Annotated in this window: 48 protein-coding genes, 4 tRNA genes and 1 CRISPR repeat array (1 of these 53 running past the window's edge); of the genes, 29 read left to right on the top strand and 23 right to left on the bottom strand. The window is 66.6% G+C overall.

Features of this window, described 5'->3' with window-relative positions; genetic code table 11:
* Positions 1–1,223, bottom strand: partial view of an ATP-binding protein gene (locus NRB56_RS22510; RefSeq protein WP_319943362.1) — the start only. It extends 1,312 nt beyond the left edge of the window; 1,223 of the gene's 2,535 nt are visible here — the first part of the coding sequence; the start codon lies at positions 1,221–1,223; the stop codon falls past the left edge of the window.
* A gap of 333 nt (positions 1,224–1,556) precedes the next feature.
* On the opposite strand from NRB56_RS22510, the gene NRB56_RS22505 reads away from it, so the two are divergent.
* The 3 genes from NRB56_RS22505 to NRB56_RS22495 are packed head-to-tail and all read left to right on the top strand — an operon-like array spanning position 1,557 to position 3,999.
* A complete protein-coding gene (locus NRB56_RS22505) occupies positions 1,557–2,372 on the top strand; it encodes an alpha/beta fold hydrolase (protein WP_227838213.1) in 816 nt (271 codons plus the stop codon).
* Positions 2,373–2,413: 41 nt separating this feature from the next.
* Positions 2,414–3,214 carry an alpha/beta hydrolase gene (locus NRB56_RS22500; RefSeq protein WP_153345391.1) on the top strand — a complete coding sequence of 267 codons (801 nt, stop codon included), beginning with the start codon at positions 2,414–2,416 and terminating at the stop codon, positions 3,212–3,214.
* A gap of 5 nt (positions 3,215–3,219) precedes the next feature.
* Entirely contained in the window at positions 3,220–3,999 is a 780-nt protein-coding gene (locus NRB56_RS22495; protein WP_153345389.1) for an SDR family NAD(P)-dependent oxidoreductase, read from the top strand.
* A gap of 63 nt (positions 4,000–4,062) precedes the next feature.
* Here the strand turns inward: NRB56_RS22495 and NRB56_RS22490 are convergent, their stop codons facing one another.
* Positions 4,063–5,550: a bifunctional phosphatase PAP2/diacylglycerol kinase family protein gene (locus NRB56_RS22490; RefSeq protein ID WP_319943361.1), complete on the bottom strand. Its 1,488-nt coding sequence runs from the start codon at positions 5,548–5,550 to the stop codon at positions 4,063–4,065.
* A 557-nt stretch (positions 5,551–6,107) separates the two neighbouring features.
* Here NRB56_RS22490 and NRB56_RS22485 point away from each other — a divergent pair.
* From NRB56_RS22485 to NRB56_RS22450, 8 genes are all read left to right on the top strand, one after another.
* Entirely contained in the window at positions 6,108–6,785 is a 678-nt protein-coding gene (locus NRB56_RS22485; RefSeq protein WP_153345387.1) for an LppP/LprE family lipoprotein, read from the top strand.
* 835 nt (positions 6,786–7,620) lie between these two features.
* Positions 7,621–8,445 (top strand): carotenoid biosynthesis protein, encoded by an 825-nt coding sequence (locus NRB56_RS22480; protein ID WP_153345385.1) that lies wholly within the window; start codon positions 7,621–7,623, stop codon positions 8,443–8,445.
* Between the two features lie 69 nt (positions 8,446–8,514).
* On the top strand, positions 8,515–9,168 hold the full coding sequence (locus NRB56_RS22475; RefSeq protein WP_153345383.1) for a hypothetical protein: 654 nt from the start codon (positions 8,515–8,517) through the stop codon (positions 9,166–9,168).
* A 3-nt stretch (positions 9,169–9,171) separates the two neighbouring features.
* A complete protein-coding gene (locus NRB56_RS22470; protein WP_153345381.1) occupies positions 9,172–9,558 on the top strand; it encodes a hypothetical protein in 387 nt (128 codons plus the stop codon).
* A gap of 184 nt (positions 9,559–9,742) precedes the next feature.
* A complete protein-coding gene (locus tag NRB56_RS22465; RefSeq protein ID WP_153345379.1) occupies positions 9,743–11,281 on the top strand; it encodes an arylsulfatase in 1,539 nt (512 codons plus the stop codon).
* 8 nt (positions 11,282–11,289) lie between these two features.
* The gene (locus tag NRB56_RS22460; protein WP_153345377.1) at positions 11,290–12,225 is read left to right on the top strand and encodes an HAD family hydrolase; all 936 of its coding nucleotides are present in this window, start codon (positions 11,290–11,292) and stop codon (positions 12,223–12,225) included.
* Between the two features lie 21 nt (positions 12,226–12,246).
* Entirely contained in the window at positions 12,247–13,179 is a 933-nt protein-coding gene (locus NRB56_RS22455) for a formylglycine-generating enzyme family protein (protein WP_319943360.1), read from the top strand.
* A gap of 78 nt (positions 13,180–13,257) precedes the next feature.
* Positions 13,258–14,046 (top strand): trimeric intracellular cation channel family protein, encoded by a 789-nt coding sequence (locus NRB56_RS22450; protein ID WP_227838211.1) that lies wholly within the window; start codon positions 13,258–13,260, stop codon positions 14,044–14,046.
* A 149-nt stretch (positions 14,047–14,195) separates the two neighbouring features.
* Here NRB56_RS22450 and NRB56_RS22445 read toward each other — a convergent pair.
* From NRB56_RS22445 to NRB56_RS22435, 3 genes are all read right to left on the bottom strand, one after another.
* A tRNA-Val gene (locus tag NRB56_RS22445) sits at positions 14,196–14,267 on the bottom strand.
* Positions 14,268–14,285: 18 nt separating this feature from the next.
* Positions 14,286–14,356 (bottom strand) — tRNA-Cys (locus tag NRB56_RS22440).
* Between the two features lie 23 nt (positions 14,357–14,379).
* Positions 14,380–14,452: transfer RNA gene (locus NRB56_RS22435), tRNA-Gly, on the bottom strand.
* A 300-nt stretch (positions 14,453–14,752) separates the two neighbouring features.
* Here NRB56_RS22435 and NRB56_RS22430 point away from each other — a divergent pair.
* Positions 14,753–14,824 (top strand) — tRNA-Val (locus tag NRB56_RS22430).
* Here NRB56_RS22430 and NRB56_RS40540 read toward each other — a convergent pair.
* The 3 genes from NRB56_RS40540 to NRB56_RS22415 all read right to left on the bottom strand — a co-directional run bounded on the left by NRB56_RS40540 (position 14,784) and on the right by NRB56_RS22415 (position 19,175).
* Positions 14,784–16,478 (bottom strand): recombinase family protein, encoded by a 1,695-nt coding sequence (locus NRB56_RS40540; RefSeq protein ID WP_406603522.1) that lies wholly within the window; start codon positions 16,476–16,478, stop codon positions 14,784–14,786. The genes NRB56_RS22430 and NRB56_RS40540 overlap by 41 nt on opposite strands.
* A gap of 301 nt (positions 16,479–16,779) precedes the next feature.
* Positions 16,780–17,982, bottom strand: a complete 1,203-nt coding sequence (locus NRB56_RS22420) for a GAF domain-containing protein (protein WP_153345375.1) — start codon at positions 17,980–17,982, stop codon at positions 16,780–16,782.
* Between the two features lie 167 nt (positions 17,983–18,149).
* Complete coding sequence (locus tag NRB56_RS22415) at positions 18,150–19,175, bottom strand: GAF domain-containing protein (RefSeq protein WP_153345373.1); 1,026 nt, start codon at positions 19,173–19,175, stop codon at positions 18,150–18,152.
* A 51-nt stretch (positions 19,176–19,226) separates the two neighbouring features.
* Between NRB56_RS22415 and NRB56_RS22410 the strand changes: the two genes are divergently transcribed.
* From NRB56_RS22410 to NRB56_RS22345, 15 genes are all read left to right on the top strand, one after another.
* Positions 19,227–20,441, top strand: coding sequence for a cytochrome P450 (locus NRB56_RS22410; RefSeq protein WP_153345371.1), 1,215 nt, complete (start codon positions 19,227–19,229; stop codon positions 20,439–20,441).
* 1,022 nt (positions 20,442–21,463) lie between these two features.
* A complete protein-coding gene (locus NRB56_RS22405) occupies positions 21,464–23,479 on the top strand; it encodes a cutinase family protein (RefSeq protein WP_153345369.1) in 2,016 nt (671 codons plus the stop codon).
* On the top strand, positions 23,476–24,774 hold the full coding sequence (locus NRB56_RS39185; protein ID WP_319943359.1) for a peptidoglycan DD-metalloendopeptidase family protein: 1,299 nt from the start codon (positions 23,476–23,478) through the stop codon (positions 24,772–24,774). The genes NRB56_RS22405 and NRB56_RS39185 overlap by 4 nt, the downstream gene beginning before the upstream one ends.
* A gap of 81 nt (positions 24,775–24,855) precedes the next feature.
* Positions 24,856–26,208 carry a MinD/ParA family ATP-binding protein gene (locus NRB56_RS22395; RefSeq protein ID WP_153345367.1) on the top strand — a complete coding sequence of 451 codons (1,353 nt, stop codon included), beginning with the start codon at positions 24,856–24,858 and terminating at the stop codon, positions 26,206–26,208.
* A complete protein-coding gene (locus NRB56_RS22390; RefSeq protein WP_153345366.1) occupies positions 26,202–26,684 on the top strand; it encodes a hypothetical protein in 483 nt (160 codons plus the stop codon). The genes NRB56_RS22395 and NRB56_RS22390 overlap by 7 nt, the downstream gene beginning before the upstream one ends.
* Before the next feature lie 68 nt (positions 26,685–26,752).
* Complete coding sequence (locus tag NRB56_RS22385; RefSeq protein ID WP_153345364.1) at positions 26,753–27,475, top strand: hypothetical protein; 723 nt, start codon at positions 26,753–26,755, stop codon at positions 27,473–27,475.
* 252 nt (positions 27,476–27,727) lie between these two features.
* Positions 27,728–29,599: a hypothetical protein gene (locus tag NRB56_RS22380; RefSeq protein ID WP_153345362.1), complete on the top strand. Its 1,872-nt coding sequence runs from the start codon at positions 27,728–27,730 to the stop codon at positions 29,597–29,599.
* Positions 29,596–31,167 carry an SCO6880 family protein gene (locus tag NRB56_RS22375; protein ID WP_153345360.1) on the top strand — a complete coding sequence of 524 codons (1,572 nt, stop codon included), beginning with the start codon at positions 29,596–29,598 and terminating at the stop codon, positions 31,165–31,167. The genes NRB56_RS22380 and NRB56_RS22375 overlap by 4 nt, the downstream gene beginning before the upstream one ends.
* A 111-nt stretch (positions 31,168–31,278) precedes the next feature.
* The gene (locus tag NRB56_RS22370) at positions 31,279–32,643 is read left to right on the top strand and encodes an ATP/GTP-binding protein (RefSeq protein WP_153345358.1); all 1,365 of its coding nucleotides are present in this window, start codon (positions 31,279–31,281) and stop codon (positions 32,641–32,643) included.
* Positions 32,640–33,143, top strand: a complete 504-nt coding sequence (locus tag NRB56_RS38420) for a hypothetical protein (protein WP_194290945.1) — start codon at positions 32,640–32,642, stop codon at positions 33,141–33,143. Before NRB56_RS22370 ends, NRB56_RS38420 begins: the two co-directional genes overlap by 4 nt.
* Positions 33,140–34,612 (top strand): type IV secretory system conjugative DNA transfer family protein, encoded by a 1,473-nt coding sequence (locus NRB56_RS22365; RefSeq protein ID WP_194290944.1) that lies wholly within the window; start codon positions 33,140–33,142, stop codon positions 34,610–34,612. Before NRB56_RS38420 ends, NRB56_RS22365 begins: the two co-directional genes overlap by 4 nt.
* The gene (locus tag NRB56_RS22360) at positions 34,609–35,106 is read left to right on the top strand and encodes a hypothetical protein (RefSeq protein WP_153345354.1); all 498 of its coding nucleotides are present in this window, start codon (positions 34,609–34,611) and stop codon (positions 35,104–35,106) included. Before NRB56_RS22365 ends, NRB56_RS22360 begins: the two co-directional genes overlap by 4 nt.
* Before the next feature lie 85 nt (positions 35,107–35,191).
* Entirely contained in the window at positions 35,192–36,643 is a 1,452-nt protein-coding gene (locus NRB56_RS22355) for a hypothetical protein (protein ID WP_153345352.1), read from the top strand.
* A gap of 78 nt (positions 36,644–36,721) precedes the next feature.
* The gene (locus NRB56_RS22350) at positions 36,722–37,933 is read left to right on the top strand and encodes a hypothetical protein (protein WP_153345349.1); all 1,212 of its coding nucleotides are present in this window, start codon (positions 36,722–36,724) and stop codon (positions 37,931–37,933) included.
* A gap of 24 nt (positions 37,934–37,957) precedes the next feature.
* Positions 37,958–39,241, top strand: coding sequence for a hypothetical protein (locus NRB56_RS22345; protein WP_153345347.1), 1,284 nt, complete (start codon positions 37,958–37,960; stop codon positions 39,239–39,241).
* Between the two features lie 455 nt (positions 39,242–39,696).
* Positions 39,697–40,822: a CRISPR direct-repeat array (repeat unit 28 nt; unit sequence GGACCATCCCCGCGGGCGCGGGGCCGAC).
* Positions 40,823–40,967: 145 nt separating this feature from the next.
* Here NRB56_RS22345 and NRB56_RS22340 read toward each other — a convergent pair.
* The 3 genes from NRB56_RS22340 to NRB56_RS22330 form a co-directional block, all read right to left on the bottom strand.
* Positions 40,968–41,396 (bottom strand): hypothetical protein, encoded by a 429-nt coding sequence (locus NRB56_RS22340; RefSeq protein WP_153345345.1) that lies wholly within the window; start codon positions 41,394–41,396, stop codon positions 40,968–40,970.
* Positions 41,397–41,667: 271 nt separating this feature from the next.
* Entirely contained in the window at positions 41,668–42,147 is a 480-nt protein-coding gene (locus NRB56_RS22335) for a hypothetical protein (protein ID WP_153345343.1), read from the bottom strand.
* A 180-nt stretch (positions 42,148–42,327) separates the two neighbouring features.
* Entirely contained in the window at positions 42,328–42,816 is a 489-nt protein-coding gene (locus tag NRB56_RS22330) for a hypothetical protein (RefSeq protein WP_153345341.1), read from the bottom strand.
* A gap of 383 nt (positions 42,817–43,199) precedes the next feature.
* Here NRB56_RS22330 and NRB56_RS22325 point away from each other — a divergent pair, with 383 nt between their 5' ends.
* A complete protein-coding gene (locus NRB56_RS22325; protein WP_153345339.1) occupies positions 43,200–44,063 on the top strand; it encodes a helix-turn-helix domain-containing protein in 864 nt (287 codons plus the stop codon).
* Positions 44,064–44,089: 26 nt separating this feature from the next.
* Entirely contained in the window at positions 44,090–44,455 is a 366-nt protein-coding gene (locus NRB56_RS22320) for a DUF397 domain-containing protein (RefSeq protein WP_153345337.1), read from the top strand.
* A 1,178-nt stretch (positions 44,456–45,633) separates the two neighbouring features.
* Here the strand turns inward: NRB56_RS22320 and cas2e are convergent.
* From cas2e to NRB56_RS22260, 12 genes are all read right to left on the bottom strand, one after another.
* Positions 45,634–45,915, bottom strand: a complete 282-nt coding sequence (cas2e, locus tag NRB56_RS22315; RefSeq protein WP_153345335.1) for a type I-E CRISPR-associated endoribonuclease Cas2e — start codon at positions 45,913–45,915, stop codon at positions 45,634–45,636.
* A 4-nt stretch (positions 45,916–45,919) separates the two neighbouring features.
* A complete protein-coding gene (cas1e, locus tag NRB56_RS22310; RefSeq protein WP_153345333.1) occupies positions 45,920–46,924 on the bottom strand; it encodes a type I-E CRISPR-associated endonuclease Cas1e in 1,005 nt (334 codons plus the stop codon).
* Position 46,925: 1 nt separating this feature from the next.
* Positions 46,926–47,702 (bottom strand): type I-E CRISPR-associated protein Cas6/Cse3/CasE, encoded by a 777-nt coding sequence (gene cas6e / locus NRB56_RS22305; protein ID WP_153345331.1) that lies wholly within the window; start codon positions 47,700–47,702, stop codon positions 46,926–46,928.
* A gap of 8 nt (positions 47,703–47,710) precedes the next feature.
* Entirely contained in the window at positions 47,711–48,511 is an 801-nt protein-coding gene (gene cas5e / locus NRB56_RS22300; RefSeq protein WP_153345329.1) for a type I-E CRISPR-associated protein Cas5/CasD, read from the bottom strand.
* Positions 48,508–49,641: a type I-E CRISPR-associated protein Cas7/Cse4/CasC gene (gene cas7e / locus NRB56_RS22295; protein WP_153345327.1), complete on the bottom strand. Its 1,134-nt coding sequence runs from the start codon at positions 49,639–49,641 to the stop codon at positions 48,508–48,510. Before cas7e ends, cas5e begins: the two co-directional genes overlap by 4 nt.
* Positions 49,642–49,686: 45 nt before the next feature.
* Positions 49,687–50,259 carry a type I-E CRISPR-associated protein Cse2/CasB gene (gene casB / locus NRB56_RS22290; protein WP_153345325.1) on the bottom strand — a complete coding sequence of 191 codons (573 nt, stop codon included), beginning with the start codon at positions 50,257–50,259 and terminating at the stop codon, positions 49,687–49,689.
* A gap of 3 nt (positions 50,260–50,262) precedes the next feature.
* Positions 50,263–51,900 carry a type I-E CRISPR-associated protein Cse1/CasA gene (gene casA / locus NRB56_RS22285; protein ID WP_153345323.1) on the bottom strand — a complete coding sequence of 546 codons (1,638 nt, stop codon included), beginning with the start codon at positions 51,898–51,900 and terminating at the stop codon, positions 50,263–50,265.
* A 202-nt stretch (positions 51,901–52,102) separates the two neighbouring features.
* A complete protein-coding gene (gene cas3 / locus NRB56_RS22280; RefSeq protein ID WP_153345321.1) occupies positions 52,103–54,931 on the bottom strand; it encodes a CRISPR-associated helicase Cas3' in 2,829 nt (942 codons plus the stop codon).
* Positions 54,932–55,572: 641 nt separating this feature from the next.
* Positions 55,573–55,812, bottom strand: a complete 240-nt coding sequence (locus tag NRB56_RS22275; protein WP_153345897.1) for a hypothetical protein — start codon at positions 55,810–55,812, stop codon at positions 55,573–55,575.
* Positions 55,748–56,572, bottom strand: coding sequence for a phosphotransferase (locus NRB56_RS22270; RefSeq protein WP_153345319.1), 825 nt, complete (start codon positions 56,570–56,572; stop codon positions 55,748–55,750). The genes NRB56_RS22275 and NRB56_RS22270 overlap by 65 nt, the downstream gene beginning before the upstream one ends.
* Positions 56,569–57,219 carry a histidine phosphatase family protein gene (locus tag NRB56_RS22265; RefSeq protein ID WP_153345317.1) on the bottom strand — a complete coding sequence of 217 codons (651 nt, stop codon included), beginning with the start codon at positions 57,217–57,219 and terminating at the stop codon, positions 56,569–56,571. The genes NRB56_RS22270 and NRB56_RS22265 overlap by 4 nt, the downstream gene beginning before the upstream one ends.
* A 58-nt stretch (positions 57,220–57,277) precedes the next feature.
* Positions 57,278–57,580, bottom strand: a complete 303-nt coding sequence (locus NRB56_RS22260) for a hypothetical protein (RefSeq protein WP_153345315.1) — start codon at positions 57,578–57,580, stop codon at positions 57,278–57,280.
* Between the last annotated feature and the right edge of the window lie 91 nt (positions 57,581–57,671).

The raw sequence follows: 57,671 nt of genomic DNA, 5'->3' as shown, positions 1-57,671 counted from the left end.
CGGTGCCCCCGGTGCGCCGAATCGCCGGTGAGCTGGGCGGACCGCTGGAGCAGACCGACCGCGGACAGCGCCGCGCCCCGCCCGACGGCCAGCGCCGCACCCGCCTCCAGCTCGTCGGCGATCTCGTCGTCCGGTCCGACGAGCGACTGTCCCCGGTGCCAGGCCCGCCGGTACGGGTCGGCGTCCAGGACCGCCGCGACGGCGGCGTTGGCGGCGTGCCTGCGCTCGATCGTCTCGGCCTGGAGTACCCCCGAGCGGACCAGCGGATGACGCAGCAGCAGCCGGCCCTGCTCGACCCGCACCAGCCCGACCGCCACGGCGGGCGCCAGCACCTCGGCCGAGACCGGGCTCCCCCGCAGCACCGCCAGAGCGGCCAGGATCTCGGTCAGATCGTCGACCGGATCGACGGCCGCGATCAGCAGCGCGTCCCGGGCCGCCGGGTCCAGTTCGGCCACCCGGCTCCCGAATGCCCGCTCCAGCCGGGCGGTGAGCGGCTGCCATTCCGGTGCCTCCGGATACGCGGCCCCCGCGAGCGTCTGCGGCAGTTCGAGCAGTGCCAGCGGATTCCCCTGCGCCTGCTCCCGGATGCGCCGCCGGTCCGACACCCCCGGCACGTCGGCCACGCTGCGCAGGATCTCCTCGGCGGCATCCCCGTCCAGGCTGGAAACCTGCAATTCGGGCAGCCCGGCGACGACGAACGGCCCCGGATATCCGGTCCGCACGGCACCGACGACGGCGATCCGCAACGGCGCACGCCGGTGTGCGATGAACGTGAGCACCTGCTGACTCTGCGCATCCAGCCACTGCACGTCGTCGACGAGGATGGCCACCGGCCGCTCGGTCGCCGCCGCGCCGAGCAGGTCCACCGCCGCCAAGGCGACGCCGTAGATATCCGGCCGCTCCCCCTCGGCCAGTCCGAACGCGGTGAGCAGCGCCTGCCGGCGCTGGTCCGGCACACCGGCCGCCGCCCGCAGCAGCGGCCGCAGGATCTGATGCAGCCCCGCGTACGGAAGTTGCGCCTCGGACTGCACCCCGCCGGCCGCCAGCACCCGGACCCCCAGGCCACGCGCGATCTCCCGAGTGGCCTGCAACAGGGCCGTCTTGCCGATCCCGGGATCCCCGAGCAGCACCAGGCACCGACCCGCACCCCGGTCGGCGACCCCGCGGATCGCCTCGGTCAAGGCCCGGATTTCACTCTCCCGGCCGAACAATTGGCTGGTCACCGGAACAAGGTAGCGTCCGGTGCCCGCCGGGCCAATGCGTCGAACGACTGCGATCGGACAGCGGCGTGCCGAGCGCAGAAATACGTCATTCCGGTGTCACCTGACCGATTCGCCTTGTGCTGCTGTGCGCGGCGACCGCGGCCGGCCTCTACCTCGGCCCCCTGCCCCAACTGATCGGCCGGCGTCCCGCCGGCTCGCGAGACGGATCGGGCACCAGTGCAGTAGAGGTCGGTATCGACTTGGGTCAAACGACCGAAGCGGGGACGTCGCACCGGCCCGTAGCGTCGAAACAGGCGCCGGGACAGCGGCGCCGACAACAGAAGAGAGACCCTCATGAGAGTCCGGTCCGATTGGCGCACAGCGCTCTTGGCGGCAATGCTCGCGCTGACCCCGGTGGCGGCGACGGTGTCGACGGCGACACCGGCCGCCGCTGCGACGGACACACCCACGATCGTGTTCGTGCACGGCGCGTTCGCCGATTCCAGCGGCTGGGACGCCACCATCGCCGATCTCCGCGATCGCGGCTATCACGCTGTCGCGGTGGACAATCCGCTGCGCGGCGTCGCCGGTGACGCGGACGCGGTCCGGGCCGCGTTGCGGGCGATCCCCGGACCGATCGTGCTGGTCGGCCACTCCTACGGCGGTGCGGTGATCACCAACGCCGCCCGTGGGGTGCCGAACGTGCGGGCCCTGGTGTACGTCGGCGCGTTCCTGCCCGACGAAGGCGAAAGCATCACCACCGCAGTGGATCCCCTCCGATTCCCGGGCGGGTTGCTCGGTCCGGCCACGATCGACATCCGCCCCCGGCCGGACACCGTCCCCGACGTGTACATCAAATCCGAGGACTTCGCGCGGGTGTTCGCCGCCGATGTGCCACCGGCGCAACAGCAGCGGATGGCCGCCACCCAGCACCCGCTGGCGCTGACCGCCCAACTGGACCCCTCCGGTCCCCCGGCCTGGCGGACGATCCCGTCCTGGGACCTGATCACTTTGGACGACAACGCGATTCCGCCCGCCGGTCAGGAATACCTGGCACAACGGGCGAACGCCCACGTCGAACGCGTGCACTCCTCCCACGCGGTCATGGTCGCCCATCCCGGCGCCGTCACCGCGATCGTCCTCGAGGCGACCGCCGCCGTCTCCGGATAACCCTCACTCCCAGCACCTTTCACCCGAGAACAGGAAACCCGATGAGCACGACGAAACCCCCGGTGGTATTCATCCACGGACTGTGGCTGCACCCCGACTCCTGGCAGCCGTGGATCGAGAGGTTCGCCGAGGCCGGCTACACCGCGATCGCGCCGGGCTGGCCCGGGGTGGCGGACACCGTCGCCGCCAGCCGCGAGAATCCCGGCGCCATAGCCGATCACGGCATCGATGCCGTCGACGCGCACTACACCGACATCATCGCCGGGCTGCCGGCCGCGCCGATCGTCATCGGGCATTCCTTCGGCGGCATGATCGCCCAGAAACTGCTCGGCGAGGACAAGGCCGTCGCGGCGATCGGCATCGACGCCGCGCAGATCAAAGGTGTTCTGCCGCTGCCGTTGTCGTCACTGCACGCGACACTGCCGGTGTTCCGCAATCCGGCCAACATCCACCGCGCGGTCGAACTGACCGAGGACCAGTTCCGGTATGCCTTCGGCAACGCCGTACCCGAGCCGGAATCCAAGGATCTGTTCGAGCGGTACACGATCCCCGCACCGGGGCGCCCGCTGTTCGAGGCCGCCGCCGCGAACTTCTCCCTGCACTCCCCGGCGAAGGTGAACACCGATCGGGACACCGGCGCGCCCCTGCTGCTGATCGCCGGCGGACAGGATCACACGGTGCCCGAGGTGATCACGAAGGCGACGCTGAAGCAGTACCGGCACACCGACGCCCCCACCGAACTCCTCGAATTCTCCGACCGGGGCCATTCCCTGACCGTCGACCACGGCTGGCCCGAGGTCGCCGACGCCTGCCTGACCTGGCTCGCCGGTATGGGATTCTGATCCACATGGACCTCGAACTCGAAGGCCGCGTCGCCATCGTCACCGGCGCCAGCCGCGGCATCGGGCTCGCCACCGTGCGCGCGCTGGCAGCGGCCGGCGCGCGCGTGGTCGCGGGCGCCCGCCGATTCGGCACCGACCTCGACGACCTCGCCGAAACCGGTGCCGTGCAACGGATCACGGTCGACCTCGGCACCGCCGACGGCCCCGCGACGCTGGTCGCCGCCGCCGGCGACCGCATCGACATCCTCGTCAACAACGTCGGCGGCGCGCCCCCGCGCACCGACGGATTCCTCTCCGTCACCGACGCGCAGTGGCAGCACACCCTGGAGTTGAACCTGCTCACCGCGGTGCGCACCACCCGTGCGGCGGTACCGGCCATGATCGCCGCCGGCGGCGGCAGCATCATCTCCGTCGGCTCGGTCAACGCGACCCTGCCCGAAGCCCTGGTGATCGACTACAGCGCCGCCAAGGCCGCCCTGATCGCCTTCTCCAAGGCCCTGTCCAAAGAGCTCGGCGCGCACGGGATCCGCGTCAACACCATCAGCCCCGGCCCGGTCGCGACCGATCTGTGGCTGGCCGCCGACGGCGTCGCCGCCACCGTCGGCAAAGCCTCCGGCACCGACCCCGGCGCCGTCGCCGCGGGCGCCGCGGCCTCCACCGTGACCGGACGCTTCTCCACCCCCGACGAAGTGGCCGCCCTGGCCCTCGTACTGGCCGGTGACCGCGCCGCGAACATCACCGGCGCCGACTTCCGCATCGACGGCGGCTACATCCCCACATGGTGACCGGCTTCCTCGAACAGATCGCCGGACCGCCGTAGCGTCGCCGGCGGGCAGCGGGACGCGGTCTCATTCCACGTCGCCCGGCGGCCGGTACACCAGCAGCGCCGCCGGGTCGATCCGCAATGTCGCCTGCTCACTGACCTCGGTGTACTCCCCGTCGAGCGAAAGCCGGAGCACCGGGTCGGCGGTGGCGAAATGCACACGCGGCGAGGTGTATTGCCGATAGGCCGGGCACCACCGCAGGGTGCGGGTGAGCATCGCGAACACCATCCAGGTCGCGGCGAACGGCGTCCCGGCCTCGACGATCCGGACGTCGAGCAGACCGTCGTCGAGGCGGCTGCGGTAGGCGGGCGCGAATCCGGCCGGATGGTAGCGGCCGTTGCCGAGAAATATCATCCAGACCAGCCGCGGAACCCCGTCGATGAGTACCGACTGGGGCTGACCCCGGCGGAGAACATGGAACATGCCCGCGAGCATCGCCGGCCACTTCCCGATCCGGCCTTCCCAGCGACCGCGGAAGGCGACCAGATCGGTGTAGAGCCCGAACGCGCAGGTGTTGAGGAACACCCGGCCGTCGACGCGCCCGACGTCGACCCGGACCGCGTGCCCCGCGCGCAACGCCGACAGCGCGTCGTCCACCGTGTGCACGCCGAGTTCGTGGGCGAAGTGGTTGAGCGTGCCCGCGGGCAACACCAGCAGCGGCACATCGGTGCCCGCCAGGTGCCGTGCGGCCGCGTTCACGGTCCCGTCGCCGCCCGCGACCGCGACGACCCGCGCCGAACCGGCCGCGCGCCGCAGCGCTTCCTCCATCTCGTCCCCGGGCAGCACGAGCACCTCGGCGTCGGGGAGTTCCGCCCGGATCACCTCGGACAGTTGCGGATTCGTGGTCCCGGCACCGTCGTTGATCAGAACGACGACCCCCGCCCCGGATACGGGCGCCGGCACATCCGCGTCACTCTCCGCCGCCGTCGCCCGGCCCGGCGGCCGCACCGGCCACCACAACCGCGTCAACAGACCGCAACCCGTTCCGACCGCCGCTCCCACGACCACGTCGGAGGGATAGTGCGCGCCGGAGACCACCCGGGACACCGCGACGGACGCGGCGAGCACGCCGACCGGAACCGCCACGGCCGCAGGCGCTTCCATCGCCACCGCGGTCGCGAACGCGGCGGCCGAGGCGGAGTGGCCGGACGGGAACGACGGTGTGATCGGCGGCCGCACCAGATGCCGCACCAGCGGGACGCCCGTGATCGGCGGGCGAGACCGGCGAAACACGTTCTTGAACACCAGGTTGGTCAGCGGGCTCGCGATCCCGATGGCCGCGGCGCCACGCAGCGCCGCCCGCCGCGTCCGCCGATCCTTCCGCACCGAGATACCGATCCCCACCACAAACCACAGCACACCGTGGTTGGCCCACCGGCCGAGGCCGGGCAACACCCGATCGAGTACCACCGATCGCCGCGCACCGACAGCGTCCAGCAGCCGCAGATCCGCCGCCGCGATACGCCCCCGCGTCCGCCGAAGCCCGGACCCGCCGGTCGATGCCCGCACCACCCATCCACCTACTCTCGCTCGCCGATCACCGCATTCCATCGTGGACCATGCACCGTCCAGCACACCCCGCCGGGTACGGCACAAGGTCATCGGAGCCACCCGCCGACCCGGTCAGGCCCGGGGCGCTCGGATCGAGTCACCGCATATTCTCGAGGTGCGTAATCCAGCTACCGCTTTCCCCGTGCCACTCTCCCGAACCGACCGTGAGATCCCTTCCACACCGGGCACACTGGATCCATGGAGCACACGCACGACATCGTGACGGAGCGCGCGAACGAGTCCGATGTCTGTCGGCGCGACGATTCGGTGGCGCCATTGCCTGCGGTGCTCCTCGTACACGGGCCGGTTCCGGCGCGCCACTGTCGACGTGATCGATGTTCCCGACGGCGAACACGGCTTCGATGCCCTTGTGCCGGAGTTGGATTCGTGTGAGCCGATCCTCACCGCGGTTACGGCTGTCGCGAAATACCTGGGGCTGTCCTAGCATGCGCGGCGCGGGTGTGCAGCCCCGATCACCCCGCTGGGGATATTCGGGTACCGAGGGAAGAGAGCATGTCATGAAGGGGATCGCAGGCGTCGTCATCGCGATCGCGACGCTGGCACTGACCACGGCGTGCCAGGACGGGACGACCACTCGGCAATCCGAAACAACGTCCACCACCCCCACCCCAGCCGCACCGGGGTTTACGCAGCCGGCCACCGGCGGACCGGTTTCCACACAGTCGGCGACCGGCGGGCAGGTCACCAAGCAGCCGGCCACCGGCGGGCAGGTTTCCACGCCGGCGGTCGTCGGCGTGCCTGCGACCGCGGGCAACGGCACATGCGTGGATCCGAAGTCGCCGGTGGTGACAGCCGCACTGGCCGAGATCGGACCGAGCGTCGCCGGCGCGACATTCGTTGCGTACCGGAGCACCGAAGCCCCCCTCGGCTCGTGCCCGGCACTGATGTGGGTGCTGGCCGACACCGAGGGCGGCACTGCAAGTTCACCGTGGCACGTCCTGCTGTTCGACCACGCGGGTTTCCTGGGCACCGCGACCCGGAAGTGGACCGCCTACACCTCGGTGGCCGGTTCGTCGGACCGCAGCGTCCAGATCGAATACCGCTGGCTCGGGCACGACGATCCCAGCTGCTGCCCCACGGGCGGACCGATGACCGTCACCCTCACCCTGGGCGCGGACGGTCACACCGTGACCCCGGACCGCGACATCCCCACGGAGGTCACCGACCCGCACTGACGCAACACCGGGTGCGCCCCACCGACCAGTCGATTCGCCGCCGTACGGAAGTCCCCGGCGCGCGAATTCCGATCACGCGGCGACGTCGTAGCCGCCCTTGACTCGCACCGATGGAGCGAGACGATGGAGTCATGAGCAACGCAGGGGACGACTCGCCCGGCGCCGCATCACAACGATTCGTACTCCGACTGACAGCAGCCGCCGTCGGACTGGTGGCGCTCCTGCTCGGGGCGATGGCGCCGTCCGCCGCTGGACCGTTTCCGTCCGGTAGCGCCTCCGGTACGCCACCACTGGTATCGCCGGGCCCCTCGGTGCCTCTACTGGCCCACTGCACCGCCCCGGGCACAATCGGGCATCCGGCCGACAGCCGAGTCGTCCATTGTGTACCGGTCGACCGCACCGACGCCTTCGTATGGTCGTTGAGTCGGCAACCCATGCCCCGCGATCCCAGCACCCGCCCGTATACCTGCGACAACGGCGATTGCCGCATGCCGGACGGTACCGAAGCGCCGGACTATCTCCGGTGCGGCCTCCTCTGCGACGAACCACCCACCAGCGGCGATGTTCAGAGCGGCCTGAACGACTGTCTCCTTTCCGGCACAACATTCGACGAGTGCGAAAGCCGCCTGTACGCCCGGCCACTCGGCCTGGACACCCGTCTGTACTGATGACCACTCCCCCTGTACCCTGAGTGCCCGGGTGCAGAACGGACGCTTCGGCAGAACGTCCACTGTCGACGGTGGAGGTTCCTGTGTCATTGCCCCAGAACAATTTTCGTCAGCCGATCGAGCAAGGCACGACCGCCTCCCGCCCTCGTTCCGGTCGCGGTGCGGCAGTGTTGTGGATCGCCGCGGGGGCATGGCTGACCGCGGTGCTGATGACCCTGCCCGCACCGCGATCGCCGGTCGCGACCGCCGGGGAAGCGATCCAGGCCCTCGCCCTCGTCATCGTGGCCGCCGTCTCCGCATGGACGGCATACCGAGCCCGGGGGCTCGTCGTCTTCGTGGCGATCGCGGCCGTCGTGAGTTTCCTCGCCGAGGCGTGCAGTATCGCCACCGGATTCCCCTTCGGGCACTACACACACCACACCGCCGGACCCGCACCCCTGGGCGTCCCCATCCCCGTCGTGGCCGGCTGGGTCGTCCTGGCCTGGCTGGCGTGGACGGTCGCCCGCGCGCTCACCCGCGGCGAATCCGGCGTGATCGAGACCCGGGACCGCTTCACCACGCCGCTCGTCGCGGCCTTCGTGCTCGGCGGATACGACTTCGTCCTGGACCCCGTGGCCGGCACGGTCCGCGGCCTGTATTCCTACGCGTCGCCGAGCGGCCAGTTCGGCGTGCCCCTGACCAATTTCCTGGGCTGGCTACTGACCGGCTGGGTGATCTGCCAGCTGTTCGCCCTGGTCGAACGACGCGTCCTCCCAGCACAATCGACGACCGTCCGTGCCGGTCTCCTGGTGCCGTGCCTCATCTGGCTGCTCAGCGCGTTCGTGCCATACGCCTCACGCCCGTACGCCCACGACGACATCGTGATTCGCGGCGACCGCCGGTTCGTCACGGAAGACATCTACCAAGCGTCCTTGGCGAGCGCGCTTTTCACGATGGTCCCCCTCGCCGGACTCGCCTTGCTCCGGCTGACCCGCAAACCCGCCGCCCGCTGAGGTGACGACGCCGCGGCCGAAAACCACCCGGACCCGATCCGTACCGACGTGCGGCACTACGATTCGGACATGTCTCGACGCTGGATGGCCTGGGCCGCATCATGTCTCGTCCTGGTCGCGGTGAGCGGGTGCGTCGGGGCCGTGGATCGGGCCGATTTCGAACAGCGGATGCGCGCCCGGGGCGGAGGATTGGTCAGCGAACTGCCCCGCGATGCGATCACGGCATTGCGAACCAGGTTGGGCGTGAACGACATCGACGCGAATGTACTGTTGCTGACCGCGCCGGACTCCCGGCAGTTCCGGCTGGTGGTGAACGAGCAGCCGCCACAGGTGACTCGATTCCTCGCCGGCCGAGAGGATCTGTCGTCCCGAGAACCGGTGCTGCACATACGTGTTCGTGATCCCCAGCGGTCCGAGCGGCTCGACGACTACTCGTACGCACTCGGTGCTCTCAGCGCGCCGCAGCCGGTCCGGGTGTCGGTGTTCGACGACCTCGACAGCGAGAACTTCCCCGTGACCGAGGTGTCCGGCCTGTCGCGGCTCGAGGCCGTCGTAGACACGGCACTGACCCGTAGCGGCCTGGACGACGCCGTGGTGAGCGTAATCCTGGTCAGCCGGTTCGGACAGGAGATACGAATGGTCGCCAACGTGGTCTCGCCCCGGTCGGAGATGATCGTGGAGTTCGATCGGACCGGCGCCTTTCTCCGCGTCCGGCAGGCCTGACCGATGGCCGGACTGCTGCGGACCTCACTCGCGACCGGGGTCGGGGTCGGTGCGATCAGCACCGTGATCCCGGTGTCGATCTGGCCCGGCGAAGCGAAATTGACTGCGCCACTTTTCTGTTCGCCGCCGTACCGCGAGCCGATCGTGGTGTCGGACACGACACACGATTCCGAGGGCACCTCGACGAACTACACGCTGTATTGCGTGAGCGACCGTGGCGCGGTCACCGACGCGGGATTCCTGTGCCCTTTCCTGGTGCTGCTGGCCGCCCATGTACTGGCCGTCACGGCAGTGGCCGCGGTCGCCGGGCTGAGATCACGGCACCGTGACCGGCGGCGGCCCGGCGATCGAGTCGACGACCCGCCGCCCGACGGCCACTTCGAATACTGATCGACCACGGCACACCGATCCGGGCCGGGCCGCTGCCACCGGACCCGGGGCCGGCGGCGTATGCTGGCTCGTTGCTCGGGCGATAGTGTCGAAGATCCAGTGGTCCCTTGTTGGTGAACGCGGGCCGGCCGTGGAAGGCGATACAGCGCGTCGGCGGCTCGCGTTCGGACGTGAGGAGCGCGTGATGGCGGGTTCGAAGCCGAACATCCTGGTGATCTGGGGCGACGATATCGGAATCAGCAATCTGAGCTGCTACAGCGAGGGCCTGATGGGGTATCGCACCCCGAATATCGACCGGCTCGCGGTGGAGGGAATGAAATTCACCGATTCCTACGGTGAGCAGTCCTGCACGGCCGGTCGCGCCTCGTTCATCACCGGGCAGAGCGTCTATCGCACCGGGATGAGCAAGGTCGGCGTACCGGGCGCGGATGTCGGGTTGTCCGAGCAGGATCCGACGATCGCGGAGTTGCTGAAACCCCTGGGCTACGCCACCGGGCAGTTCGGCAAAAACCACCTCGGCGACCTCAACAAATACCTGCCCACCACGCACGGATTCGACGAATTCTTCGGCAATCTGTATCACCTCAACGCCGAGGAAGAACCGGAACTGCCCGACTATCCCGATGCCCGCCGCTACCCGAAATTGCACGAACTCGCGCTGCCTCGCGGGGTCATCCGTTCGTGGGCGACCGAGCACGACACCGGCGAGGTGGACCCGCGCTACGGGCCGCACGGCAAGCAGCGCATCGAGGACACGGGCCCGCTGAACAAGCAGCGGATGCTCACCATCGACGACGAGATCACCGATGCGACAATCGATTTCATCACCAGGCAGCACCGGGCGGGCACACCGTTCTTCGTGTGGATGAACACCACCCACATGCACCTGCGGACCCACACCAAACCCGAGAGCCTCGGCCGGGCCGGGCGCTGGCAGTCGCCGTACCACGACACGATGGTCGACCACGACGAGAACGTCGGGCGGGTACTCGACGCGCTCGACACCCTCGGCCTCGCCGAGGACACCCTGGTCATCTACAGCACCGACAACGGTCCGCACGCCAACACCTGGCCCGATGCCGCCACCACCCCGTTCCGCAGCGAGAAGGACACCAACTGGGAGGGCGCCTTCCGGGTGCCGGAGATCATCCGGTGGCCGGGGCGGATCGCCGCCCGGACGGTGTCCAACGAGATCGTCCAGCACCACGATTGGCTGCCGACCCTGCTGGCCGCGGCCGGGGAGCCCGATATCATCGACAAGCTCGCCCACGGGCACACCGTCGGCGGGAAAACCTTCCGGGTCCACATCGACGGCTACAATCTGCTCCCCTATCTGACCGGCGAGGTCGAGCATTCCCCACGGCAGGGCATGATCTATTTCTCCGACGACGGCGACGTGCTCGGGATCCGGTTCGACAACTGGAAGATCGTGTTCATGGAACAACGCGCCCGGGGCACCCTGGAATTGTGGGCCGAGCCGTTCACCCCGTTGCGCCTGCCGAAGATCTTCAATCTGCGCACGGACCCGTTCGAGCGTGCCGACGTCACCTCCAACACCTACTGGGACTGGTTCCTCGACCACGACTACATCACCGCCTACGGCACCGCGATCTGCACCGAATTCCTCGACACCTTCAAACAATTCCCGCCCCGCCAGGAGCCCGCGACGTTCACCGTCGACCACGCGGTGAAAAAACTCAACGAATACCTGGCTCGCGACTGAACCCGGACATGCCCACCGCACTGACATCGTGGGCCGACGGTCCGGCCGAGTCCGCGATCGTCGCTTTCGTCGAGCGCGTCACCACACCCGGCGGGTCCGACTTCGTCGAGCCGGCGGACCGGGTGGCGGTGTTCGACAACGACGGCACGCTCTGGTGTGAGAAACCCATGCCCATCCAACTGGATTTCATCATCCAGCGCCTCGCCGACCTCGCCGCCGCCGATCCGGTCCTGCGCACCCGCCAGCCGTGGCAGGCCGCTGGCGAACACGACTTCGCGTGGTTCGGCGCGGCGATGGTCGAGCACTATCGGGGCGACGACACGAATCTGACCCTGCTGATGAACGCGGTGACCGCGGCCTTCGACACCCTCTCCGTCGAGGACTACCAGACCCGGGTGCTCGAATTCTTCGCGCACGCCGCCCATCCCACGCTGCACCGGCCCTATCGCGGCTGTGGTTACCGGCCCATGGTCGAACTGCTCGGCTACCTCGGCGACCGGGGTTTCACGACCTATATCGCCTCCGGCGGCGACCGGGATTTCATGCGCCCGATCGCCGGAACGCTCTACGGTGTACCGCCGGAGCGGATCATCGGCAGCGCCGTGGGCCTGACCTATCGCGACCGCGGCGAGGACAGCGATCTGGTGTACAAGGCGGCGATGGATTTCTTCGACGAAGGCCCCGAGAAACCGATCCGGATCTGGAGCAGAATCGGCCGCCGCCCCATCCTGGCGGTCGGAAACTCCAACGGCGACCTGCCGATGCTGTCGTACACGTCCGCCCAGCACCGCCCCACATTGCCGATCCTCGTCGCGCACGACGACACCGAACGCGAATTCGCCTACACCGCGGGTGCGGAAGAGGTGCTGGCCCGAGCCCAGCGTCTCGGATGGACCATGGTGAGCATGAAAAACGACTGGCTCGATATCTTCGCCCCCGCCTGACCCCGCCAGCGAAGGACACCCGTGGACACCGCGACCCGCACCGAAGTCCGGCAGATTCCCGCCCAGGTCTTCACCATGGGATCCGACCGGCACTATCCAGAAGAAGCTCCCGCCCGCCGCGTGGAACTCGACGCCTTCACCATCGAGACCACCCCGGTCACCAACGACCGGTACGCGCTGTTCGTCGCCGACACCGGCTACCGCACCATCGCCGAACGCCCCCTGGATCCCGCCGACTACCCCGGAGCCCCCGCGCAGAACCTGCAACCGGGCTCGCTGGTCTTCACACCCACCCCCGGTCCCGTCGATCTGCGCCACATCGACCAGTGGTGGACCTGGACCCCCGGCGCGTGCTGGAAACATCCCGAAGGACCCGGCTCCGCGCTCGACGGCCGCGGCGACCACCCGGTGGTCCACATCGCGTTCGAGGACGCGCAGGCCTACGCCCGGTGGGCGGGGCGGTCGCTACCGTCGGAGGCCCAATGGGAGGCGGCCGCGCGCGGAGGACTCGACGGAGCCGAATACGTCTGGGGCGACGCCCCCGAACGCGCCGGACAGCGACTGGCGAACTACTGGCACGGCAGGTTCCCGTGGCGAGCGGACCCCGGATACGGCCGGACGACCGCCCCAGGCTCGTTCTCCCCCAACGCCTATGGCCTCTACGACATGGCCGGAAACGTCTGGGAGTGGACCACCGACTGGTACACCGACCGCCACGATCCACCGCCCTCCTGCTGCGCCCCCCGTAACCCGCACGGCCCCAGCATGTCCGACAGCTTCGACGACAGCCAACCCCGATTCCGCATCCCCCGCAAGGTGATCAAGGGCGGCTCCCATCTCTGCGCCGACAGCTACTGCCGCCGCTACCGCCCCGCCGCGCGCCGTCCGCAGATGATCGATACGGGCATGAGCCACATCGGATTCCGGTGCCTCGGCGAACCATCGGCACACTGAACGACCCGGCGACAACGACGAGCGGCCGGACCCGAAGCCGGCCGGACACGGAATCGAGGAGATGTCCGAGTGCAGCAGATGATGTCAATCGCGGTCCCCGAGATCGGCTTCGGCCACATGGTGTTCACCGGGGAGCACCGCGTCTTCGACCTCATCGCCGCCACGACGAACGCGTTGAACGGCGCACTGCTGGCACGCCGCCCCGACCATTTCCGCAATTTCACCGTATCCGGAATCCTGCTGATGGCCGTCATCGGCGGCATCGGTGGCGGAGTGGCCCGCGACGTCCTGCTCAGCGAGATCCCGGTGGCACTGCTCAATCCGGCGTTCATCGTCCTGTCGCTCGCCGCGGGCACGCTGGGATATCTACTCAGCTACGCGAAAGGTCAATTGTTCCGGGAAGGTCTGTTCCAGTTCGTGACCTCCACCGCCCTGCCGTGGTACGCCATCGTCGGCGTGCAGAAGGCCACCGAGCACCACGTACCGATATTGGGCGCGGTGGCGGTAGGAGTAGTCGGCCCGACAGCGGGCCGCTACATCATCGACCTCACCTGCGGCGTGACCCCGAAACAATTCATTCAAGGCGAACTGTTCGTCACCACCACCGTGGTCACCTCCGTGACGTGGCTCATCATCGACGCCACCGGCCTCGCCACCCTCTGGTGCACCCTCATCGCCTTCGCAGTCGGATTCACCCTCCGAGTGACGGCACTGTACCGAGGCTGGGAAGAACCCCTCGCCGCCGAACCCCTGGGCGTATACATCCACCGCGAATCCAGACCCTTACTGGGCCGAAAACTCGCAGGCAAATCCCACTCGGAAATCCGCTCCCTCGGCCTCGACCCCACCACCCCGCCACCCCGATGACCGCCGATGGACGACCCGACAACTCGACATCGGCCGGCCCCGGCGGCTCGGGGACGACGGCGTGGACCGCTCGGCACACCAGCGGATTTCGGAAATGAAAAAGCAGGCCAGACCGGCCGAAACCAGTGCTGACCTGCCATTTCCTTCAGTGCGCGATACTGGGATTGAACCAGTGACCTCTTCCGTGTCAGGGAAGCGCTCTCCCGCTGAGCTAATCGCGCGTGGTTCGCCTTTTTTAGAGGCGGCGACGGGAATCGAACCCGTGTGCACGGCTTTGCAGGCCGTTGCCTCACCACTCGGCCACACCGCCAACCAGGGCCGGGTTGGCCTTCGAGCGGATGACGGGATTCGAACCCGCGACCCTCACCTTGGCAAGGTGATGCGCTACCAACTGCGCTACATCCGCACATCGCGCTCCCCGCGACCCGGCTTCCGGCGGCTCTTTTCGTGCCATCCGGCTGCGAGAGAGAACATTAGCCCACCCCACACGCAAGCAACAAATCGCCTGGTGAGAGGGGGTAAATCGGAATTACAACCATGTCGTTCAGCAGCTCGGAACCACCTTCCACACCCACCCCACCCGCCACCCCCCTTACGGCACACGAACCACCAGGTCGAGACGCGATTTGGTACGACAGGGGTAGAGCGTGTTAATGTTCCATCTCGTTCGGAGCGGCAACCAAAGCCCACTTCAGAACACCCGCACGGTCTCATAGCTCAGCGGGAGAGCGCTCGCCTCACACGCGAGAGGTCGCTGGTTCGATCCCAGCTGGGACCACCGCAAGAGCCTTATTCGAACCAGCGCCCGTTCGCTTGTGCGGATGAGGCCTTCTTTTTTGTCCGATTCCGGACGCGCCGGACCGGCAGGTCCGAGCGGCGCGATGGAGGTCGGCGAAGATCGGAGTCCGGTCCGCCGCGACACGTGGAGTCGTCGTCGTGTCATCCCGATCGTCGATGTAGAGGCGCTCGTAGAACGTCTCGTTGAGCAGCCGGCGAGTTTCCGGGCCCGCGTCCCGGTAGAGGGCATACGGGTCGGCGATGAGATCGATCGCTTGCCGCAGCACATTCACCCCGAGTGCCAGTTGCTCCGACGTGTCGACGAGTCCGGCCTGGATCCGCTTGCGCTGGTTTTCGAGCTCGAGCAGTTTCGCCCGGACCTTGTCCTTCGGAATGGTCCCGTCGGCGACCAGGTCGATCAGCCGGCTTTCCTTGCTTGCCAGCTCTTTCAGCTGCCGGTTCAGATTGCTGTGCATCTCCCGCACATTGGCCTGCTCGTCATCGAGGACCCCGGTCAGCAACGCCCGGGTCTCGGTGACGAAATCGGCCGGCAGTTGCAGCGCACGGTAGTGCTCGACGATCGCGTCCTCGACCATCTCCACCGGCAGGCTCGGCAGGTCGCACAGCTCGGCTTGGGAACGGCGGCAGACGAAATAGGCGTAGCGGGTGCCGTTGCGGCCGGTGGTCTTGCTGTAGACCAGCCGGGAGGTCTCCCCGTTGTCGCGGCACCGTGTGCAGAACAGGCCACCCTTGAGATAGTGGTTGTGAACTCGGTCACGACTCCCGTTCGCGCTGCGATGCCGAAGAACCTCCTGCACACGCTCGAACAGATCGTGACCGATCAGCGGTTCGTGACGCCCCGGGTAGGTCTCTCCCTTCCACTCGACATACCCGACGTAGTACGGATCGCTGAGCATGGTGTGCAGAGTCCCCGCCGACACCGGCCGAGCGACCGGATGGCGACCACTGGGCCGGCTGGTGAGACCGAGATCGGCCATCGTCGCCTCGAGATCCTCGATCGTGTAATCCCCGGTGGCGTACAGCTCCCACGCCCGCACGACCAGCGGGCCGCGTTCCGGGTCGATCCTGATCGTGTTCACCTGGCGACCCTCGATGTCCACTCGGGCGTTGATGTATCCGATCTTCGCCCGGCCACACGTGCCACCGTTCATGGCCTTGTGCAACATCTTGGTGCTGATGTCCTGACCGGACAACCGGTTCTGGGTGTCGTTAAAGATATCGGTGATCGCCGCCATCATGTCGGCATAGATGCCCTGACCGAAGTCCTCTTTCGCCGAAATCAGTTGCACGCCCATGAGATCGAGCTGCCGCTTGGTGATCGCAGCATCGATGTAGTTACGGAACGCACGCGACCGCATATAGACGATCACATACCTGACCTCCGGATGCTCACGGAGATAGTCCAGCATCTGCTGGAATGCCGGGCGCTTCTCGATCGACTGACCGGACACGCCGGGTTCGACGAACTCCTTCACGATATTCGCCGGCAACGTGTGGGCGCGCTTCTCGATGGTCTCGCGCTGCGTCGCAATCGAGTTGCCGTCCGGATCGATGTCGATAGCCGTATTCAACTGCTTCTTGTCCGAAACACGCAGGTATGCAACTGCGGGCTCGGGAAGTCCACTACTTTTCACGGAGCCTCCTCGCGAGTCGACGATTCCTTCGCCAGCGCAATGACAGCCCGGCTCAGCCTCCGAAGGTCCAGAGGCTCGCGGGTATCGCTCTCCACCGTCACATGATGCTCACGGGATTCGCCTACCTGCAGACGTTGACGGTTACCCATACGAAAGAGCCCGATGGAGTCCGAGAGCGATGTCGATCCGAAAGTCATTGGCACTGGGCGGCATCCAACCTCCTCGATCTCCCGGCAAGACGCAAGCACCGATTGCTTGCTGAAAATTAGCTACACGGCTGGAAGGGATTGCCGACGCGCCCTCAGGACGGTGCGATGCTCGATGGCTCGGCATCAGCCCCACTGCTCGACGTTCGTCGGCACTCTGCACACTCCGAGACTGCGACCGGTGGTACCGGCAGTTCCGTGGTGATATCGATGAGCGCCTGCGGTCGATCGCCGCAGTAGATGAGGCGCCATTGTCCGTGAAGTTCTATCCAGTCGGCATTCGCGTCGAAACGAATGCGAGCGCGAGTCGAGGCTGTGGGCGCCACCGGATCGCAGGCACGGGCGAGTAGGTCGATGAGAGTATCGGTGATGGTTCGAGTATCCGCGGGGTGAATCTCCGGACGGTGATGGGACCAACCAGCTTGTGGATCGTCTGCGTTGGTAAGCCATTGATGGACGATGCCGCTCCGCAGATCGGCGACAGCCATGGCATGTCCCTCGGGTATCGGAAGGTTCCGTACGGTCGCAGCGTCGGAACTGGGTGTGGGCGGCGGGAGGATTTCGGTGATGTCGTAGCCGATCGAACGGACGGTGCGATAAGGGTGCCGGCCGAAAGCTCGCGCGGCGATGTAGATATGGCGACGCGTGTGGTCTGCTCGGGTGACGGTGGCGAATCCGATCCACTCGTCCTGGGGCGCGATGAGGTCGAAGAGCGAGAGGAATCCGGCGCGATCGTCCAAGCGATCGACTTTGGACAGCAGCCCGGGGATTGTCCAGAGACCGGTGGAATCCGCCGAATTGCCGAGGAGTTCGCGCGCCGCGGGCGTGCTGTAGCCGACGCCTGTTTGCGTCCACTCGACCACTCCGACGATCGGGCACGATGGCACCTCTTCGTCCGCTGTGCCGGCCCATAGGGCGACCGCATAGACATCTCCGGACGGAGCGAACACGGGATGCGCGACGATTTGCAGCGGTCGGCCGTCCGACAGCGGGGTCTGCTCGCTGTACGAACGGCGGCTGCGAACAACCTGGATAATCAGACTCGGAACCAGGCGGCCGACATTGGGTACGCAGCCGATGGTGAGGCGGTTCGGTTTGGTGAAGTGCCGCGGGTATGGACCGTCGAAGATCAACCTGTATTCGCCGGAGCTGTCGAAGGTTTCGACGATCGCCCAGCGCAGTCGAGGTTCCGGCAGCGCCTTGTGACCGGTCGATTTCGGCAGGCGCGGCCCCCGGTGCGGTTGGTTGTCGGACCGCGCTGCCAACGAGGCTGGGGTCTGATGGATGGGTGCGCTCATTTCGGGTTCCTCTCGGCGGCAGGTGTGTTGACGCCATGGGCTGATGCCACTGGCGTGAACGCGCCGCCAAGCACGGTCCACGTGATACCGACCGCCGCCGGACCCGCTCATTCGAGACGGGGTTTGCGCATATCGGATCATATACACGAATCGAGCGAAGGCAAGTATCAGTTGTCCATCGTGAATTTGACGAGTCCGGCAGTGGTCTCCTGGTCGACGGCGACCAGGAAGGCCTGGGCAATGATCGGAATCCACGAGCCATCGACGCCCCGGATTCGCAAGCGGCCGCTCGTGCTGGAACGCGCCAGCCCTTTTGCCATGTCGATCATTTTTCGCCGGTCCTCGGGATGGACTTCGGGCCGAGGCTCGCCGTCGCGGCATCGCCACGCCACGCGGTCCGGGATCGAAGATCCCCGTACCCATCGAATGAGTTGCAGGTTCTGCAGGTTCAACACGGCGTGGTATTCGTTTGCCGGGATCTGCGCTTCCATGACCCGATGTTCGAGCAGGATCAGGGGTTCCGGCTCGCCGGTCGGTCCGGCGGCGATCTCCTGACTGACGCCTCGTGCCAGCCGGTGAGGTTGGCCGTCGATGAGCTCTTCGTAGATGCGGCACGAGAAGTACGAGCGGAAACTCGAGCCATCGGCAAGTTTGACCGTCCAGATGCCCTGGTGGACGGTGCCCGGCACAGCGGTGATGATCTTCTTGATCGCGGCGAGTTCCCCTAGATCGGTGTGGACCTGCGCGAACATGTCGGCGATGGACCGGCGATAGCGACCGTTCTCGCCGCTGATGCCAGCCATCACAGCCCATTCCGCCCCGGACACGGACGTCATAGTGGTCAGGTCGAAGTACCAGGCGCCCGCTCGGGGCCGAGGCGGCGGAGTTTGGTTGGCAGTGCCCAGCCAAACCTGCACGCTGTGCAGCCGGCCTTCCACGATATGGGGGTACGCCTCCACGGATCGTCCGCCGTCACCGAGGGACAGGGGCTGTCCGGATGCGGCTACCGCAGAGATGACCTGGCGAATTCTGGGCGCGGCGCCTTTCACAACTTTCCCGATCGGGAGGAACTCCTTCGGACGAATGCCCCACGCGACGATGTTGTAGTTACCGTCCAGTTCCCCGAGGGTCTCGATGAGAAGCCAATCGGGTGCTTGCGCATGATCACGCTGCCGTAAGATTACCTCGCCCATACTGTTATCTTGCGTGCTCACCTTCCACGGATCGCTGAACCAGGGGTAACAATGCCGACGGAAACCGTGATCTTCGGTGACAAGTACTTTCGGGACCCGCACGGCTTCTACCGGGATGTGCACGCCGGAGGATCCCTGCACCGGTTCACGACGCCGTCCGGAGTACACGGTTGGTTGATCACCGGCGACCAATTGGCACGGAACGTGCTGACCGATCCGCGGATCGGGAAAGGCCGCGACACCATGCTCGGGGTGACCACCGCCGACGAGCACCGGGTCGGGCTACGCTCCCGCGCACGGAGGTACGGCACCGAGTGGGTGGTCACGCACATGCTCGGCAGCGACCCGCCGGACCACACTCGGCTGCGGGCAGCTGTCGCCGATCACTTCACGCCGAAGGCAGTCACGGCGCTGACCCCGCGCATCCAGGCACTCACCGACGAGTTGCTGGACAAGATCGATCCGTCGACACCTATCGACCTCGCCACGACACTGGCCGGCCCGCTGCCGGTGGCGATCATCTGCCACATCACGGGCATCCCTGCCTCCCACCGACTGCGCATCGAGCGGTCCTCGCAGGTTCTGTCCGATGTCACGGTCGCGAATTCATCCGAATTGCGTACGGCGGGTTTAGATTTCACGCGGCTCATCCTTCCGCGCCTCATTGCCCGACGGTGGCGGCCCCGTGGTGACCTGATGTCCACTCTCGGTGCCGGGATGGCCACCGGCGAGGTCGACCTCAAGGAAGCGCTTTCGACCGTGGCACTGCTCCTGATCGCCGGGCACGAAACGACCTCCAATCTGATCCTCGGCACCCTGCTGGCCCTGCTACGCGATCGGAACGAATTCGACCGAGCTCGCGCCGAGCCCGAGCACCTGGCCTCGGTGATCAACGAGACCTTGCGCACCGACCCTCCGCTGCCGGTGACGACGCTGCGCCAGGCGCACACCGATGTCGATGTGGACGGCCAGCGTATCCGTCGCGGCGAGCTACTCCTGGTATCCCTACTGGCCGCGAACCATGATCCGGAGACCGTCAACGACCCGCACGTTTTCGATCCGGACCGAACCGTTCGGCACATGTCCTTCGGAGTCGGTGTTCACCATTGCCTGGGTGCACGCCTGGCGAAGGTCGAGGCGACCATCGCGGTAGCGGAACTGATCCAGCGGCATCCTCGCCTGCAACTGGCCGTCCCGATCGAGGAACTGCGGTGGCGACGCAGCGTGTTCTTCCGCCGGCTCGAATGCTTGCCCGTGACATTCTGATCCGCGGCACGACCGTCCGTACACCCGAATTTTCCCTTGTTGGATATGGGATGTTCGGAGCGTAGTTGCGATGGGTCGTGCCGTGCGATAAATTCATGGTCCGCCCATCTCTTCGGGCGCTTCCCGGCACCCGCTGGCGGAACCGGATGACAGGCCGCAAGGCGGCCATCGATACCAAACCTCCCACGGAATTTCCCGCGCCAGCCGGAAATTCGATGCAAGCCGAACGAGGGTCGATGGCCGTCTCCACCTATCTTCTCGGTTGCGTCATTGACGAACGCATCGCACTGGTACGCGATCGGGAGCCGACCAGAAGGAGCTGAGATGAGCAATCCGTCTCGGCACGAGGGAACATTCGATTCGGGCGGGACCGATTCCGCTGGCATCAGCCGAACCTCCCGGAACCCGAAGTCGCTTCGTCGCGACGAAGCGCTCGCTGAGCCCTACGAGCGCATGTACGACGAGATGATGGACTGGCAGCTGCGACATCGCAGATCCCGTCGACAGCAACGTGGTTCGGCCCGAATCGCTCGGATGGCGGACGTCGGCGTACGGAAGCATCGGCAACCCGCCGCTGCGGCGAGTCCAGAAATAAGCCGAGAGACCGGTGTCGGGACGTAGCTGCTCATCTCTTCGGCAGGGATCCGCATGTCCGCGTTATCGCGGACTCGAGGCGGCCTCGACTCGGGAAACGTCATTCGATAGTCGAATCGCGCTACCGGACTCGAGGTCCGTAGTTATTGATATTTCCTTTCCGGAATGGGAGGTGCTGTCATGCCCGAATGTGACGGCAAGTGCTCATCGGGTCCACGCAAGGACCCAGCGCTCAATATTTATCAGATCAGCGCTCGAACCGGGGACAGTCCGGACCGCATCAGACACCTTCGAACAGCCGGGCACGAGCTGTACTCACAGGCGTGGAAAAGCGGTACAGCGCGCAATGCTCCACTGCGGCTGGAGGAGTCGAAGGTACGCGCGTGGCTGGAAACGCTTCGTCAGCAGTCGAATCGGCAGGAGGAGCTGTGAATACTCCTGTACTCGAATATGTTTCGCGCGCCGAGAAGGCAATCACCGCTGCTCGGCCGCGTCGAAAGGTACTGGCGCGCCGTCGGATCGCTGCGATCGTCCTTCTCACCATCCTCGCCCTGTGCGCAGGGATCGCTCCGCTCGTGAATGCGGCACCGACCCCGCCCAAGGTCGCGACTCGGTCAGATTGTCCGGCTGTGGCCGGGATCTTCCTGCCCGGGACATGGGAAACCAACTCGACCGCGGATCAGTCCGTCCCGGTGGGATTGCTGGGCCCGGTGGCAACCGAACTGGCCCGTCGCTTCGGTACCGAATTCGCCTTCCAGTTCCCTGGCTATGCGGCTTCGGCGTTCGACAAGCTGCCGTACGGGGATAGCAAGGCGACCGGCGTAACAGCCGTGCGGAACGCGCTGTCCGAAGTCGGGTCCCGTTGCTCGGCAACCAAATTCGTGCTGGCTGGATACAGCCAAGGTGCGGACGCGGTCGGCGATGTGGTGGCCTCGATAGGTTGTTCCGGTGATCCGCTCGCTGCGGATCGGATTCTGGCTGTCGGGCTGGTCGCCGATCCGCATCAGGGCACGGCCGGCGGCAAGCTGGTCGGGCCGACGGTCGCGGGCGACGGTATCGCAGGGACGCGATCGAGCGGATTCTGCGGACTATCGGCAGTGACGGCGGAGATCTGCGCACCCGACGACCGCTACTGCGCAACCGATGCCGTCCAGCACCCGATCATCGCCGGACTGGGGCGGATCCTCTCTCAGCCCACGAGCACCGCCGCATCCGGTCGAGATTCGGCTGATGCCCTTCCGCAAAGCCTTGCCGAGTCGCTGGAGTCGAACTTCTCGCCATCCAGCCTGACCGAACTACCGGCAGCAGTTCAAAGCCTGGCCGCGCAGGCTCACGCTACGCAGCCGGATACCGAGATAGTGCAACTCGCAGTCGAGGCGCTGAATTCGGCTCTCGGCCAACTGGCCGGCTTGCCGGCGCGGGCGGCGAACATACCGGATGCTGTTCGCCAATCGGCGGGGGAGCACTCTGATTCACCGGATGAGTTGGCTGGTGTTGTCCTGGACGCAATCGGTCGCGCCGACCTGCCGGCTGCGCTCGAAGCGCTCTCGATAATCGGGAGGCACCCCGCTGGCACCGACAGCCACGGGACGAATCTGCGGGCGGCAACGGACCAACTCCTCGCGGCGATCGCACCGGTGTCAGATGTGCTGGCCGGGCGGCCGGCGCAGACTCTGGATGCCACGGCACGGGTGCTGAGCGTGATGAAGCCTTCGCTGCTGGTGGATCAGGTAGCGAACGTGGTCTCGAATGCAATTCGGTTCGCCGGCAACATTCCCGATCTGCTGGAAATCGCCCATCGGATCACCACGGAGCTACTGGACCTCGGCGTGGACCCGGGTACGAAGGCGCGGCAGTTGCACGAACTGTTCGGGAGGGTGAACAACCAGTTCGCGCCCTTGATGCAGATGGCCGCGGGAGTCGACCTGCATACGATCGCCCGGGTAGTCGGGCTGATCCCGGATCCCAGCGGTGCAGCGCAGCTGATTTCCGTGCTGGTTGATCTGCTCGGCAATGTGGACATACAGGGTGTGGCCGATCAGGTCGGCCGTCTACAGGAGAATCTGTGGCAGATCGCAGAGGCGATCGCAGCTGGTGCCGATCCTCTCGATATTGGTACCCGTGTCCTGAACCTCGCTCCCACGCTGCTGGGATTCGCGGGATTCGTCGTCGATGCCCTCACCGGGTGGTCGACGAGCACCGATCGAACGCCGAAAACCGATGCGCTGACGGCAGCAAAACAGCTGACCGGCACCATGGCGGCGAACGGTGCCTCGGCGTTGACGACACTCGCCTCCGAAGGGCTAAGTGCAGCAACGTTCTTCGCCTCCGGAGCACACCAGAGTTACGACCGGTATGTCGTCGATGACCAGGGCCGTTCGGCTGTGAGTTGGCTGACCGACTGGTTCACGAACCGGATCCGGTCGATCGGGGTCCTGTCGTGAGCACAACGCTCAAGGTGTTGCTGATCGTGGTCGTCGCAGCGGTCGTCGTGGTGGTGGTGCTCACGGGATTCGGTGACCGTCCACCAGCAGATCCCAGTTGCCTGCCGGATCTGCCGCGCGTCGACCGCCACCTCGTGCCCGCCCAGCCGGCGCCGGCCGCCGACGGCCGAGCATGGCCGCTGCCGGAAGGTTCGTTCACGGTGTCGTCGCCGTTCGGGCCACGAGAGGGCGGGTTCCATGCCGGTGTCGATCTGGCTGCAGCGGAGGGCACTTCGATCTTCGCCGCAGCCGATGGGACGGTGGCAGCTGCCGGGCCCGCCTCGGGATTCGGCAACTGGATCGTCATCGATAGCGACGGGCCCGATGGCCTCGTGTCCACGGTGTACGGACACATGTACGAGTGGGGCGTCGGTGTGCAGGCCGGGCAGCGTGTCACCGCCGGGCAGCAGATCGGACGTGTCGGTGCCGCCGGTGAGGCGACCGGAGCACACCTGCATTTCGAGGTCGTCCCGGGCGGGCGGTTGCACGGCGGGCACGCAATCGATCCGCTGCCATGGCTGCAAACTGCTCACGCGACGCCGATCCCGAACGCGGCCGGAACGTTCGAGAAGGCCACGCACCCCAGAGACACGGGACCGACGAAAAGAGCGGCGCAACAGAGGAATTCCGATACCGATACGCTCGCAGCACATACATCGAGCCGGTGGTCGAGGCAGCGATCGGGCATTGGTTGCGTGACGACACCCGCGCACGGCGGCCCGGCATCCTCAGCGGTCGGAGGCGGAGACACTCGCCTCGGCGCGGGCTCCGTGCCGCCGGATTTCGAGCCGTGGATTCGCAAGGCCGCAGCGACCTGCCCGGAGTTGAGCGCACCGATCGTCGCGGCGCAGCTGGAACAGGAATCGGGGTTCAACCGCACCGCTGTATCACCGGCCGGAGCGCTGGGTCCGGCTCAGTTCATGCCGGGCACTTGGACTTCACAGGGCATCGATGGCGACGGCGACGGCGTCACAGACCCGTTCTCGATTGCTGACGCGGTGATGTCGCAGGGCGCGTTCGCATGCAAGTTGATCGATTTGTCGAAAAGCGGCCTCACGCAGGGAGTTCTGCATGGCGAGCTGACCTGGTTGTGGTTGTCGATGTACAACTGCGGGCCCGAAGGCACCTTCGCCGCCGGTGGAGTCTGCCAGAACCCAGAGACGCAGGGCTACGTCACCAGAATCCCCGAACTCGCCGCAAAGTACCAGGCGCCTGAACCAGCCCCGAACCGTCTTGCCTTCGGACCTACCCGGTGACCGGCGAACTTCCGCTGCGCGAACGGCCCGGTCAGTTCGCACCGAAATTCACTGACAGGAAACGATTTCGAGGAGGCAGACGTGACGGACGACGGTAGCGCCGCAGCCGATGAACGACGTGACTCCCCCAGCGAACGGCCGGTGGATCTGCGCCGGCAGCGACTTCGCCAGATACCGGAGCCAGAGTCGCAGCCGGAGCTCCCCCTGAAGCCGGAGACCGATCTGGCCGCGGCCCGCAGCGAGATCTTCGAAGACAACGACCCCTCGGATCCGTACGGAGTCGGAGCGACGAACCTGACCATCGCCCCGCCGGACGAACGCCAGATCGCCCGAGCCCGCGAGGCACGGCTGGCCCTGCTGACCGCCGACGCACCGGGAGCGGCAGCCGAGGCAGCCGAATGGGGCTGGCGGGGACGGATCAACATGCTGTTCGGAGCGCAGCTGCTTCCGCGGCCGAACGGGCCCGAGACAGCGTTTCGACAAGCGGTGGAGCGGATCCGGCAGCCGCTGCCGGGAACACCGATGATCGTGGTCGCCAATCCCAAAGGCGGGTCGGGAGTCACCCCCACGGCGATCATGTTGTCGGCGCTGCTCGGTCGCTACCGCGGCGGGAATGTCGTCGCCTGGGATGCGCACGAGTCCACCGGTACCCTCGCCGCCCGCGCGGCCGCCGAGCACGGCCCTGCGACCGTATGGGACGTCCTGGGCCAAGCGCGAAAGCTGTGCAGCACGAACGCGGATGCTTCGGCGCTGGCGCGTTTCCTGCACAGGCAACCGAGCCTGGACGAGGTCCTCGCCTCCGACCAGGATCCCGGCGGAAGCGCCATGATCGGGCGAGACGAATGCGCGGCTGTCCTCGCGGTTCTTCGTCGGCACCGATCGGTGATCGTCGTCGATACCGGAAACAACCCGCGCGCAGCGGGATTCCGGTGGGCGATCGAACACGCTACCGCGTTGGTGGTGCCGGTGACCGATCGCCGCGACGTGATCGTCGGCGCCCTTCGGCTCTTGGACGGAGTCGCCGACACCGGTCACGACGAACTGGCCACCAGCGCAGTCGTCGTAGCCGCCCGGGATCCACTTCCTGGGCGCAGCGTCGAGGCGCTGAGTGCGGCCGGCGTGCGCCGCGTCGCAACGGTGCCGTGGGACCCGGCACTCGCGTCCGGCGAGCGAATCGTACTGTCGCGGTTGCCGACAGCGACGGTACGCGCCTGGACCCACGCCGCCGCCGACGTCACCGACGCGGCCTCCGAAAATCTCACTTGCCACAGCACTCCACTGGAGAGCGAGTACATACCCGAAACCGATTGGGTAACAGCGTCTCCCGTTCCGGGGCCTGCGACGCAATCACGACTGACCGCCTACCGGTGGCGCCATCGCGCCGACGGCGTCCGGTCAGGGCCGCCGCGGTACTACGAGGAGCCGTCGTGGTGACGGACCTCAGCCTGTCCGAAGCCGCGATGGATCCCGCGCACGCCGTCCCGTCCACCGAGGAGGTCGTTTTGAACACGAAACTGACTATGCCACTGATGATTCGAAGGACTCTCAGAACTGTCCCAACTTTGCTGGTGGCCGGCGCTTTACTGATGTCAACAGCGCCGGCAGCATCGGCCGCGCCCGGAATCCCGAACCCGCTCGATGGGATCTCACCGGATTTCGGATTGTTCGACGGGGCGCTGGACACCTCGTGGAAGCGGGTCGTCGCCTTCTTGTGGGCCCTGGTGGTCATCGGCGCGTCGGTGCGGGTGATCGTGGGCGCCTTCAAGGTGAAGCGCGCCAAATCACGCGGCTACGCCAACGATCTCGCCGAAGGTAGCGAAGAACTCCAGGACGCCCTGGTCTCGCTCGGACTGGTCGGCCTCGCCTCGCCGATCATCGCCACGATCTTGTTCGTCGTCAGCGGTCATTGAATCAACTCAACCACAAGCTATTTCATCGATCGGCATCGAGTACAGCACCCCTGACCAGGAGGTCCGACATGGCTACAGCGAAGAAGAACTACGGCGACGTCACCCCCGATTCGGCGCCACCGCCGACCGGTCGGAGCATCTCCCGGTCGTGGACAGCCGGTCGCTGGCTGGCGATCGGGCTGGCAGCAATCCTGCTGGGCGGCACCGGAATACTCGCGCTACGTGCCTGTGATCAGCGGCCGACCGGCCAGAGACTGTCGGTTCACGTAGCCCACGGCCCGGTGCGGACGCTCGGCGGAGTGCCGATCGGCTACTCGCAGGACCAACAGGGCGCGGCGACGGCCGCGGTGAATGTGCTGCAAGCGCTGACACAGGCTGGGCAGGGCCGACTGCCGATAGAGTCGGTCACCACGGCGCTGGTCGCACGGGATCCGGGACCGGACCTACGGACGACCCTGCGGGTTGGGGCGAACCGGCCGGCCGAGCACATCGGCGTCGTGAATTTGATACCGGCGGCAGTGACAGTGACCGGATTCAGCGCCCTGTCTGCGCGGGTGTCCGTATGGATGCTCGCGATCTCCCGGGCAGGTATCACCGACCGGGATCCGGTATCGGTCCTCACCGCGTGGTCGACCCATTTCGTGGATCTGACCTGGGAGAACGGGGACTGGAAAGTGAAGAACACGACCAGTACCGTCGGCCCGCTGCCGGAGAAGGTAACGGCTCCAGGCGCGGATTCTCTTCTGGCACATCAGGTTCAGCCCGGCCAATACACCTTCTACCTCGACTAGGCAGGTGAATTCCGCATGCGAAGTCACCTCGTGTTGTTGTCCCTGAGCGTTTTTGCCCTGATAGGGGTGTTGGCCCCTGCCGCGACTGCGGCTCCTCCTCCGTCGCCGTCGCCAGGTATCGGGGCATCGTCCGCCGACGGGCTGCCGAAAGGTTTTCCCGCCGATCTGCGCCAATACGTCTCCGGCACTGACGAGTTCAACAGAGCTCCGTGGTTCTCCGGCACTTGCGCACGGCGCGGCGGTGACATCGGAATGTATCTGAATACCGTGTTCACGGTCGAGGACCGGCTGGCCTTCTGGAGTGCCGGCGACGACCAGAAGAAAGCGATCCTCGGCGCTGATGCGCGCGGAAACCTGCCCGGCACACCCGTAGATACGACCCGCGAGCCGGCGAAGGACTTGCTGCCCAGAGTATTTCCGGCAGGCGATCCCGAATATCGATTCCCTCCGACGTGCGCGGACGACCTGAAGGCATGGGCGAAGTCGCCGGCATGGAATGCCTGGGGTTTCGACTGGATGCAGAAACCGGACGAGCAGTCACTGCACGAGATCGCCATGCTCGGAGAGGGATTCGGAGCCGTTCCGTTCCGCGCCTGGACCGACCCGTGCGCTGCCGGCGGCGCCTACTGCGCACACGCGTATTTCGTCGATTGCACCCGCGCCGACGCCGCGACCGGCGACCTCACGGCGTGTTTGCAATGGAACCGGGCAGTTGGCCACCTGTTCATCGGGACGGCGGACTGGATCGACCGGCACATCACCGTCGGCCAGTGGTGGTCCCAGCTGGTCACCGACAACCCGCTGTGGCGAGGCGGGGCGGCCGTGGCGTCGGGATTCGGCTGGCTGTGGCATACCGCCGTGAGCACCGGCCGGTTCGTGCTCGACCCCCAATCGGTGATCGACGACTGGGCGAACGCCTCGAAAGACAGTGCCGTACAACTGAGTTCCCGTGTCCTCACCGGTCTCGCCGCGACCGGTCGCTTCGATCCAGCGGCGGCGTGGTTCCTGCGCTGGTACGCACTGTCGACCGGGATCGGGGTGATGGTCCTGGGCCTGATGACGGTGCTGTCGATCTGGCGGGCCGGTGTGAAGGGCGAGACGCTCAAGACGATGGCCGGGGATCTGTTCGGTTACCTGCCGGCCGGCGTGGTGCTGATGCTGTTCGCGCCGATGTTCGCCGGTTTGCTGGTGGAGACCGCGGATACGGCCACCGACCGGATCGCGCAGCTGTCCGGCCCGGATACCGGTCACATGATCACGCACCTCGAACAGTTCACCGGGCGGCTCACCGCCGGCGACCTCGGTGGCGGTGTCCTGGTCGGGCTCCTGCTTTTCGTCCTGTTGACGGTGGGTGCGTTGAGCGTGTTCTTCGGGCTGCTGATGCACCAAGTCGCGCTACCGATCCTGGCTGTGGCGTCGGGGATCGGGTTCGGAATGTGGGTTCATCCCACCTGGCGGCGCAAGGCCGCCCGGCCGCCGCTGCTCTTCCTTGCCGTCATCGCGAGCAAACCGCTGTTGTTCCTCCTGCTGGCCAGCATCACCGGAGTTCTCGACTCGGCGCTCACATCCGAACCCGAGAGCCAGTTGGGGAGCTTGGCCCAGTTGTGCCTGGTCGTCGTTGCGTTCCTGACCGCGGGGATGGCGCCCTGGGCACTGCTGCGCTACGCGCCTCTGCTGCCGTCCCGCTCCGACGCCGCAGGATTCGGCAACACCGGCAGCCTGCTCGCCGGCGGAATCGGCGGTGCCGGCACCGCGATGTGGTGGACCCGTCGCGGTGGTGGTTCCGGGCAGGGCGACCGAGATCCTTCCCGGCGTGCCGGCTCTGCCTCCGGCGATGAAGCAGCCGGAGATCCACCGTGGCGTACCGCTGGGCGCGGAGACGGAAAGTCGGCCACCGAAGCGCACCTCGGCGCCGCATTGAGCCGGGGAACTCAGAGCGACCGGCCGCAGTCGGCTGCCGGCCAGCGGGCCGGGAATGCGGCGCTCCGGCTGGGGACGGCGGTGAAGACCGCGGGGGTCGTCGCGACACCGGTCGCGGCGCAAGCGGCCAGTGGCGCGTTGAACAAGGCCCGGGCCGGGGTCGACCAGGCGCCTGGTGAGGCCGAGGACGGGGGTAATCAATGACCGGGCCGCGGACCAGCATCCTGGGTGGAGAAATCGCTCGTCGCTCATGGCTCGGGCTGTCCCGCCCGGTCCTGATGACCTGGGTCGCCGCAGTCGGTGGTGCGCTGACGATCTACGTGCTCGGAAGCGGAGCGACGTGGGCGATCCTCGCTGCCCTCGCCGAGCTGCTGGCGGTGTTCGTTACGACCATGGAATGGCGAGATCGGCCATCGATGGCAGCCCGCCGAGCACACGCACTGCGGACCTGGACGCGGCGACGCCGCGGCGAGCACATCTATCGAAACTCGGAAGACGCCGGCTACGGCGACCCCGCCCACGATCCGGGCTGGATGTTGCCGCCTCCCCTCGGCAACACCGACCCCTTGGATCTGTCCGGAACCGGACTCGACGACATGTTCATCCTGCGCTCCGCCAATCCCGGGGAACGTCCGTGCTTCACGGTCACGCTCGCGGTCGAAGGCGTCGCGGACGGACTCCGCAGCGACGCGGCCTACACCGCCAGCCAGGCCGAGTTCGGCGTGTTCCTCGCGCAGCTCGCCCGCAGCGGATCCCACATCCGGGGCGTGCAACTACTGCACCGATCGGTACCCCACGACATGACCGGCCACGTCCGATGGGCCGAGCGCCGCATCGGCAACCTCACCGATCCCCGGCTGGTCCCCGCGGTGGAATCGTATGGCGCGTTGGTGGACGTCACGGCGCCACTGGCCGAGGAGCATCGGTCGTTCGTGGTGCTGCGAATTCCGCAGACCGAGGCGCTGATCGCCGACTCGACGCGATTGGCCCGCACGCGCAACGTGCCCGCGGTCGCGGCCATCGCGCAGGTGGTTCGCGACGAAACCGAGCGCGCCGTACGGCTTCTCGTGCTGGCAGAGATGGGGCGGGTCGACGTCCTCGGGCATCGGCGACTAGCCGGCGTTCTCCGAAGCTTTCTCGACCCCACCCACCCCATCGACGCGCATCAGGACACAGCATGGGACACCTGCTGGCCGAGCTATCTCGGCGGCGCGGACCATGTCGCCGTCGGTCCGGACGGCCGGTGGCGGACCCGGGTCGGCTATCTGAGACCACAAGCCATCGAGCCGATCCCGCTGGGGCCATTGTGGTTGGCGCCGTTGCTGACCGGGGTCGATGCGGACCCCGGCGACGAGGTCACGCCGCCGGCACCCACGATCCGCACCGTCGCAGTCCGGATCGACTTCGTTCCCGCGCACCGAGCCCGGGCCGCGGCTCGCGGTGACCACACCAGCGACCTCGCTCGTCGCGCGAAGGATCTGCAGAAGGGACGGCTGGACGATGGCTCCGCTGATGTCCTGGCCACGGCGTCCGATCGTCGACGGCACGATCTGATGCCCGGCTCGGGCCACCACGGCGCGATCTACACCGCGACGATCGCGGTCACCGGCCGTGACCCCGACGATCTCGAACGTGCCTGCCTGCGCGTCACGGAAGCAGCCCACGACTCCGCGATCACTGATATCGACTGGGCCACAGACGATCACGACGTCGCGGTGTTCGCCACCCTCCCGCTCGGCCGCGGACTGGCCGTCACACCCCACACCCGCTGAGGAGGTCCGATGCCACGCGCGGAACAAAAACGACTATCGCGCAACGTAATCGAGTTCGGCCAGCCGATGACAGGCTCACCGGCCGAAGCTCGGCGAGGCACGCGGCGGCAGATGCCCCGGCGTCGCCGGTTGCTGGATCGGCACGGTTGGTACGAACCGCGTCCGGAGGGCGCCTGGACGACGACTCGGCAGGCCGAGGCATGGAATCTGGCGACCAATCGGCGGCGGACCCGCACCGACGGGGTGCTGGCCGGACTGAACACGATCAGCCAGGAAGCCGAGATCGTCGACGCGTTCGCCTCGTACGGCGCCGAGACCTCCGGCATCAACATCGTCGTGATCGGCGACATCGGGCGAGGGAAGTCCTCGTGGATCAAGACCGTGTGCGTTCTGCGCCAGCTCGTCGCCGGCCGCCAGGTGGTCGTTCTCGACAAGAAGCCGCAGGCCGGCGTCGGTGAATACACCTCGATCGCAACGTCGCTGGGCGCGCAGAGCATTCGCTTCCGTACCGGTGGCACCGGTGCCCGGCTGAACCTCCTCGACCCGGCGATCAGTACCGGCGGCGATCACACGGGTGGTCTGGAGGGGGTCGTGCCCGCCGGGCAGGAGGCGCTCGTGCTCGCTGTTCTCACCGATGCGATGGGACGGCGACTCGATGAACGCGAAAAGGCCGCTGTCGGTGCCGGTTTGGCTAAGGTGACCGTTGCGGCACGCGGGACCGGCCGGGACCCGGTGATCCGAGACTTGGCGATGCAGTTGCTCGATCCCGACCCTGCCGACGGCGCGGACTTCGGGCCGAGGTGGTCCACGCGTGCATTGGAGTGGGGGCTCGAGCCCGGTCTGGCGTTGCTCCGGCTGGCCGACCGCGACCTGCGTGGGCTGGTCGACGCACCGACCAGCCCGGCGGTCCGCGATGCCCTGGATACTCACCCGCTGGTGCACTTCGACGTCAGCGCCCTGCCCACCGACGGGCCCGCCTTGCGAGTGGTCATGACGGCGGCGAACACGTGGCTGGCCAACCGGCTCGCTGCTCGCTCGTCTCGCTACCAGCAGACCATCCTCGTCGTGGAGGAGGGCTGGCATGTCGCCGCCGGATCCACCGGTGAGATCTTCCGCGCGAACCTGAAACTTTCACGAGGCCTGGCACTTTCGACAGTGTCTGCGTTTCACCATCCGGCCGATCAGCCTGCGGGATCGCCGGCACGGTCGTTGATGGCGGAGGCGTCGATCGTGGTGCTGTTCGGGCAGTCCCGCGCCGACGATGCCCTCGACACCGTCCGGCTGTACCGGTTGCCGGAAGGCACCGAGGACACCTTGATGCGACTCGGCCGCGGTCAGGCACTGGTGAAGATCGGATCCCGGGATCCGTTCCTGCTCACCCACATTCGCTCGCCCTACGAAATCGCGCTCACCGATACCGACGCCGCCATCACCGGCGTCGCATCCCCGCACACCCAGGAGGTGACCTCGTCATGACCCGTCGCACTCGGCTCCCCAGCCCAGCCCGGCACGAGCCGGTCCTGCCCGCACCACTGGCCCTCGCCCTGTACATCATCAGCAGCATCGCCGTCGCCGTGATCGGAGGCGGTGCGCTGTCCGGCCTGCTCGCCGGGCATCGCCCGGCACTCGTGCCGCCGACGCAACTCGGCGCCATCATGGTCCGGCTGGCCGCCGACCCCGCTCACCCGGCCACGGCATGGCTACAGGACCCGCGCCCGGGCCCGGCGTGGCTGACCTGGATATGTATGGCGGCGATGGGTATCTCCTGGTGCACCGGGCTGGCCATCGGCAGCGAACTCGCCGCCTGCTATCAACGCCGCCGGATCACAGACGGGCTGGCCGGACGCACCGATCTGCGCCGCAGCGGACTCGATGCACGCTCGGCCGCCGAGAAAGCCACCGCCGAGTACCCCGAACTGGCCCGCCGCGGATCAAGCCGACACCGCACCGGAGGCTGGAAGTGGTGGCGGCGATGAAAAACCGAGCGCTTCTCCGCGGGCGCGCGAAGTCGCCGCAGCAGTTGACCATCGACATCGGAGTGCTCGCCGACGCACCACGAACACATGTGTATCTCCAGCATCGCGATGGAGTGATCGTGCACGGCCCCACCGGAGCCGGCAAAACCTGGCGGATCGCCTGCCAACGCATCTGGGACGCACCAGGTTTCGTCCTCGCGACCACCACCAAAGCCGACCTGGTCGCGGCCACGATCCGGGCGCGCGCGACATGCGGACAGGTAGCGGTGTTCGACCCGGAACAACTGACCGGCTGGCCGCACCCGGTGCGCTGGTCGATCCTCGCCGGCTGCAAAGACCCCGACACCGCGATCCGCCGCGCGGACGCCCTGGCCAAGGCAATGCCGCTGGAAGGTACCCGCAACGGCGCCTATTTCGAACAGAAAGCCGCGACCGTACTCCGCTGCTGCCTCTACGCCGCGGCCGTGTCGGACGCCACCATTCACGACGTGCGGGTCTGGATCGGTAACCGCACCAACCGTGCTGCCGTGGAGGTGCTGGCCCTCACCTTCCCCAGCTGGGCGAGCGAACTCAACCAGATTCTCGGCTCGGCCAGCGAATCCAGCGACGACGTCCTCGCTGCGGCGGCTCGCCTACTGGAGCCGCTCGCTTCTCCGAAACTACTGGCTGCCGTGGATGTTCCGGTCCACGAGTCGTTCGACGTCCACCAGTTCGTGCTGTCGGGGGCGAACACGCTGTATCTGGTGTCGAAGGGCACCACCAGGTCGATGGCGCCGTTCGTCGCCGCGCTGGCCGCCGAGGTCCACTACGTCGCCGACCGGGCCTCACAACGAGCCCCGATGAAACGGCTGGATCCGCCGATCAGGCTGGTGCTCGACGAGATGAACAACGTCGCCCCGATACCGGACCTGCCGCAGATCATGACCGACTCCGGCGGCAAGGGGATCACCGTCTGGGCGTTCGCACACAACCAGGACCAGAACGAAATGCGTTGGGGCACCGAAGGCGGCCGGGTACTCGCGCAGTCGGCGCCGGCCATGCTGATCCTGCCCGGACTTCGTGGGGTCGATGAACTGTCGTCACTGTCGAAGCTCCTCGGCGAACGTCGGCGCTGGGAGGCCACACTGCACAAAGAGGGCCGCTCCTGGGGACTGCACGACAACACGGTCTTGCGCACCGACGAGATCCGCGAACTGGACAGCGACTGCGCCCTACTGCTCTACCGCAACAGCCCCGGCTGCCTCCTCCGGCTGCCCAGCGTCTGGGACGTCGCCGCATGGCGTGACGCGGTGCTCGGCTCCACTGCATGGTTCGACCGGGTCGTCGCCACCGGCCGGATTCTCGGTGGCTCCGCGGTGGCCGGCGCCACCGCGAACAGCACACGGCTGCAACCACTCTCCGCCGACGCAGCGGCATTGCGGTCCAGCGATGTCACGAAGACCGAGCCGACAGCGAGGCGGTACAGATGATGGGAACTTTCGGCGCCGGGAACGAAGCCGATGCGATGGCACCCAGCCGGTTCGCGTGGCAGCACCTCGATCCGGTCGGCCGGGTCCTCTTGTGGGGCGAACTGGCGGATTGGGTGGCTCAGCTGCGGGATCGTTACCAACTCGGTTCCCGCGTTCCGCCCTGCTGGTGGTGCCACGATCCGGTCGTCGAGGAACTCACCGCGCTCATGGCCGCCCACACTGCCGCCTACCACGTAGCTCCTGAACTGCGGGACGTCCCCCGCGAGGACCTGGCCGCCTGGCACACGCAGTGGTTGTGGCCGACCGTGGAACGGCTGACCCGAATCAGCGACTTCTCGGGCTGCCAGCCGCACGCCTGCGGCTATATCCATCGACCTCAACCCGTGCTGCCCGGACTCGATGCCCTCACAGACGGTTCCGCGGATGCCGCCCAGACGCACTTCGGACCTACGTCGACGTCCGGGCAGCGGGCGGCCGGACCGTTCCCGCCGTAGCCGGACGGCGATCAGTTACCGCCCCACCCCGACCGCTGGAGGAGGCAGCACTTCGACATCCACATCCGCTGGGAAGGAGACCCGCATGCCCGAACGCCCACCACATCACCGACAGCTGGAGAACAGCCTGCGCGCGGACTTCGCGTTCTGCTTCCGGTTGCAGCGCGCTGCCACGAACGCCCGCAGCGAAGACGAGTACGTCCGGCTCGCCGGCAGCGTGGACGCCCGGGCCCAACGATGGCAGCAGGCACCCAGCCAGTGGCGGAACCGATGGAACCACCTCGCTGACACCACCAGCGCCTACCTGCACACACCTCCGGCACCGGAGCCGACCCACTCGGACGCCGATGACGATCCCTTCTTCCGGCGCAATCGAAATCAAGCCCGGATGCTCACCGGCCGCCACCAGGCCACCGGAACTCGACCGCAGAACGCCACGACCGGCTACCGGGTCACCTGGTGCGATACCGGATCCTCCGAGCCGAACACGATCTGGCGCACCAGCTTTCAGACCGCCCGCGAACGAATCGTCACCGGCACCCGCGACGCCGCCGGACTCGTCGACGCCCGCATCACGATGAGCCACCCCCGAACCGGTGCCGACCACCTACTGTTCGAAGCACACGCGGTCACCGGCGCGCAGCTGCACCACGAGCTGTCGGCCATCGACGACACCTTCCGCGCCCCGGGCGCGCCGCCGGGCCCGAGCTGGCTGAACGACGCCACCTACCACGCTCTGGTCGGTGACTATGAGTACACCGTCGCCGCCATCCACGAGCCCGCCCTGAGCGACCAGCTGGTCGAGAACATCATCCGCCGCGACGACCTCCGCGTGCAGATCCTGCTCTACGCCCAAGCCGCCGACATCCACAATGCCGCACCGACACTGGACAAGATCGACGGCAACCCGCCGCGCCCGTCATTCTGGGAGAACCAGCCCTGGCTGGACGACCTGACCGCCATCGCCGAACGCCACCTCATGACCGTTCGCAGCCAAGGCATCCAGCGCCACCTCGACCTCGGCGCCGGCACCGAGATTCGTGTCGGAATGTCACCGGTCGGCACCGAACCCTGGTACATCGACCGCTGGGACTACACGGCCGACGCGCTCGATCGTGCCGCGCAGATCACCCACCTCGGCCGATTCCAGACCTACGGGGACCTCATCGCCGCCATCGACGGACCCGACGGCGTCGCTGCCCACGCCCGGGTGCACCAGCCACTGGGGAACATTGATCTACCCCCGGAACTGCGCACCGCACTAGCCGAATTCGACTACGAGACAAATCATCTCGTTCGTGTCGTCCAAGCGGCCCACAGCCTGCGCGCCACGATCCGAGACCAGAGCCCGTACCTGCTCAGCAGCGACCGTACGGCGATCGCTCGGACAGCCACGCAGAGACAGCCACCGCCCCGCCCTGACCCACCCGGGACCACCGGCCCGGGCCTCTCGCACTCTGCAGGTTCCGCGCCGCTGCAACGACGACAACAGGCCCGCAGGCAACCTCCGCCATGTTCTCGTGCGCGACGAATGTGAACAAGATCGCCACCGGGCTCCGGACGTCCGCCGTGCACATGGTCGCAGTTCGCAGGTTCCTCTCTCGGAAGGAGAGCTATGCACATCATCACAGAGCGTTTCGCGGTTGACCCGCAGAGCGAGTGTGCCTTTCGGAAAGCCTTCGCCCGATGCCGACGACTGCGACGAGCCGCGGAGCACGCGGGCACCGAAGAAAGCCGTAGGCGCCGATTGAGGGACGCGTGGCAGTTCGACGCCGAGCGATGGCAGAACCACTCACCGGTGTGGCGCGATCGCTGGCTCTTCCTCGCCGAAGCTGTCCGAATCCGCGAGCAGCATCACCGGGGGCCGACCGACTGCGATGCCAGCTCGATCGAGTCACTTTCTGCGGTAGACGCATTCGCGTTTCGAAGTCTCCGTCAATCGTGGATGCTGACGGCCGACTGCGATCCGTCCCTCCGCATTTCGAGTGCAGACCACAGCCCGACAACCACCTGTCAATACGACACGCCCGGACCTGCTCAGCGACGGTTGTATCTGGTCGTCTGGACCGAAACCGGTTCGCCGCACGCAACATTCACCTACACCGGCAGCTTCCGGCTCGCCTGCCGACGGATCGCCGAATACACCGCTGCCAGCCGCGCTCGCCTGATCGATGCCCGAGTCACCACCTGGGATATCCCCAACATCCGGGAGTTCAGTCTGTTCGACGGCTGCGCAATCACTCCGGGCGCCATGCAACGCGAACTCGCCGTCATCAACAGGGTCCTCGGCCGCCCGCAGAGACCGGTCGGGGATCCGGCACGCGACATCGCCACCTACCGCCGGATGCTCGACGACTACAGCGAGTGCACCGCCGGCGAGGACGCTGCGCGGTACTCCGACCGGTGGCGGGAACTACGCGTCCATCGCGACGACCTCTATGAGGAAATCTTTGAATTCGCCTGTGCCGCCGACTTGCTCGATGCCACTGCGGATCTTCAGACTGCCGACACCGATGCCCTCCTGAGAGGACATCATCGCTACGCTACTACCGAATTCGCGTGGTCGAACATCGGTCGAGCGCAACGAAACCGTGCCACCACCGATCCCGCCGGCCGATGCCGGCACACCGATCTCACCGAAGTCGCTCGCAGCCTACAGAATTGTCTGCGCCACAGCGCTCCCTATCTACTCACCGATGACCTTCGCCAGCCCAACGGGCAAAACATCTTTCCGGTCGCGATCGCCGACCGGCGGCACCCGCGCACGTGTTCTCCGCGCCCGACCCGGCACCGATCATCGGGCCTCGACCATGACCGCCGCGCCTGACCACGGCCGGAGGTGAGCGCATCCATGCCGACCGACAACCCCACCACCGACGACCGCCTCGCCGCCGCACTCACCTCCGTCCGCGAACTGGTCCAAGCCCAGAACATGCGCGCCGCCAAACAACAACTCCGCCGCGCCACCGCAACCATGGACGACACCACCTGGGCACTCATCGTCGAAATCGCCGCCACCCTCCGCTACAAAACCCACGACGCCGCCCTCGCGAAACTCCGCAACCTCTGGTACGCCCACGAACCACACCGCGGCCTGATCGAAGCCTGCGTCCCGAAACCCGATGAACGCCAGCACATCCCCGAGCCCGCACCGGTCATCCATCAACGGGAACGGACCTGGATGAAACCCGGCCGGATAACCCGCACCGTCGACCCCAGCCGCCGCACCGACCCCAGCCAACGCACCGGCGACCGCAGCACCCACGCCGTCGACCGATACGAATCCGACCTCGACCCCACCGCCCGAAAAGATCCCGAAACCGCCTACCAAGGCGTCCTCCTCGGCAACCGTGACCACGACCGCGACGCCACCCGCACCGTCAGCACCGGCCTCTGCGTCTCCTGCCGCCTCGAACGCGCGACCCTCGACCGCACCACCGGCCAAGCCGCCACCGGTCACGGCGACGACGGACTCTGCACCGAATGCCGCAGCCTCGACCGCCCCGGCATCCCCGAACTCCCCCTCGGACACACCCCCACCGACGCCGTCCACGCCCGAATGGAATACCTCACCACCCACTACCAACCCCGCAACCGCAGCCTCTACCACCAGGAATACCTCGCCGCCCACCCCACCGACCAACCACTGATCGCGCACTGGATCCGTACCTACACCCAGCCCGATCCCCCCATACCACCGCGCCAATTACCGACCACCCCAACAGTTCCCAATGCCGAATGCACCGAATGCGGCGAATGGCGCCAACTTCGTGACGACCTCTGCGTCGACTGCCACCCCGGACTCGATCAATTATCCCCCACGCCTGCCGGCAGCATTGAATTATCGAGTAGTCGAGCAGACCCGATCAACGAGGAATCGGAGCCAGATCGCCGTCCCGTCCAGAAGGGTGAGCATAATCGATCAATTACAGCAAGCGCACCGGAATCAGAACAAGCCAAACTATCGGATCAATCGCATCCATCGTCACGGCATCGCCCCACAGCAACAACCGGCCATACGAAGAATTCGTCCAAGATCACTGTCGTACAAAGGTCGTCCGCGGCTGAACGTCGATTTCGCGCAGCCCGACAATCACAACCGGTAGCACGACGCATACCACGGCAACGGTCGTAACGTCCGTCAAGCCCGCAGCCCGGCTATGTAGTCCCGTTCCGGACCGTCCCCGCAGGCGTGGGGCCGACGTCGATACCCGCGGCGAGCTCGTCCGCGGCGGCGGATCATCCCGCGGGCGCGGGACCGACACCATGAGCTACTGTCTTCACGGCCTCCGCCACGGACCATCCCCGCGGGCAGGGGGCCGACTCACTGGCCGACATGATCGCCGCCGCGATCGACGGATTATTTTCGCGTGCGCGGGTCGACATGACCGGAGAAGTCGCTCCGCTACACGGACCATCCTCCGCGCGGGGGGCCGACCGCGGTGCCATTTGCAGCCGCAGGCCATCAGGCGGACCATCCTTGCGCGCGTGGGCCGACGCCCGGACCGTGGATCTCCATTACTTCACCCCCGGACCATCTCCGCGCGCGGGGCCGACGGGACCTGTTGGTCTAGCGCTCACATCGCCAACGGACCATCCCCGCGGACGCGGGGCCGACGCCGCGACGCCCATGATCTCCACGTCAGGCCCCGGATCATCCCCGCGGGCGCGGGGCCGACCACCGCCTGACCCGGCCGAAGTGCGCCGGCATGGGACCATCCCCGCGGGCGCGGGCCGACCCGAGAGTGAACGTCAGCCCGTACTCGCGGCAGGGACCATCCCCGCGGGCGCGGGGCCGACGCCAGCAGCGGCAGGCCGCGACCGCCGATGCGTGGACCATCCCCGCGGGCACGGGGCCGACGTGGTCGAAGATCTCGGTGGCGTCGGCGGAGCGCGGACCATCCCCGCGGGCGCGGGGCCGACTGGAGCGAAGATCACGCCGACGGCAACCTGGGAGGACCATCCCCGCGGGCGCGGGGCCGACCCGGACCGGAACCCATTCCTGGCCGCGGTTGAAGGACCATCCCTGCGGGCGCGGGGCCGACCTCGCCGCCGAGCTGGGCGTGACACCGGTGAACGGACCATCCCCGCGGGCGCGGGGCCGACATCGGGTGCCGGAAGCACCACATCGCCACCGTGGGACCATCCCCGCGGGCGCGGGGCCGACGCCGCGGCGTTCGCGATGGCCGTATTGGCCTGGGGACCATCCCCGCGGGCGCGGGGCCGACTCGATCTCTGCGCGCATCGGCGCCGTCATCGAAGGACCATCCCCGTGGGCGCGGGGCCGACGCCCCACATGCCCCATTCATCCCATTTCACAACGGACCATCCCCGCGGGCGCGGGGCCGACGGGCTTCTGCACGGCGTGATCGACGGCGTGCAGGGACCATCCCCGCGGGCGCGGGGCCGACCAGGGTGTTCGCGCCGCCGGTCGTGATCCGCGCGGACCATCCCCGCGGGCGCGGGGCCGACGACACCGTTTTCGGTGGGAACAGCGGCAATATCGGACCATCCCCGCGGGCGCGGGGCCGACTGGTCCCGGCGACGCGGCGGCCGGCTACCGGACGGACCATCCCCGCGGGCGCGGGGCCGACCGCACGGGATCGAGAACACCTCGACGAAGTTCCGGACCATCCCCGCGGGCGCGGGGCCGACCCACGCTGTCTGCGCACCGCGTACCGGACTGGAGGACCATCCCCGCGGGCGCGGGGCCGACACTTTTTGACCTGCAGGTTTGTTGGCAGAACACACTGTTTTCATTCAGTTCGATTTGCCTCACACGGCGTCGATCCGCATCAGCAGCTTAACGGCAAAGATCAGCACGTCACGAGCATCCCACGTTGGCGAACTGCGTGCGGTTATCACCAAGGGTCGTAACCAGTTGGCAGGCGACACAAGCCGGCAGCGACCTCGTCCGCCAGATCCTGGTACGCCTCGGAGAGTTCGACCAACGCCGAGATCGCATCCCGGACCGCACCGCTGGCTGGGTACGGCAGTAGCGCGCGAACCTGAATGGTGCGCATCGCGAGCCGGTCCACCACCCGGCCCATGCCCTCCGTATGGATCCGGGTCCGCTCGAACGGGGTGGGCATTCGGAGTGCGACCCAGCGGTCGATTTGCAATCGCAGATGCGAACGCTGCGCAAGCATTTCGTTCGTTCCGAGTGGGCCGGTGGCGAACCGTTCCCGTTCGTGCCACACCGATAGATCGCGAGCAGCGATCAGCATCGGGTGGCGGCCGGGAAATCCCCGGCAGGCCGCCAGCACCGCATCCTTGTCCGGCAGGATCATCGCCGCCATCCTTGTGTTGTCCGGTGAACGCCGCCATCTCTTCGGGCCGGTCGGCAGCAAGTTCGAGCTTGCGCGCACTGGTGTCGTCCTGCGCGTAACGTCGACGTGCGAGACTCGGGGGTGTCGGCATACCAGGGACGTCTCTCTTCGACGAGCAGCCGGAATTTGAGTGTCGCGACGGTTGGCTGGGCTTCGTCACGGACCGGCCACCAGCAGCCGACGCCGATCACGACCGCACACGGCGCCATCAAACTGATTGTGACCAGCAGCATCAGCACGCCGGGACCGATGGTGCCCGGGTCACCGGTCGCACGTCCACCAAGACATCGATTATCGATTGCAGAACTGGGAGTCCTTCGCCTGCTGGCAATCTCAGCCACACTCGAGATGCGATTCCGGGTGTCGGCAACATGATCTGTCTTCCAGGCCACAGCGGCACAATCCGATGGGTGAAAATCGCGAGTTCCAGTGCAGCGGAGTGATCCTCAGGCCGGAAGCCGTCGGTCACGAACAGCAGCGCCCGCTTTTTCACTGCGATCACCGGCACAGGGAAGGACATCTGCGACCAGGCCCGGTAGCCCAAGGCCGCGGGAACAAGCACTCCCGAATGCTGCCGCGACCGCATGGTAATGACCATGCTTCGCGGGTCGATCGAAGTCTGGAAGCCGAACTCGGACCGATACAAGCGACAGCGGTCCACGAGCGCGCGAGTCATCAGCGGATCGGTTCCAGGCATACCCGTAGTACTCATGAAATTCCTACCTCGCGTTTCAGAAGCGCAGCAGATGAATTGCTATCGGTGCAGCGGCCAACGGCAATGAAAGGACACAGCGGTTCATCGCGATCGAGCTTCGCCGCACGTAGGACGCGAATACAGAGATCCTGATTCGGCGCGAAAGGTGAACCCGGTCAATGGAAAACCAGTGTCAGGTCACCGCCCCCGTCCGCTGTCCAGGACGTGCGCGACGACGGCGGCAACACTCATCCGGTACGAGTCCGCAGGGACTCCACTGACCCACCAGCGGCCGGCCACGGTGTCCGACGGCGGTCCAGGCAATGCGATCTCTGAACCGTTGGGCAGGATCTCGGTGTCCAGGATGCTCAGAGTCGGGGCAACTGCATCCGGGTCGAACCCGGAGGCGGGCCGCGCCAACCAGAAATAGCAGGCGTCGGGTACCCCGACGATCTGCCCCATAGCCGCCCGCCCGAGGCGGGCAAGGATTCGCAAGCTCAGTTCTTCCGGGATCGCCACCACCGAAATCGCTGCGCTCACCCGCAATACAATGTCGGTTACGCCAAGACCGCCTCGCGCGAACACGCCCTCGAGCCCACATGCAGTCCGATACCGATCGGCTTCTGCCGCAGCATGATTCCAGGTCATCAGCGCACCCACCGCCGCCTCGACGTTGCTACCGTCCACCCGAGCGGCACTTCCTGTCCGGATGCCGGCAACGCCGCCGGGCGCATCAGCATCAGAACCAGCAAGTGCCACCAAATCTTCTGTTCAGCAACAGTTTTCGCTCTCCAATTCAAGGCAGACGCCCGACTGTCCGGCGACATACGGACCGGGCGGCACAGTGCGACCAGGCCACCCCACACCGGGCAGGTGCGCGGCCGAGTTTGGTTGCCAGAGAGAAGCTTTCCTACCAAGCGGTTCGCCATACCCACCCCCCTCGAGATGTGCGCCACATCGACACCCACATCGTGCATTGCATGAGGTGAAAACGCAAGACTTGCGTTCTATCGACCTGCGTACGCGTGGGTGACTTGCCCTCGCCCGCTCACCTGGTAAGACTGTCGACCATGACCAGACAGCCGCCGCTCCGGATCGCGGGTATCCACCTCCGACGGTTGGCAACCGAGCTGCTCGGCCTACGCGAAGCCGCCGGCCTCAACCGCCAGCAGGTCCAGGAACTTACGAAGATCAACGACGCGACGCTGTACCGGATCGAGGAAGCTCTCGCCCGCCCCCAGCAGCGGACCCTGCTGGCGCTGATGGACCTGTACAAGGCGAACGAGGAGAAGCGGGAACTACTCGGCCGGCTGTTCAAGGACTCGACGAAGCGCGGTCTGCTCCTGCCCTACCACGCGGACCTGCCCGACTCGTACAACACGTATATCAGCCTGGAGGACGAGGCAGACAGCCTCCAGTCGTTCGAGCCGCTCGTCATCCCCGGCCTGCTGCAGACCGAAGACTATGCCCGCGAGTTGATTTCCGAGATCTCGCCGGAATCGACGGAGACGAACATCGCGAGCAACGTTCGATCGCGCCTCGACCGGCAACAGCGGCTCGTCGGCGACAAACCGCTGAACCTGTGGGCAATCATCGACGAGCCCGCACTCCACCGCATCGTGGGCGGCCCCGATACGACTCGCGGCCAGCTGGAGCATCTCGTGGAATCAGCTGGGAAATCGAACATCACCGTGCAGGTCGTGCCCTTCGACTCGGGTGGCCATCCGGGAATGCGCGGATCGTTCACACTGATGGAGTTCCCGAACGCGGACAGCCCCGAGGTCGCCTACCTGGACACCATGGCCGGCCAGGTCTTCGTCGAGGAGCGGGCGCAGATCCGGCGCTACACAGACCAATTCATCCGGCTGGCAGCCATCGCACTGAGCCCTGCACGATCACTCCGACTGATCCGGGACATCGCCGGAAGTTCGTGAACAAACCAAGAAGGTAACCTGCGACCATGAGCACCACCACCGAGTTCGCCGCAGCGCGCTGGCGCAAGAGCGCCCACAGCCAGAACAACAGCGCATGTGTCGAGTTCGCGTTCGCCGGCGATCTGGTCGGGATCAGGGACAGCAAATTTGCACGCAAGCAGTTCGATCAGCTCACAGAACAACCGCTTATAATGCTCCCGGCCAGCCGATGGAATGAATTCATTGCTGCGGCAATCGGCGATGGATCGATGCCGCCGCAGGTCCGTATGAACTGTCACGAAGATGGCGGCGTCACCCTGGTCGACGATCACGGCACAACCCTCACCTACACCAGTAAGGAATGGTCGGCATTCGTAGCAGGGGCCTCCGAAAATGACTTCATCGTGCTATAAATCAACATATCACAGTAAATTTCTAGCTAAAACCATACTTCTCAGATGCGCGTTGCCGCCATCACTTTCGACAGATCATCCTGAGGGCAGCAGAGCAAGCGCAGTTGCCCGTCACTTCGCATAGCTCGCGTATGGGCCGTCCCCCTTCGGCGGCGAGGCCGACCGGCGCGCAGCGTGACCAAGGTCGAACCGGATCGGCACGATGGTGGCAACCTCAGACCATCTGTCAATGGCCATTCGTCCTTCCCCGCGGGGGGCAGGGCCGACAATTGCCGGCGGAAGCGGTTGCGTTGCGCAACAGGACCATTCCCGCACGCACGAGGCCGACCCAGGCCCAGACCGGCGAAGCCGTCCCGCAGGGACCATCCCCGCGCGCGGGGCCGATACACGGCCGGGTCCTGCATCGGTTCGAGAATGTGGACCATCCCCGCGCGCGCGGGGCCGATACCCCGTCACGGGCGGCGCGGTACTGGCGGGAAGGACCATCCCCGCGCGCGCGGGGCCGATCCGGACGCCCCGACCGGTCGCTATGCTGCTCGGGGACCATCCCCGCGCGCGGGGGGCCGATGACCGGCGACCACAACGAGCGCGGCGTGCAGACAGGACCATCCCCCCGCGCGCGGGGGGATGGCGGTCATGCCACGTCCTCGGCCGGGCAGGACGGACCATCCCCGCGCGCGCGGGGCCGATGACGAATGCGATGCAGCCGGTGTCGGTACCCATGGACCATCCCCGCGCGCGCGGGGCCGATGGGCGGCGGCGGCAATGCGGGTGTGGCCGGCACGGACCATCCCCGCGCGCAGGGCCGATGGAGGTCTCATCCGCTGCGGCCGCCGGACCGGTGGACCATCCCCGCGCGCGCGGGGCCGATCGGGGCCGTTCCCGTTCACCCCAGCTCGGCCGAGGACCATCCCCGCGCGCGCGGCCGATGTCCGGCGCATCACATGGAAGGCGGGTTTGCCCGGACCATCCCCGCCCGCGCGGGGCCGACGAACTTCCCATCGCCCGGCCTTGACGGCACCTAAGACCATCCCCGCGGGCGCGGGGCCGACACTTTTCGACCTGCATATTTACGAGCCGATACCCCTGTTTTCATTCAGTTCGATTTCGCCTTCGTGGGTTCGGGTCAGTGAGTTCCTCGTTCCGGGAAGATCCGGGTCGAGGTTCCTCATGGCCTGTCAGGTCGCTCTGCGGCGGGCGGAGAGGACCAGACCGTCGAAATCGACGGGACGCCAGCGGTCGCGGCCGGCGGTGCGTGCTGTCCAGCCTTGTTCGTTGTTGGCGGGTTCGATCATGACGGCTTGGCCGTCGCCGACTCGGTCGGCGAGTAGTTCCCAAAGTCGTTCTCGGATGCGACGGCTGGGTTTGCCAACGAAGACTCCGGCGCTGATTTCGACCATCCAGCGGGTGAGATGTCCACGTAGGCCTGGCGCGACGGCTATCAGGACGATGACAGTCATGGGGTCACCAGTCGACCGGAGCGTCGAGATCGGGGCCGATCACGGTGATCTGGTCTTCGCCGAAACCGGGCTGGACGAGGTCGGCGTAGTCGCCGGCCCAATTGGTGCCGCCGTCGACGGTCCCGAGCTTCTCGTCCCAGAGTTGCGGGCCCGCGGTGGGGTCATCGTCGGTGCCGCTGCCGAGGAGTGTACGGATGTCGTCGACGATCCGAGGCAGCAGTCGTCGTTCGGCGATCAAGTCGCGAAGACCCAGGCGGGCGTCGCGTTCTTCTGTGAGGCCGTCGGCTATGAGGTCGAAGGCGAGAGGGATGCTGTATTCGGCTTTGTAAAGGTCGGCTATGTCGAGGACGAACGACATCGCCGAGCCTGTGTGCACGAACCCCAGTCCTGGGCTGGCGCCGAGACCGGTGATAACCGCGTGGGCGATGCCGTAGAGGGCGGCATTTGCGGCGGACAGGACTCGGTTGAGGTCGTCGCCCGCGGCGTGGGCATCACCGGCGACATACTTCCGCCCCTGCCACGGAACTCCGGTCCTGACCGCATGTTCGCGGTAGATCCGGCGGACGCGGGTGCCTTCGCGGCCACGTAATTGCTGCATGGTCGCTTCGCTGACGTCTTCGCCGGGGAAACGCATGCCGTACATGGCCCGAGCGACGGTGAGTCGTTCCTTGGGCCGGGTCACCAGGTGCGCCTGCCGCATGAGCAACCCGGCGCCGCGGGACGGCCCGATCCCGGCCGCGTACATGCGGACGCCCTGCTGACCGATCCAGCAGATCGTGGTGCCGGAATCGGCCAGCAGAGCCGCAGCGGCGTGGGTGATGCGTGTCCCCGGGCCCAGCAACATGGCCGCGACCAGCGCTGCGGGGACCCGGACAGTCTCCTTCTTGTTGATCACCACGACCGCGTTCTCGTCGCGGTCGATGTGGGAGCGTTCGACATACAGCGTGGAGACCCGGTCCTGGAGTCGGTGGAGGTCGTGCGGGTGGGCCTTCCACCAGATATCGGCCATCTCAGGCCGTGACCAGCGGAGCGAGGGTCAGCAGTCCGCAGCCGTAGGCCTTCGATGGCCCGATGCCGGCAAGCAGGACGGTGGCGAACCGTTCGGCGTCGGTCACCTGTAGGTGGCCTTCGAAGGTGGCTGTGTGAAGGGTGACCGGGTGTGGCGCACGGCGACCGTCCTCGTCGGTGCGGCCGAAGCTGACGCGCTGACGTGCGCTGATCCTTACTTCCAGCGCCGCAATCTCATCGAGGTCGATTCCGGGCAGTTGAGGTTCATATTCGGTGGCGGGGATGCGGAAACCCCAGTTCTCGGTGCGGCCGAGGAACCAGCCGAGTTGTGCGGCCGCGGTGCGGTGGCCGAGCCGTAAGGACCGCGGCCGCTTGCGTTCGGTAGGGGAAGTTTCCGCCCGTTCGGCTTGGGCGCGTGTGAGTTTGTCTGGTGTCCGGGTGTTCTGGATCGGGCTGGTGGTGACGCGAAACGCGTATTGGTCCCCGGTGGCGAGCCGGTCGAGCAGGGGCCGATAGTCGGCGATCTGGGCGTGTTCGCCGTCGGCGTCGGGCCAGCCGGCGGTTTCGACGAGGTGTTTCCAGTCGGGTTTGGTTCTGGTCAGGGCATACAGCTGGGGACGGTGGGGGTTGTCGGTATCGAGTCGCCACAGGATGCGTTCGCCGAGTGCGTCGTCGGGGATGCCGTGGAGGACGGCGCTGCGCATCGCGCGTGGGTTGGACAGTAGTTTCCGGCTGTGGGCGCGTTGGGGGTTGATGCGGATGCGTGACAGGTAGGTCATCGAGTGTTTCACCAGCCCAGGAGGGAGAAGGGGTCGTGCCCGACGGGCGTGCCACTGTCGGGGTCGAGTTGCGGGTCGGGGATGCCGGTGGGGATCCGTACGGTGCTGTGGCGTACGCGGCGTTCGCGAAAGCCTCTGTCGTGTAACCCGAACGAGGTCGGGACGTCGTGACGGGTATCGGTACCGTCGTTGTCGTCGACAGTGATCGGCAGATCGACGAATGCGGGTTTGGTACCGCGGAGGTACTGTGCGCGACCGGTGTCGCTGGCTTGCCACGGCTGCTGTGCGAGCGTGTCGAGCACTGCTTCCCGCTCGGTTCCGAGCAGGATCGGTTGCGTAGGCGGACAACTGCGGCGGCCCAGCGCTAGCGGGTAGGCCGGACGGCGTACCGCGGCGGCCAGGACGTCGATGACATCCACGCCGCCGGCCAACGCGACCAGGAATACTGCATCCTGGAGGTAGTAGCGCTGGGTGACATGCGTGTATTTGGCTGGGCCGGTGGGTTTTTGGAGGCCCTTGGCGTTGACGCCGCTCTGCTTGAGCGGTATGCCGCGGTGGTCGCTGGCCGTGTGAAAGTCACGGAGCAGCGTGCCAGGCTGGTCGGTGCGCACGCCCATGGTGAGGCTGGTCAGCGGGGTGAGGTCGGCGTCTCGTTCCAGTCCGAGAGCTGCGGCGAGCAGACCGATGACGCCGGATTTGGTGGGCTCGGGACGGGTCTCGCGCCGGTTGAACCGGCTGGTTTCACCCCAGGACTGCAGCGGGCCCGCCAGTCTCAGCAGCAAGACCGCATCGGTGTTCGTGGCGGTCATCGGGTGAAGTATCCGGCCAGCTGTTCGCGAAGTCCCTCACGCAGTTCGCCGAACGTGACGGCAGCACCGAACGCCTCGGCGAGCTTGTCCGAGGCAGTGTCGGGAGCGAAGGCGTGGGCGTGGGCGGTGTAGGCGGGCGCGTCTCCCCACAGCCGGACACTGCTCAACTGTTCCTCGGCCAGCCGTTGCGCGGACAGTTCCGCGATACCGCCCTGCCTCGGAGGAATCGGTTTCTCGAACGCGGAGACAAGATTGACCGGCTGGTCCTCTCGCACGGTGATCGCGACCAGCGACGGCAGTGTGCGGTGGGCGAAGGCGTTGCCGTGGCCGGTGGGCATGGAGCGGGCGAAGCTTTCGACGAACACGTCGACAGCGTCGAGGGCAGCGTCGGTTTCGCCGAGGTTGTCGTGCAGGGATTTCAGGCCGACGCTTGCATAGCGGTAGAGGGTGGCGGAGTTGAAGCCGATTGTGCCGATCATGCCAGCACCGGGGTCGTGGTCTTCGTTGGCGTCGTCGACTGCGGTGAAGTAGTCGAACTCGGCTTCGGTGGCATGAGTGGACAGTGCGTGCGCAACCTGCACTGCCGCATCGACATTCAACGCGGGGATGTCGGCGACCATCCTCCCGAACAACGCGACGTCGAGGGGGTGATTCTCGCGGAACTGGGCGGCGACCGGCAATTGCTTGACCGCTTCGGCGAGAGCGGCGTCGTCCAGGCCGGCCAACTCTTGTGCATCATCGGCGACAAGATCGATGACGGCGTCGAGTTGCCCGTTGCCCACGAACAGCAGATAGGCGGTCGCTCCGGCCTTCTTGCCCGCGGTGATACCCACCGGCGCCAGCAGCGCGGTGGCGATCCGCTCGGTCTGCTCCTGGTCGACTTCGGTGCGTACTTTCAGCCGTTTGGCGAGTTCACCGGCGACCTTTCGGGTGCGGGTCGCGCGATCCTGCTCGGGTACGCGATCGACGAAATGCATCCGAGTCGCGCGTTTCCACGCTTGGGACGAAACCCTCGATCGCCGCACGCCGCCGTAGACGGCTTCTTTCGGATTGCCCTGATCATCCCGGTTCAGGTTGGCGGGCGGCACAGTCTGCAAGATGTGGACGTCGACATAGGCGCGTTTGGTCATTTCGTTCTTTCTCGGAAAGTGTTGCAGTACAGAATATTTACGAGATCATTCGGCGGCGGTGTCAGCGGCGGGTGGTGTCCATCGCTGGTAGCCCTGTGCCCAGCCTTTTCGGACACGCTGACGTGCGTCGGCCCAGTGCCACCGGTCGATGTCGCGAAGGAGTCGGTCGTAGTCCAGCGGCTGACCGATATCGCGCAGCTGGATGATCAGTCCGCGCAGCCGGTAGGTCATCGTCGGCACCGATGTCGATGCCACCAGCGCCGCCACTCGCCGGTCGACTGCGTCGCTGCTGACTTTCGCGTGGTGACGCAAAGTGCGCAGTGCCGTACCCAATCCGACGTCGGGCTTGTGCATCAGCGTGCGCTGGGACTGCTGGTGGACACCGAACAATGCCAGTGCGGCGTGCTCGGCACTCTGGGCGGTGCTGGCCAGGCCGAGGCGTTCCAGATCGGCATCCTTGTCGGCCGTGACCGTATAGAACTGCCACATCTTCGGCGCGGTGAGCGCCGCTCGCCCCAGCCCGGTTCGCAAGGCTGCGAGATCCTCCCCCGGAGGTAGGTCCTTATTCCACTGCTTGGACTTCTCGTCGAGGAAACGGTTCCAATACCGTTGTGCCATCAGTCATTCCTCATTACTCGGGCCTCGGCGTTCGGCGGCGGCCCTGGGCAGGATCTTGTCCACCGCGGTGTAGAAGGAGTTCGCGGCCAGGCCGAGGCTGTAGCGCTGTTCTTTGGCGGGCCCATGGACGGTGCGACCGGTGAATGCGGCAGGCGGGAGGGCGAAAAGTGGTTCGGCACACCGATACACCGCGTCGTAGGCCAATAATTCCCAGGCCACCAGCCCGCGGGTGAGCTTGTCGTCGTCACCGGCATCTGCGGACACGCCGGCGAGCAGACGCCGCACCAATGGGTCCAGCGCGACCAGCAATTGCTCGCCAGGCCGCATCCCCTTGTCCCATGGGATCGGATCCGCACCCAGCGAACGCCGCAGATCCGCGGACAGCCGGTTGATCGCGGCCGCCAGCCGCTCTGCCTGGTCGGCGGCTTCCAGCACCGTCGTGTAGGCCTCGCCCTGGCCGCGCATCGACGCCACCGGCACTGGGATCACATCGTGGATCAGGTCTTCGATCACTGCGGACTGGTTGCCGTACACGATCCCGAATGTCTCCACCCGCAACGGGTAGCTGTCGTCGATAGCGCCGGACCGCTCGAGCCCGGACAGCTGATCCAGCAGCTCGCTGGTCTGGAACGATTCGTCGGAAGAGGACTCCAGCGCCAGCAACGCATCCAGCCCACGCCACGCCGCTTTCCCCGCCGCGTGCCGCAACGGCCTCAATGGCGCTGCGGTAGATCCCTTGGCGGGCTTGTCTTTTCGCCAGGCAGTGTGGGTTTCCCAGTCGGGCACACCGGCACTGAAACGATCGCCGGCAGCCACGATGGCCCGTTCCACGACGATTCCGGCGCCGGTCTCCTCGGGAAACAGCCTGATCCTCCGCGACTGCCACGTCCACAGGTCCAGGACACCTCCGGGTGCGCGGATTTCCCATCTCGGGCCCAGCGGTTCCCGGCCCCAATGTGGGACGCCCAGCCGCTGCTGCACGCCGATCGGCGTGTTCAGGAGAAGCGTGTCGTACAGCGTGCGGCCCACCGGCAGCACCACGCCCAACTGACCGAGTGGCCCTGTGAAGTTCCCGGAAGTCTTGCCGCCCAGAGCTTTCGGATCACCAACGACGCCGGTCTTGATGGCCGCCGTGTCCCAGCACTGCGTGTGCAGCATCCATCGCAACGCCGCGGGCAGTTCCAGCCGCAGAGCGTCGGCTTCCGTACGCGTGGCGAACAGTGGGACATTGTTTCCCGACGGGGCGGTCGCCACGAGCAACGCCGTACCTTTGGTGTCCCCCTTCGCAGTACGGAGATCCGCGACCTGACCGAACGGCTGCACCGGATCCAGAACATCGAACCGATCAGCATGGGCCACCAGGTATTCCTCGATCGTGTGCCACTCGGTATCGCTGAACTCGCCGCGGTCGAACCGCTGCCGCCAATCCTGTCGGGATGTCGGCGAGCCCAGCGCGTGTACGACGATCGGTAGCAGCAACTGCCGCAGCAACGCCGGCACCATTGTCGGAATCTCGACTTCGATACCGGTGATCCGACGGCTGTTGCGCAGTGCCTCCCCGAGCGGAAGAGCACGCACCGAACCGTCATCGAATCTGCTGGGCAGCAACGGGGTTGACCAGATCAGGTCGCCCGCACCCACATCAAACCTCCATCAGTACAATGGTTTACGTCTAATCTTTGCGGCAGTTTAGTGCTGTGCGGTTGCCGCGGTGTGCGAAACTGCGAAGTGGACCCGCCGGATTGTTCTCGGCAGGTATGGCCCAGGTTTGCGTCTGGGATCGGTATCGGCCCCGGCTCAGCCGGGGGCCACCTGGTGGTGCACTCTCGGGTGCATCACCAGGTCATTCGATGACCAGCCCCAGCAACTGGTCGTAGCGAATCCTGTAGTCGCCGACCGGCCCTCGGCCATCACCATCCACGATCAGGGCTCTGCTGTAACGCAGCCACGGGTCGTCGCGCCAACCGTCCAGCGGGCGCAGCGAAGCGTTCGCAGCGCCGCGAAGCTTGGTCGGTAGTCGCAGGGTCCCGCCGAGGACGTGATCGAGGACCTCGTCGGCAACCTCCCCATGACTACCGAGCTGGTGCCGGTTCTCCGACCGGAAACCGTGCTCGTCACGGCGAATGAGGACTACCTCGATACCTTCCTCACCGTCCCGCACCCGCACGTCGTCGTCACTGACATAGGTGCCGGACCCGCGGTGCAGGCCTTCCAGCGTCGGGTTGCCGTGCTCGCCGAGCCTCGTCAGCAGAAACGGCGCGGCCTTATCGGCACGCTTCTGTTGATCGTCACGCCATGACTGGTAAGCCTCGCCGACCTCGCCGGCCCAGGACTCGGGAACCGGCGAATCAGGGTCGTAGGCCTCGGCCACCAGATCGGGCACCTGCGCAGGAATCTCCCAGTGCCCATCACGATCTCGCAGTACCGCTATCGCAGCTCGCAGCAGCGGGTACCGGCCATAGATGTATTCGCTGCCCTTCTCGAAATCCGGCACACCCTCGCCGCGCGGACTGAACCCCGTGACCACCACAGTGGGCACCCGCAACTCCGGCGGACGGAGCACACCATCGTGCCGGTGCATTCGGCCGATCCGCTGCAGCAGCAAATCCATCGGTGCCAGGTCCGTGATCAGCAGATCGGCGTCGACGTCGAAGGACTGCTCGGCGATCTGAGTGGCCACCACGATCGTCCTCGCGCGCTGAGGGCCGCCCCTGCGCGGGCCCAGCAACTCGAGACACCTGTCGGTTTCCTCGGCGCGCTGCCGCACATGCAGCTGGCCGTGCAACAACCGCACCTCGGCGCCGAACACAGCCGACAATTCCTCGTATGTCTGCTGCGCCCGCGCGACGGTGTTGCGGATCACCAGCGCGCATCCACCGTCCTCGAGCCGATGCTGCAGCAGTTGCGTCAGCGAAATCTCCTCAGCGGCAATCTCTATTCGGACTTTCAAGGGCTCGGACCGCCATGCAGGGGCGACGGACTGCTCTATGGTCGGTTCGCTCCCGGCACTCACCCAGGCCGTCGTCACCCGCGGATATCCGGGCCGGTCGGGGATCGGGGGGAGGTCGAGGCTCTCACTGTGCCGAGCGCCGGCCAGGTAGGCGCCGAGCAGCTGGCGGCGCTGCCGTGGTGGCAGCGTCGCCGACAGCAGGATGACCGGGACACCGGCTTGGCCGAGCCACCGCAAACCCTCCACCAGGAACTCCGACATGTACACGTCCGCAGCGTGGACCTCGTCGAGGATGACGACCTTGCCCGCCAAGCCCGCCATCCGCAGCATCACATGCTTGGTTCGCGTCGCAGCGATCAGCAACTGGTCGATCGTGCCGACCACGAACGGAGCCAGCAGCCCTCGCTTGGCACCCATGAACCATTCCGCCGGGACCGTCCGCTGCGGCCGCTCACTGAGACAAGGATCGAAATCTCCACTCCCATAAGGGTCTTCGAGACCGTATTCGTCCTCCCCCACACTCACGAACCCGAAATCGGCAGCCGCATCGACGCCGGACAGCCGCTGCCACTCCTTGTTGAAGCGGCGCTTGCCATGCAACAACGCCACCTGACTGGCAGCGTTCGGGTCGACCTCGGCCACCCACGCCCGCACCTCCGTGAACATCGGGTCGCTGGTCGCCTGCGTTGGCATCCCAACGAACACCCCGTCCAACCCGAACCGAGCCGCCAGCACCTCCGTGCACAACAAGGCCGTCTTCGTCTTCCCCTCGCCCATAGGCGCTTCCACGACCATCAGCCCCGGCCCACCCATCCCGGCAGCACACTCGATCGCCACCCGCTGCGACGACCGCGGCTCCGCCTGGAATCGGCTGCGGAAATCCTCGACCGACGGCTCACCAATCCGGCCCCAGCCGCGCGCCAAACCCAGCTCCGTCCAAGCCTTTTCCGCCCGCGACCGCGCCTTCTCGAGACTGATCGCGTCGAGAGTGTCGATCCCGGAAAAATGATCCTCGTTGCTGGCGATCCAGTCCGCCATCACAATGAACCCACTCAACTCCAACTGCAGCGCACGTACCGGAACCACCTTCGGCTGCACCGACGCCACATCGGCGAAACCCACAGCGCGGGTGAAACACTCCAGCAGCACTCGCTGCGCCATCGGCCAGTCCCCGGCTCCCTGAAGCTTGGTTCCACCACGCCGGGGCGGCCCGAGCTCACCACCCGACGGAACCCGGCCGTGATGGCCGGCCACCAGTGGCCATACCCAATCACACTGCACCGCAGTCCATCCCGCTTGTTCCAACATGCGCGACAAGACCCGGGCACCTGCAAGCTCATGGCGCCATCGATGCGCCTTCACCGCAAACTCATCCCACCCCAGCCCCGATCGGCGAACCGCCGCCGCGCACGACGCATCGACCGACTGGAACGCGGGCGTCGCCTTCCCCAGATCGTGAACCCCGCACAGCCACACGAACAATCGGCGCCCATCACCTCCCAGCCCGGTCAACGCCGCCACCTTCGTACGAACCGCATCGGCCAGGTACCGGTCCCAGATCAGCTCGGCCACCGCTGCCGTGTCCAGCATGTGCGACAACAGCAAGTTCACCGAGCCACCGGCGCGCCCAGCCGACTTCCCCCACAGGCACCCCAGCCAGCCTCGTTCCACGTCCGGCAAAACCGACCAGTCGTCCCCTACTCCATCCCCTGCATCGATCATGGCGACACCATACGGACGGCCACCGACAAGCTCTGTCGCCTTCGACCAACGCTGGGCGACAAAGTAACTCATACAGGATGGCGGTCACGGACAGCGAACGAGCCCATTGTGCCGGGCCGAGGACCAGGATTAGCAGAAGTGCCGTACGCCTACCGAGTCGATTCGCAGCGGCAGAAGCTACAACCGCGACACCGGGATCCGGGTTTGAGATCCAAACAGCCTTGTATTGTCGGGACCCCGCGTAGGAGACTCTACCGACGGGTCCCGTTGCAGGACGTCGCATCCAACTAAATGAAAACCGGGGCGCCCGCCAACAAACCCGCAGGTCAAAAAGTGTCGGCCCCGCGCACGCGGGGATTGTCCGATCGTGCCGACAAGGAACGGCATCACGATGTCGTCGGCCGGGCGTCCGGAGGGATGATCCTCTGCCAGACCGCAGCGACTTCCGCCGCGGTCAGTCGGCCTCGCGCTCGCGAGGATAATCCGCCTTGCCGCGTAAGCGAATTCGTTACCATGTCGTCGGTCCTGCGCACACAGGGATGGCCCTTCAGCAGCCCGGTGCAGCAGCTCGCCACCATCGTCTGTCGGCCCCCCGACCGCGGGTCGGTTGCAAAGTCGAGATTGCCTGCAGCGGGGCCATTTTAAGAGAGTGTTTCGACACCTGGTTCGGCCAGATGTGAGTGGCCGGTGCGCAATTGCGCGATGAGCGCGACGTCGCTGTCGACGCACATCACGGTGTTGCCAAGCGCGGCAAGACAGGTTGCAGTGGTGAGTCCGACGTAGCCGGCGCCGAGAACGAGATTGCGGGTTCGATATTCATGATCTGCTCCGTGACCGGGCCGGGTCGGCGGGCGGGAGGCTGCGGCCGGTGGCGCGGACAGCGGCGGTGAGATGGTCGAAGTGGGTGCAGTGTTCGATGATTTCGTGGTCGAGGCCGGTCAGCGGCCCGTAGCCGGTGAGGAAGGCGGCTTCGAGGTCGGGCCGGTGGCACCAGTACCGGTGGGCGAGACGGACGAGGTCGCGTGCGGGAAGGTCGATTCGGGAATGCTCGAAGTCGAGGACCTTCACGATTCCATCGTGATAGAGCAGGTTGCGGGGAGTGAAATCGAGATGGCAGGGCGCGGCGGGGACGGGCCCGAGCTGAGCGAGTTCGCGCAGGTGCGCGCGAATCGTGCGGCGGTCGTTAGCGGACAGTATGTCCTCGGCGAGCTGGAGCCACGCGTCACCGCGTTCGGCCAGCCAGGTGGTGATGTCTACAGTTGAGTCGGCGGGCTCGGCAGTGTGCCAGGCGGCGAGCAGCGCGCCGGCCTGGAGATATGCGGCTTGTTGTCGATCGGGCGGCAAAGGCGTCGCGGCGAGTGGATTGCCCGGTAGCGCGGTGACGATGATCGCGGGCGGGTCGTCGATCTTGGTGAGGAGGCGGGGAGTTCGGTCGGCGATGACCGGCGTCCACTGCTGGTACGCGTGTACCTCGTTGAGGTGGCGTTGCGGGTGCCGGTGGGCTTTCACGATGACCTCGCCGTGCCGGGTGGCGGCGCGGAGGACGACGGTGTGCTGGTGGCCTGGGTGTTCGGCGATCGGCCTGCTGTCGGGGTCGAGGTGGTGGCGGCACAGTGCGAGCAGGTCGGCGCCGGTGATCATGACTGTGTCCGGAGGTGGTCAATGTCGTTGTGGGTGGCCAACATCCAGACTGCGTGCCCTTGGCGGTTGGTATGGCGTTGCCAGCGGGTCAGGCAGGTGGGATTGGTGCGGAATCTCGTGTGGCAGGTGGTTTCGGCGGGAAGCCGGAGGAACAGGTGGTGGGCGGCTTCGATGGTTTCGCCGTGGGCCAGGACGAGGATCCGGTGGCGAGGATGGTTGGCGATGATCCGGTCGAGTGCATGCGTGACGCGATCGAGGTAGTTCGTCCAGGATTCGGCGCCGTCGGCGTAGGGGTGGTCTGGATTGTGCTGGGGTGGTCCGCCGAACGCGTCTTTGACGTCGCGCCACGGTCGGCCGTCGGCGGTGCCGTGATCGAGGCCGCGGAGTTCGGCGTCGATTATCGGCGTGACACCGAGTGCGGCGGTGACGATCTCAGTGGTTTCCCGGACCCGGCGGCGGGGCGTCGTGTAGACGGCGTCGAAGGGACGCGCGCGGTGTTCGGTGGCGAGGCGGCCGGCCAGTTGTGTGGCCTGCTGGCGGCCTCGGTCGGTCAGGCCGGTGCAACCTTGTTCGCCGCCTACGATTCTGCGGACATTGCAGACGGCTTCACCGTGGCGGACCAGCAGCAGTTCGGTGGTGATGGTCATCTATTCCTCCTCAGTGGCGCAACGAATTTCGTCATTTCGAACCGGTGTATCGGTGTCGTCATGCGGATATCGGTCCGGCTGTCGGATCCGCCCGGCCCGGCGCCGGTTCGGGCCAGGGCCGCACGTCGGTCCAGCTGTGGTGGTACCCGTGGCGGTGCAGATACGGCGCCGTGAGGTGGTGATGGATTTCGGCATAGCGGCGGAATTCATCGATCGTGCAGTGGATCCCGTGCCCGGCGGTGCGGTCGTTGTAGGAGGCGAGAGCAGCCTCGACGGCCTCGGCCGAGAGGCGACCATGGGTCATGGCGGCACTGACGACGAGCTTGGGACTGCTGCAGGATCCGGTGACAGTTTCGGTCACGCGGCCTGACTGGCCGGTGTGGTCATGATGACCTCGTACTCGACCGGCGTCAAACGACTCAGACGGGCCTGCCGGCGTCGACGGTGATATG

The organism is Nocardia aurantia, from assembly GCF_009604425.1.
GTDB lineage: Bacteria > Actinomycetota > Actinomycetes > Mycobacteriales > Mycobacteriaceae > Nocardia > Nocardia aurantia.
The sequence above is the reverse complement of the archived record's forward strand: the minus strand, read 5'-3'. Positions and strand labels throughout refer to the sequence as shown.

Bases quoted from the DNA above. Each gene is read 5' to 3' on its own strand.
- NRB56_RS22505 (WP_227838213.1), top strand. From the start codon at position 1,557: ATGAGAGTCCGGTCCGATTGGCGCACAGCGCTCTTGGCGGCAATGCTC.
- NRB56_RS22500 (WP_153345391.1), top strand. From the start codon at position 2,414: ATGAGCACGACGAAACCCCCGGTGGTATTCATCCACGGACTGTGGCTG.
- NRB56_RS22495 (WP_153345389.1), top strand. From the start codon at position 3,220: ATGGACCTCGAACTCGAAGGCCGCGTCGCCATCGTCACCGGCGCCAGC.
- NRB56_RS22485 (WP_153345387.1), top strand. From the start codon at position 6,108: ATGAAGGGGATCGCAGGCGTCGTCATCGCGATCGCGACGCTGGCACTG.
- NRB56_RS22475 (WP_153345383.1), top strand. From the start codon at position 8,515: ATGTCTCGACGCTGGATGGCCTGGGCCGCATCATGTCTCGTCCTGGTC.
- NRB56_RS22470 (WP_153345381.1), top strand. From the start codon at position 9,172: ATGGCCGGACTGCTGCGGACCTCACTCGCGACCGGGGTCGGGGTCGGT.
- NRB56_RS22465 (WP_153345379.1), top strand. From the start codon at position 9,743: ATGGCGGGTTCGAAGCCGAACATCCTGGTGATCTGGGGCGACGATATC.
- NRB56_RS22460 (WP_153345377.1), top strand. From the start codon at position 11,290: ATGCCCACCGCACTGACATCGTGGGCCGACGGTCCGGCCGAGTCCGCG.
- NRB56_RS22450 (WP_227838211.1), top strand. From the start codon at position 13,258: ATGATGTCAATCGCGGTCCCCGAGATCGGCTTCGGCCACATGGTGTTC.
- NRB56_RS22420 (WP_153345375.1), bottom strand. From the start codon at position 17,982: ATGAGCGCACCCATCCATCAGACCCCAGCCTCGTTGGCAGCGCGGTCC.
- NRB56_RS22415 (WP_153345373.1), bottom strand. From the start codon at position 19,175: ATGGGCGAGGTAATCTTACGGCAGCGTGATCATGCGCAAGCACCCGAT.
- NRB56_RS22410 (WP_153345371.1), top strand. From the start codon at position 19,227: ATGCCGACGGAAACCGTGATCTTCGGTGACAAGTACTTTCGGGACCCG.
- NRB56_RS22385 (WP_153345364.1), top strand. From the start codon at position 26,753: ATGGCTACAGCGAAGAAGAACTACGGCGACGTCACCCCCGATTCGGCG.
- NRB56_RS22380 (WP_153345362.1), top strand. From the start codon at position 27,728: ATGTATCTGAATACCGTGTTCACGGTCGAGGACCGGCTGGCCTTCTGG.
- NRB56_RS22375 (WP_153345360.1), top strand. From the start codon at position 29,596: ATGACCGGGCCGCGGACCAGCATCCTGGGTGGAGAAATCGCTCGTCGC.
- NRB56_RS22370 (WP_153345358.1), top strand. From the start codon at position 31,279: ATGCCCCGGCGTCGCCGGTTGCTGGATCGGCACGGTTGGTACGAACCG.
- NRB56_RS38420 (WP_194290945.1), top strand. From the start codon at position 32,640: ATGACCCGTCGCACTCGGCTCCCCAGCCCAGCCCGGCACGAGCCGGTC.
- NRB56_RS22365 (WP_194290944.1), top strand. From the start codon at position 33,140: ATGAAAAACCGAGCGCTTCTCCGCGGGCGCGCGAAGTCGCCGCAGCAG.
- NRB56_RS22360 (WP_153345354.1), top strand. From the start codon at position 34,609: ATGATGGGAACTTTCGGCGCCGGGAACGAAGCCGATGCGATGGCACCC.
- NRB56_RS22355 (WP_153345352.1), top strand. From the start codon at position 35,192: ATGCCCGAACGCCCACCACATCACCGACAGCTGGAGAACAGCCTGCGC.
- NRB56_RS22350 (WP_153345349.1), top strand. From the start codon at position 36,722: ATGCACATCATCACAGAGCGTTTCGCGGTTGACCCGCAGAGCGAGTGT.
- NRB56_RS22345 (WP_153345347.1), top strand. From the start codon at position 37,958: ATGCCGACCGACAACCCCACCACCGACGACCGCCTCGCCGCCGCACTC.
- NRB56_RS22340 (WP_153345345.1), bottom strand. From the start codon at position 41,396: ATGATCCTGCCGGACAAGGATGCGGTGCTGGCGGCCTGCCGGGGATTT.
- NRB56_RS22335 (WP_153345343.1), bottom strand. From the start codon at position 42,147: ATGAGTACTACGGGTATGCCTGGAACCGATCCGCTGATGACTCGCGCG.
- NRB56_RS22325 (WP_153345339.1), top strand. From the start codon at position 43,200: ATGACCAGACAGCCGCCGCTCCGGATCGCGGGTATCCACCTCCGACGG.
- NRB56_RS22320 (WP_153345337.1), top strand. From the start codon at position 44,090: ATGAGCACCACCACCGAGTTCGCCGCAGCGCGCTGGCGCAAGAGCGCC.
- cas2e (WP_153345335.1), bottom strand. From the start codon at position 45,915: ATGACTGTCATCGTCCTGATAGCCGTCGCGCCAGGCCTACGTGGACAT.
- cas1e (WP_153345333.1), bottom strand. From the start codon at position 46,924: ATGGCCGATATCTGGTGGAAGGCCCACCCGCACGACCTCCACCGACTC.
- cas6e (WP_153345331.1), bottom strand. From the start codon at position 47,702: ATGACCTACCTGTCACGCATCCGCATCAACCCCCAACGCGCCCACAGC.
- cas5e (WP_153345329.1), bottom strand. From the start codon at position 48,511: ATGACCGCCACGAACACCGATGCGGTCTTGCTGCTGAGACTGGCGGGC.
- cas7e (WP_153345327.1), bottom strand. From the start codon at position 49,641: ATGACCAAACGCGCCTATGTCGACGTCCACATCTTGCAGACTGTGCCG.
- casB (WP_153345325.1), bottom strand. From the start codon at position 50,259: ATGGCACAACGGTATTGGAACCGTTTCCTCGACGAGAAGTCCAAGCAG.
- cas3 (WP_153345321.1), bottom strand. From the start codon at position 54,931: ATGATCGATGCAGGGGATGGAGTAGGGGACGACTGGTCGGTTTTGCCG.
- NRB56_RS22270 (WP_153345319.1), bottom strand. From the start codon at position 56,572: ATGATCACCGGCGCCGACCTGCTCGCACTGTGCCGCCACCACCTCGAC.
- NRB56_RS22265 (WP_153345317.1), bottom strand. From the start codon at position 57,219: ATGACCATCACCACCGAACTGCTGCTGGTCCGCCACGGTGAAGCCGTC.